We start from the raw sequence: 56,482 nt of genomic DNA on the forward strand, positions 1-56,482 counted from the left end.
GATTTTGGCTGATGCCGCCTGCTGGCGGGCTGGATTGCCCGCAGGGCAATCTCAGCCCGTCCGGCGTTTGAGGACCGGGTTCGGGCAGGGCCCGGGGAACGGTGGAAGGGCGGGTAGGGGACCGCTCCGCGCAGCGGTGCGAGGGGCGCGTCAGGAAGGCGTCAGAACAGGCGGAGCTTGTCGTCCTCGATGCCGCGAAGGGCGTCGTAGTCCAGCACCACGCAGTCCATACCCCGATCGGTCGCCAGGACACGCGCCTGCGGCTTGATCTCCTGCGCCGCAAACACACCCCGCACCGGCGCCAGATGCGGATCCCGGTTCAGCAGCTCCAGGTAGCGCGTGAGCTGCTCGACGCCGTCGATCTCCCCGCGCCGCTTGATCTCGATGGCGACCGTCGCGCCCGCCGCGTCCCGGCACAGGATGTCCACCGGCCCGATCGCCGTCATGTACTCGCGGCGGATCAGGGTGTAGCCCTCGCCCAGGGTGTCGATCCGGTCCGCGAGGAGCTCCTGGAGGTGGGCCTCCACGCCGTCCTTGATCAGGCCCGGGTCGATGCCCAGCTCGTGGGAGGAGTCGTGCAGGACTTCCTCCATGGTGATGATGAGCTTCTCGCCCGCCTTGTTGACGACCGTCCAGACGCCGGCCTCATCACCGCTCCCCTCCTTGAGGGTGCACGGCGGCGACATCCAGTTGAGCGGTTTGTACGCACGGTCGTCCGCGTGGATCGAGACACTGCCGTCGGCCTTCACGAGGATCAGACGGGGTGCCGAGGGCAGATGGGCGGTGAGCCGGCCCGCGTAGTCGACGGAGCAGCGGGCAATGACGAGACGCATGGTCGGCAACGCTACTCGAAGACGAGCCCTGCACGCGATTCGCCCCCGAAAGCCCCGTTCGCCGATGGCGCGTTGTATGCGCATTCTCCTGGTGCGGTACCCACCGGGCGCCTACCGTGGATAGCTGGAGGTTGCCGAGCGTGCACACTGCGTCGCGGCCTCCTTCCCTGCCCGTAAGACTCCGGCAACCCAATCTGCCGGAGTCGCGAGAGGAGAACCCATGTCGCTCGACGTCTCACCGGCCCTACTCGAACAGGCCGAGCGAGGCGAGGTCGACGAAGCCGCTTTCGTCGACTGCGTCCGGACCTCCCTGCCCTACGCATGGGAGATGATCAGCTCGCTGGTGGCACAGCTGAAGGTGGACGGCGGCCAGTTCGCCGACAACCAGACGCCGCCGCCCGACGAGCAGGCGCGCGGGCAGCTGCTGCGCGCTCTCGCGAGTGACGCGATACGAGGTGCGCTGCAGCGGCACTTCGGAGTGCGCCTGGCATTCCAGAACTGCCACCGTGTCGCAGTGTTCCCGCTGGATTCCTCGGTGGACGACCGGCTGGCCAAGTTCACTTCGATCCGCGGCCAGCTGCTCAACCAGTCGCCGGAACTGCGGGACTGCTAGAACCACCTGCACGACCGCACCACCGCACCGCACGACCGTACTTCGCTGCCGCTCCGTATCGCGGGAGGTGCCACAGATACCGGAGCGGCAGCCTTGGTCACACGCCCCGGCCCAGCCGGGGCAGGACCTCGGCGCCGAGGCGTCGTACGTTCTCCTCCGTCGCGGCGAGATCGCCGGAGCCCTCCGTCAGCAGGGCGAACCGCGTGATGCCCGTACGCTCCGACGTGGCCGCCAGCCGGTCCGCCGCCAGCTCCGGCGTGCCCACGGGGTGCAGATCGCACAGCAGCTCCGTGTAGGCGACCGGGTCGCGCATCGCGCGCTTGCGGGCGTCGACCGTCACATGTGCGTCGAGGCCCTGCTTGAGCCAGCCCGGCATCGACTTCAGCAGGGTCTCCCGGGCGTCCGCCGTACGGTCCGCCAGCTGGCACACCCCGGCCGACACATGGCCCGCCTCCCGTACGAACCGCCGCCCGTGGCCCGCCGCCAGCGCCGTGCGCCGCCACAGCGCGACCATCTCCGCCTTGTCCTCGTCCCCGCAGTGCATGCCCAGCAGCATCGGCAGCCCCCGCTCCGCGGCCAGCCGGACCGACGCCGGGGAGGTGCACGCGACGATCACTTCCGGCCCTGTTCCGTCCCCGTCCAGCGCCTCCGCCGGACGCGGTACGACGGCCACCTCGCGGAAGCCGTACCGCTCGCCGGCCGCCGCCACCCGCGGCTCGGTCAGCCAGCGCCGCAGCAGGTCGAGGTCCTCCGGAAAACCGGTCTCGTACGCGTTGAGCCCGCCTCCGAACACCTCCAGGTCCACCCAGGGCCCACCGCGGCCCACCCCCAGGGTGAACCGGCCGCCCGAGGTGACGTGCAGCAGCGCGGCCTGCTCCCCGAGGGCCACCGGATGCGTGCTCGGCAGCACGCTCACCGCCGTGCCCACCCGCAGCCGCCGGGTCCGCCCGAGCAGCAGGGCCGCCAGGGTCACCGCCGACGGGCAGACCCCGTACGGGACGAAGTGGTGCTCGGCGAGCCAGACCGAGTCGAGCCCGGCCTCCTCGGCCACCTCGGCGGTCCGCACCGCCCGGTGCAGCGGCTCTCCCTGCCCCTGACCCGGGAACTGGGCCGCCAGTACAAACGCTCCTACGCGCATCGCTTTGCCTCCTCGCAGCTGACGCGGCCTCCCCCAGGTGGACCGGTTTGATGACAACAACGTCTGATGGCAACAACGTCTGACACGTGCCAAAGGCACGGCCTGACAGGAAAGTTATTGGGATTGTCAGGCCAACCGTCCGGGACCGGCCACCCTCTACCGGCCACCCTGCGGGTACCCCGCCTCGCTGCGCGTAGTCTGGGAGAAAGTCACTGCCGTCCGCCCATCCGTGAGGTATACGTGTCACCGCGCCACAACCGCCCCAGGGGCGGCGGGAATCCAGCCGACCGTTCGGACCAGGGCTCGGGCGCCGGTTCGGGAGCGGGCCCGGGGGGCCTGGACCGGTTCGGGCTGGAGCGCACCGAGGAGTACCTCGGCGAGGAGTGGAAGGTCCGGCACGTGGCGGGCGCGAGCGCGGCGGGCAAGCGCTACCGCTGCCCGGGCTGCGACCAGGAGATCCTCTCCGGGACCCCGCACCTGGTGGCCTGGCCGGAGTACGGCGGCGTGGACGACCGGCGGCACTGGCACAAGGCCTGCTGGAACGCGAAGGACCGCCGCACCTCCAAGGTGCAGCGGTCCCGTAACGCCCCGAAGTACTGAGAGGGCCGGCCAGGGGGTGTCTGGCGGGCGTCGCGACGCCACGGACATCCGCCAGACACCCCCTAGACGTCCCGGCGCCCGGTCACGATGTACGAGCCGGTGACCGCGGCCCCCGTGGCCAGCAGGATCACCACCAGATGCGTCGCGTTGCCGGGCAGGCCGAACAGGGACGTCGGGCCGGTGTTCACGTCCGGCATGCCGAAGACCTGCATCAGGGCCACCGGCGCGTTGTACTCCAGCAGCAGGCGCCCGACCCCGGCGGAGGCCTCCCAGACGCCGAGTATCCCCCCGACCAGGGGCGGCAGCGTGACCAGGCCGAGCATGACGGCGATGGCCCCGGCGGAGTGGCGCACGAGCGCCCCGACGGCGACCGCGAGCACGCCGAGCAGGGTGACGTAGAAGCTGCCGACCAGCGCGTACAGCCAGGCGATGCCCGGGTGCGACCCGGCGGCGGCCCCGCCGTGCACGAGCATCGTGGTCAGTCCGACCAGATAGACGGACCCGGCGGTGGCGAGGAACGTGGTGATGCCGAAGACGAGGTACTTCGCGGTCAGCACCCGGTGCCGGTCGGGGGCCGCGGTGAAGGTCGTGCGGACCAGGCCGGTGCCGTACTCCGAGCTCATCATCAGAACGCCGAGGGCCATCACCGAGAGCTGCCCGACCAGCAGGCCGAAGAGGGCCGGCGCGGTGAACGGCATCTGCACGTAGTTGTCGGACCTCGTCTGGGTGACGAAGAGGATCCCGATGCCGACGATGATGACGACGAGCGAGGCGAGGGTCCCGACCGTGGAGCGCACCGACGTCAGCTTGGTCCACTCCGAGGCCATCGCGTGGCCCAGGTGCGGCCGCGTGGCCGGCACCGACGAGGTGTAGACGGCGGGGTCCGGCCGCTCCGCGGGCACGGCGGCCCGGCCGGTCGTGTTCGGGGCGGCGGTCATCGGGCGTCCTCGGGGTCGTTCTTGGCGGCTGCGGCGAGCCGGCTCGGGTCGCTGGGCATCAGGAACGGCGCTCCCCCCGACCCGGGCGGCGGCGGCGCGTAGAAGCCCGTCTGCGGGACCGCCGGGGCCGGGAGCTCGTCCTCCCACTCGGGGACGGTCAGCGGCTCCGGCTCCCACAGCTCGGCGCGCGGGTCCTCGCTGGAGGTGAACTCGACGGAGGACTGGGTCATCCGCATGTACGCCTCCTCCAGCGAGGCCCGGTGCGGTGACAGCTCCCACAGCCGTACGCCGGCCTCGTGCGCCAGGTCCGAGATGCGGGGCAGCTCCAGCCCGGTCACCCGCAGCGCGCCGTCGGGCTCCCTGAGCACGCGGCCGCCCGCCTTGGTGAGGACCGTGCCCAGCGTGTCCCAGCCGGCCGGGTCGGTGTCGGCCGCGCGGACCCGGGCGAATCCGGCCGAGTTGTGCGTGATGAAGTCCTGGGTGCCCATGTCGGCCAGCAGGCGGCCCCGGCCGATCACGATCAGGTGGTCGGCGGTCAGCGCCATCTCGCTCATCAGGTGCGAGGAGACGAAGACGGTGCGGCCCTCGGCGGCGAGCTGGCGCATGAGGTTGCGGACCCAGAGGATGCCCTCGGGGTCCAGGCCGTTGATCGGCTCGTCGAACAGCAGCACCTGCGGGTCGCCGAGCAGCGCGGCGGCGATGCCGAGCCGCTGGCCCATGCCGAGCGAGAAGCCCTTCGTGCGCTGGCGGGCCACGTCCTGGAGGCCGACGACGCCGAGGACCTCGTCCACCCGCTTCTCGGGGATCCCGGAGAGCTGGGCGACGGAGAGCAGGTGCGTCCGGGCCCGGCGGCCGCCGTGCATGGCCTTGGCGTCGAGCAGGGCGCCGACGTGCCGCTGGGCGTTCGGCAGGTCCCGGAACGGGGTGCCGTTGATCGTGACCTGGCCGGAAGTAGGCCTGTCGAGTCCGACGATCATGCGCATGGTGGTGGACTTACCGGAGCCGTTGGGCCCCAGGAATCCCGTGACGTGACCCGGCTTGACCTGGAAGGACAGCTGGTCGACGGCGGTCTTCGCGCCGAAGCGCTTGGTCAGGCCGACTGCCTCGATCATGATGCTGCCCCTCAGCAGGCTGGGACGGCTTTCGTCCTGTAAGGGTTTAGAGGATATCCAGTCGCATCTGGTTCCGTCCCGTCCCTTATCCCTGACCTACCCCTGAGGCCGACCCGGGGATGCCCCGTAGTACTTCAGGCGTCCCTCTTCCTGAGGACGACGTAGCCCCCGAGTACCGCGGCGGCCACCCACAGGACCATGATCCCGAGCCCGCCCCAGGGTCCGTAGGGCACCGGATCGCTTCCCATGGCCCCGGGGACGACCTGCATGATCTTGGATCCGGCCTGGTCGGGGAAGTACCGGGCGACCTTCTGGGTGGCGGAGACCACGCCGAGGATGTTCGAGATCAGGAAGAAGAACGGCATCAGGATGCCGAGCGCGAGCATCGAGCTGCGCAGCATGGTCGCCACGCCCATGGAGAAGAGGGCGATCAGCGCCATGTAGAGGCCGGCCCCGATCACCGCGCGCAGCACGTTCGGCTCGCCGATGCCGATGCTGCGGTCGCCCAGGATGGCCTGGCCGAGGAAGAAGGACAGGAAGCTGGTGATCAGACCCACGACCAGCGCGAGGCCGGTGGCGACGGAGAGCTTGCCGAAGAGGAAGCTGCCGCGGCGCGGCACGGCGGCCAGCGAGGTGCGGATCATGCCCGAGCTGTACTCGGTGCCGACGACCAGGACGCCGAAGACGATCATCGCGAGCTGACCGAGGGTCATGCCGGAGAAGCTGACCAGCGTCGGGTCGAAGGTGGCCTGCTCCTCGGGCTTCATGTCCTTGAAGCTGCTGTTGACGAACGCGGACAGGGCGGCGCCGATGCCGACCGTGACGACGAAGGCGGCGACCAGGGTCCAGCTGGTCGAGGCGACCGAGCGGATCTTGGTCCACTCGGACTTCAGGATGGCGGGGAGGGAGGAGGAGGCCACGGTCACTCGCCGCCCTTGCGCGTCGACTCGAAGCCGGCGCCCCACGCGGGTACGTCGGCCGGCCGGGCCGGATTGTCGGAAGCCGCCCCCGCGGGGCCGCCCGGGACCCCGGGGGCGTGGGCGTGGTACTCGATGGAGTCCGCCGTCATGCGCATGAACGCTTCCTCCAGGGAGGCCCGCTGCGGGCTGAGTTCGTGCAGCACGATCTGGTGCTGGGCGGCGAGCTCGCCGAGCCGCTCCGCGGTCACCCCGTCGATCTCCAGCGTGCCGGTGGCGGGGACGCTGATGGCGTCGATCCCGGCCTGGTGCAGGACGTCCTTGAGCCGCTCCTGCTGCGGGGAGCGCAGCCGGACGTAACTGCGCGAGTTCTGCTGGATGAAATCGGCCATTGACAGGTCCGCCAGCAGCCTTCCCTGCCCGATGACGACCAAATGGTCTGCGGTCAGCGCCATTTCACTCATCAAGTGGGAGGAAACGAAGATCGTCCTGCCCTCGGAGGCCAGCCCCTTCATAAGATTTCTGATCCACAGAATTCCCTCCGGGTCCAGACCATTGACGGGTTCGTCGAACATCAGGATTTCCGGATCGCCCAGTAGCGCGGAGGCGATTCCCAGCCGCTGGCCCATACCGAGCGAAAATCCTTTCGACTTCTTCCGCGCGACGGCCGTCAGACCGACCAGGTCCAGCACCTCGGAGACCCGGCGCTCCGGGATCCGGTTCGACTGGGCCAGGCAGAGAAGGTTGTTGTAGGCGCTGCGACCGCCGTTCATGGCCTTCGCGTCGAGCAGCGCACCGATGTACTTCAGCGGCTCGGGCAGGTCCCGGTAGTGCTTCCCGTCGATCCGGACCGTGCCGCTGGTCGGGTTGTCGAGGTCCAGCATCATGCGCATGGTCGTGGACTTCCCCGCCCCGTTGGGGCCGAGGAATCCGGTCACCACCCCCGGTCTGACCGTGAAGCTGAGGTCGTTCACGGCGGTCTTCGCGCCGAATCGCTTGGTGAGGCCCTCAAGCTCGATCATGCCGCTCACGCTAGAACGACCGAGGGCCCCTCGCCACCTCACGGAGGTGACGCGGGGCCCTCGGTCACATGTACGTACTGCGCGTGCGTACCGCGTGTACGTACGGCGCCTACGTAAGGCGCCTACGCACTAGCGGCTCTGCTGCGCCGGGACGCCGCGGGTGACCGGCTCGTCGTCCACGATCGGGTTGGCCGCCGCGACGGCCGCACCGGTGAGCGTCGCCAGCATCTCGCGGACGTTGGTCAGCTGCGCGTTGATCGAGTCGCGGCGGTTGGTGAGCGCCGCCAGCTCGCGCTCGGACTCGCTGCGGATCCGGTCGGCCTTGGCGTTGGCGTCGGCCACGATGTCCTCGGCCTGGCGCTGCGCGGTCTCCACGGTCTGGCGGGCGCGGCGCTCGGCGTCCGTACGGAGCTTCTCCGCCTCCAGGCGCAGCTGCTCAGCGCGGTGCTCGATCTCCGCGAGGCGCTTCTCGGCCTTGGCCTGACGCGAGGCCAGGTCCCGCTCGGACTGCTCGCGGCGCTTGGCCAGGTTGGTCTCGAAGTCCGCGGCGGCCTGGGCGGCCTTCGCACGGGTCTCCTCGAACAGCGCGTCGGCCTCCTCGCGCTTGGAGGCCGCGTCCTTCTGGGCCTCGGCGCGCAGGGCCGAGGCGTCGCCCTTGGCCTTCTCGACAATGCGGACGCCCTCGTCCTCGGCCGTCGACTTGCGGTCGGCGGCGAACGACTCGGCGTCGTTGCGAACCTGCTGGGCGGCCGACTCGGCGAGCTCGCGGTGCTGCTCGGCCGCGCGACGGGCCTCCTCGCGCAGGTCCTTCGCCTCCTCCTCGGCGAGCCGCAGGATCTTCTCGACCCGGGCGCCGAGGCCGGCGTACGACGGCTCGGCGTCGCTCACCTGGGCCTGGGCGTTCTGCGTCTCGAGGTGCAACTCCTCGATCCGCTTTTCCAGAGAGTTGATGCGTCCGAGGGCGCTGTCACGGTCGGAGACCAGCTTGGTAATGCGGTCGTCCACCTGACCGCGGTCGTAACCGCGCCGCACGAGCTCGAAGCCGAAGGGGGAGGAAGGGTCGCTCATGGGGTTCCTGTCGAATGAGACCGATGAGGTACTGCGTGAGGTGTTAAGGGGAATCCTAGGCGCCAGGGCGGCGTGTCATCGAGTCAATCCACGTTTGATCTGGACAATGACACCCCTTTTGAGTGGCAAGGCGTCAGAATGCTTGTCACTCGTTCGCCTGAACCTCCATCAGGAGCACACATCTGTGTGCGCCGACTACCCCTCTGACGTCTTGCCACCCGATCGAGTGGAACCCGCTGTCGCGCCGGCCTTCACGCCCCCCGCGCCCTGGCCGCCGACCGTGGGCTTCGCGCCACCCGAAGGCGCCTCGAATGATTCCAACGCCTCAAGAACGTCCTGGACACGGGAGATCTCCGCCTGAATGTCCTCGCGCCTGCGCACCAGGACCTCCAGCTCGCGGCGCCCCTCGTCGACGAGGCGCTCGGCCTCCGCCTTGGCCTGGCTGAGCGCGCTCTCGGCCTCCCTGACCAGCTCGGCCTTCTTCTGCTCGGCCTCCTTGAGCAGCGCCTCCGCCTTGCGCACCGCGGCGATCCGGACCTTGCTCGCCTCGCTGCTCGCGTCCGACACCAGCTCCTTGGCCTTCGCCTCGGCCTCGACGCTCTGCTCGGTCGCCGCCCGCACCAGCTTGTCCACGCGCTCGCCGGCCGACTTCATCTGCTCGGCAGACTCCCGGCGGGCCCGCTCGTGCAGCTCCTCGACCTCCGACTCGACCCGGCCGCGCAGTTCCTCCGCCCGCTCCCTTATGGCGGCGGCGTCCGTGCGCGCGCCGACGAGCAGCTCGTCCGCGTCCGTACGGGCCTTCTCCACCATGGAATTGCCCTCCACGGTCGCCTCCGAGGTGATCCGCGCGGCCTCCTTGCGCGCCGCGTCGACCATCGCGTCGGCCTGCTCCTCGGCCGCCGTGGTGGCGGCCAGGGCCTGCTTCTGCGCGTCGGACGTCAGCTTCTCGGCCTCCGAGGAAGCCTCCGTGATCAGCCGGTCCACCTGCTCCGCGGCCTCGCTGCGGCGCTTGTTGGCCTCCTCGCGGGCCTCGTCCAGCAGCCGCTCCGACTCCGTACGGGCCTCGGCGCGGGTGCGCTCGGCCTCGTTCGCCGCCTCCGCCTTGACCCGCTCGGCCTCGGACCGGGTACGGGTCGCGTGCTCCTGCGCCGAGGACAGCGCCTCCGCCGCCTCCTTGCGCAGCCGCTCGGCCTCCACCGAGGCCTCGCCGACCGTGCGCTCGTTGTCCTTGCGGGTCTGCTCGGTGAGCTTCGCCGCCTCGGACGAGGCCTCCGTGATGAGCCGGTCCGCCTGCTCGGCCGCCTCCGTACGCAGCCGGTTGCCCTCGGCACGCGCCTCGTCCAGGGTCTGCTCGGACTCCCGCTCGGCGCTCGCCAGGGTCTCGTTGGCCGCGGCCGTGACGCGCTCCGCCTCCGCGGTGGCCTCGCCGATGATCCGGCCGCCGTCCGCCCGGGCGTCCTCCAGGAGCCGCTCGGCCACGGCCCGCAGGGCCTCGGCCCGCTCGTTCGCCTCGCCGACCGTACGGTCGTTGGCCGCCCGGGTCTCGACCGTCATCCGCTCGGTCTCGGCGGTGGCCTCGCCGATCAGGCGGGCGCCCTCGGTGCGGGCGTCCTCCAGGGTCTCGGCCGCCTGCGCGATGAGCCGGTCCGCCTCGGCGGCGGCGTCGCCGACCGTCGCCGCGTTCGCCGCGCGCGTCTCCTCGGTGAGGCGCTCCGCCTCGGAGAGGGCCTCCGAGGTGAGCCGGTCGGCCTGCTCGGCCGCCTCGGTGCGCAGCCGGTTCGCGTCGGCGCGGGCCTCGTCCAGCGTGGCAGCGGCCTCGGCGCGCGTCGCGTCCGCGGCCGCCAGGGCCTCGGCCGTCAGCCGCTCCGCCTCCGCCGTCGCGTCGCCGACCGTGGCCGCGTTCGCCGCGCGGGTCTCCTCGGTGAGGCGCTCCGCCTCCGCCGTCGCCTCCGCGACGATCCGCCCGCCCTCGGCGCGGGAGGACTCCAGGGCCTCCGCCGCCTCGCCGCGGATGCGGTTCGCGTCGTCCCGGGCGTCCGCACGGGTCCGGGCCGCGTCCCGCTCGGACGCCGCCAGTGCGTCGGTGGCCTCGGTGCGCACCCGCTGCGCGTACTCCGCGGTGTCGGCGCGCAGCTGCTCGGCCTCGGCGATGGCCTCGCCGACCGTCCGCTCCGCGAGCGCCTTCGCCGCGTCCGTCTCGGCCCGCGCCTCGGTGCGGATCCGGTTGGCGTCCTCGGTGGCGCGCTCCCGCTCCGCGTGGGCGTCGGCGCGGACCCGCTCGGCCTCTTCGCCGGCCTCGGTCCGCGTACGCTCCGCCGCGTGCTCGGCGGCGCTGCGCAGCCCGGCGACCTCCTCCTCGGCCTGCTCGTGCAGACCCGCCACGGAGTCCCGTACCTGCTGGGCGGTGGCCTCGGCCGCCGTCACCAGCTCCGACGCGCGCCGCTCCGCCTCTTCGGTCAGGCGGGCCGCCTCGGCCTGCGCCTCCTCCGAGCGCTTGCGGGCCTGCGCCAGCAGTTCCTCGCTCTGCTCGCGGGCCTGGGCCCGCTCGCTCTCCGCGTCCGTGCGCGCCGAAGCCAGGGTCTCCTCGGACTCCCGACGGCGCCGGGCGGCCTCCTCCTGGGCGGCGGCCAGCGCCTCCGCGGCCTCCTCGGCGACCCGCTCCGCGGCGGCCTTCGCCTCCGCGCGCAGCCGGTCCGCGGTCTCCTTGGCCTCCGAGCGGACCCGCTCGGCCTCGGCCTCGGACTCCTCGCGCAGCCGCAGCGCGACCTGCTCGGCCTCCGCGCGCACCCGGCCGGCGTCGTCCGCCGCGTCCCCGCGCAGCTGGTCGGCCTCGGCCTCCGACTGTGTCTGGAGGGTGCGGATCCGTTCCGCCGACTCGGCACGCAGCCGGTCGTTCTCCTCGGTGGTCTCCTTGCGGATGTTCTCCGCCGCCGTACGGGCGTCGCGCAGCGTCTGCTCGGCCGTGGTCAGCCGCGCCTCCGCCTCCGTGTGCAGGCGTACGAGTTCCTCGTCGGCCTCCGTCCGCTTCGCGGCCAGCGCCTGCTCGGTCTCCTCGCGCCGCACCGCCGCGGCGGCGTCCGCCTCGGCCCGGACGGTCTGCGCCTGCTCCTCGGCCTCGGCGCGCAGCCGCTCCGCCTCGGCGCGGGTGCGCTCCAGGGTCTCCTCGGCCTGCTTGCGCAGGGTCGTGGCCCGCTCCACGGCCTCGGCGCGCACGCGCTCGCTCTCGGCGCTCGCCCCGCCGCGCAGCTCGTCCGCGTCCGCCTTGGCCTTGCCGAGCAGCTCCTCGGCGGTCCGGGCCGCCTCCTCGATCTGCTGGACCGCCTCGCGACGGGCCTCGCCGCGGATCCGCTCGCCCTCGGCGACGGCCTCCGCGCGCAGCTGTTCGGCCTCGCCGCGCAGCCGCCGGGCCTCCTCCTGGAGCTCGACGGTCCGGGCCCGGTACTCCTCGGTGTCGTCCTTCGCCGCGCCCTTGAGCTCGTCGGCCGTGGTCGCCGCCTGCAGGCGCAGCCGGTCGGCCTCGGCCTCCGCCTCGCGGCGGATCCGCTCGGCCTCCTCGGACGCGGCCCGGGTGGTGGCCCGGGCGTCCTCCGAGGCCTTGTTCAGTACGTCCTCGGCCGTGCGGGCAGCCTTCGCGAGCTGCGCCGCCATGTCCTCGGCGGCCGCCGTACGGGCCGCCTCGCCGGCTTCGGTGCGCAGCCGCTCCGCCTGGGCGCGGGCGTCGGCCAGCGCCTGCTCGGCCTCGGCCTTGAGGACCTCGGTCTCCTTGGTGGCCTCGCCGACCAGCCGGGCCACCTGCTCCTTGGCGGTGCGGGTGCGCTGCTCGTTGACGGACTCCGCCGAGGCCAGCTGCCGTGCGGCGCTCTCCTTGGCCTCCGCCAGCACCTTCTCGGCGGCCGCGCGTGCCTCGCGTAGCGCTGCCTCGGCCTCCTGGGCGCGCTGCTCGGCCACCCGGCCGAGGTCCATGGTCTGCTGCCGGGTCTGCTCGGCCTCGGCGCTGGTGGACGAGCGCAGCCGCTCCGCGTGCTCGGTGGCCTCCTGGGCCTGCGCGGAGGCGGCGGTCAGCAGCCGCTCGGCCTCCTTGCGGGCGCGCAGCAGGGTGGCCTCGGTCTCGGCCCGGGCGGCCTCCGTGTCGGCGGCCATCCGGCGCCGGGTCTCCTCGGCGACCCGCGCGGCCTCGGCGCGGGCGGCGTTCAGCGACTGCTCGGCCTCGGCGCGGGACTCCTCCATGAGCCGGCGGGCCTGGGACTCCGTACGGGCCCGCAGCTGCTCGGCCCAGGCCACGTTCTCGTTGACGTGCGCCTCGACGGTCTGGCGGCGCTCGCTCAGCTCCTGGTCCAGGCGCTGGCGGCGGTTGACGGCCTCGGCGTGCAGCTCGGCCTGCAGGCGCGCCTGGTGCTCGGCGTGCTCCTGGAGGATCCGCTGGGTCTGCGCCCGGACGTCGCGCAGCTCGCGCTCGGCGTCGGAGCGCATCTGGTCGGCCTGGATCTGGGCATTGCGAAGCAGCTGCTCCGCCTGATAGCCCATGTCCGCGCTGTCGTAGGCGGGCCGGGACGCCAGATTGCGGCGTACCTCGTGGAGCTTGGCGCGCAGCACCTCGACCTGGTATCCCAGGTCCTCGGCGTGCTGGACGGCCTTCCCGCGCTCCTTCTTCAGCCGCTCCATCTCGGCCTCGAAGCGCGAGAGATGGTCGGCCTCAGCCTGATGGCTCTCCTGGCTTTCGTAGCCCCGCACAGCGCGGTCCCATCCGTCCCCTGGTCGCAAGCTCACTCCCAATTGAGCATCGCTCGCCCGCTGAACGACGCCCCCGGGGAATGGTGTCAGATACCGGGTCAGGGATCACAGGCCCCGACCCCGTCTCCGCACCGATCCCCGGCCGAGCCATGGCCACTCTACCGGCCGGGGAATCGGGGCATCAGTGGTCAGGGTTGGAGGTGACGAGTTCGGTGAGGACTCCGCCGCAGTCCTTGGGGTGCAGGAAGGTGATCTGGGAGCCCATGGAGCCCGTGCGGGGCTGGTCGTAGAGCACGCGCACGCCCTTGCCGCGGATGGCCTCCGAGTCGCCGAGGACGTCCTCGGTGCCGAAGGCGATGTGGTGGACGCCCTCGCCGTTCTTGGCCAGCCACTTGGCCACCGTGGAGTCCTCGCGGGTGGGCTCCAGGAGCTGGAGGTAGGAGGCGCCGCCGTCGGAGGTCCCGTTGATCTTGAGCATGGCCTCGCGCACGCCCTGCTCCTCGTTGACCTCGGAGTGGAACACCTCGAAGCCGTACGTGGCACGGTAGAACTCGACGGTCTTGTCCAGGTCGAAGCAGGCGATCCCGATGTGGTCGATTCTTGTCAGCATGGGACCAGTGCACCGCCGAGAGGGGCGGTCACGCAACGTGCCAGCGATCACACCGACAGCCCGGTGACGCCGCGGGTACCGCTCAGTACATTCAGGTAAACCCTCGTTCACTCCTCATCCTCAAGGGGCTGTGCCTCATGTCCGGATCGAACAACACCACTTCAGTGATCGTCGCCGGGGCCCGCACGCCCATGGGACGACTGCTCGGCTCGCTGAAGTCCTTCTCGGGCGCCGACCTCGGCGGCTTCGCCATCAAGTCCGCACTGGACCGGGCCGGGATCTCCGGCGACCAGGTGCAGTACGTGATCATGGGCCAGGTGCTCCAGGCCGGCGCGGGCCAGATCCCCGCCCGCCAGGCCGCGGTCAAGGGCGGCATCCCGATGAACGTGCCCGCCCTCACCATCAACAAGGTGTGCCTCTCGGGCCTGGACGCCATCGCGCTGGCCGACCAGCTGATCCGCGCCGGTGAGTTCGACATCGTGGTCGCGGGCGGCCAGGAGTCGATGACCAACGCCCCGCACCTGCTGCCCAAGTCCCGTGAGGGCTACAAGTACGGCGCCATCGAGATGCTCGACGCGATGGCCTACGACGGCCTCACCGACGCCTTCGAGAACATCGCGATGGGCGAGTCCACCGAGAAGCACAACACCCGCCTGGGCATCGAGCGCGCCCCGCAGGACGAGTTCGCCGCCGTCTCGCACCAGCGGGCCGCGGCCGCGCAGAAGAACGGCGTCTTCGAGGCCGAGATCACCCCGGTCGAGATCCCGCAGCGCAAGGGCGAGCCTGTGGTCTTCTCGCAGGACGAGGGCATCCGCGCGGAGACCACCGCCGAGTCCCTCGGCAAGCTGCGCCCCGCCTTCGCCAAGGACGGCACCATCACCGCCGGCACCTCCTCCCAGATCAGCGACGGTGCGGCCGCCGTGGTCGTGATGAGCAAGGCCAAGGCCGAGGAGCTGGGCCTGGAGTGGCTCGCCGAGATCGGCGCCCACGGCAACGTGGCCGGCCCGGACAACTCGCTCCAGTCGCAGCCGTCGAACGCGATCCAGCACGCGCTCAAGAAGGAGGGCCTGGAGGTCGCCGACCTGGACCTCATCGAGATCAACGAGGCCTTCGCCGCCGTCGCGGTGCAGTCAATGAAGGACCTCGGCGTGACCCCGGAAAAGGTGAACGTCAACGGCGGCGCCATTGCCCTGGGGCACCCGATCGGCATGTCCGGCGCCCGCGTGGTGCTGCACCTGGCGCTGGAGCTCAAGCGCCGCGGCGGCGGGGTCGGCGCGGCCGCGCTGTGCGGCGGCGGCGGGCAGGGCGACGCCCTGATCGTCCGCGTGCCCAAGGCCTAGGAACCCGTCGAAGCAGCGGTACGAGAACCGAGGAGAGCAGCACGTATGACGGTGGTGGACGTCCCCCAGCTCGTGGCCCAGGCACGCGCAGGCAGGCCGAGGGCGGTGGCCCGGCTGATCTCGCTGGTCGAGGGGGCGTCCCCGCAGTTGCGCGAGGTGATGGCGGCGCTGGCCCCGCTCACGGGCAACGCGTACGTGGTGGGCCTGACGGGGTCGCCGGGCGTCGGCAAGTCGACCTCGACCTCCGCGCTCGTGACGGCGTACCGCAAGGCCGGCAAGCGGGTCGGCGTCCTCGCCGTCGACCCGTCCTCGCCGTTCTCCGGCGGTGCGCTGCTCGGCGACCGGGTGCGGATGTCGGACCACGCCTCCGACCCGGGGGTCTACATCCGCTCCATGGCCACCCGCGGCCACCTGGGCGGTCTCGCCTGGTCCGCGCCGCAGGCGATCCGGGTGCTGGACGCGGCGGGCTGCGACGTGATCCTGGTCGAGACGGTCGGGGTCGGGCAGTCCGAGGTGGAGATCGCGGCGCAGGCGGACACCTCGGTGGTGCTGCTGGCTCCCGGGATGGGCGACGGGATCCAGGCCGCGAAGGCGGGAATCCTGGAGATCGGCGACGTCTACGTCGTCAACAAGGCCGACCGGGACGGCGCGGACGCCACCGCGCGGGAGCTGAACCACATGCTGGGCCTGGGCGAGTCCCGGGGCCCGGGAGACTGGCGGCCGCCGATCATCAAGACCGTCGCCGCGAAGGCCCAGGGCATCGACGAGCTCGTCGAGGCGCTGGAGAAGCACCGGGCGTGGATGGACGAGCACGGGGTGCTGGCCGAGCGGCGTACGGCGCGCGCCGCGCGCGAGGTGGAGACCATCGCGGTGACGGCCCTGCGCGCCCGGATGGCCGATCTGCACGGGAACGCCCGGCTCGAAGCGCTGGCGGCCCGTGTCGCGGCGGGTGAGCTGGACCCGTACGCGGCCTCGGACGTGCTCCTGGCGACGCTGACGGAGGCCTGAGGCGCCTGTCGGCCCGTGGTGGCCGGATCGGGGCTGATGCGGGTGCGGCCGGTCGACCATAGACTGGCGAACGCCCGGAATGCCCCGATACCCGATAGAGGGAGTGGCGTCATGGCCAAGCGCGGCAACAAGAAGCGAGCACGCAAGAAGAAGAAGGCGAACCACGGCAAGCGTCCCAACGCCTGACCGACCGGAGCGCCGCAAAGCGTACGAGGAGCCGCACCCCTGCACGGGGGTGCGGCTCCTCGTTTGTCAGCGGCTGTCGCTGTTCTCGTAGTCGCTGTTCTCGTCGCTGTCGCCGCCGTTCTCGTCCTCGTCGGAGTCCGAGGGGGAGACGGTGGCCTTGCCCGACGTGGGATCGACGTGGACGTGCTGCGTGCGGCCGTCGCCGGACTTGATCTCCACGTCCCAGTAGCGCTTCTGGCCGTTGCCGTCGTTGTCGTCGTCGTCCCAGTTCACCGACCAGACCGCGCCGGGGTGGGCGGCCAGGGCCGCCGTGATCGCCTTCTGGGCGTCGACCTTCGCACCGACCAGCGCGGCCTTCTCGTTGCGGTCGTCGTCGTTGCGTTCGGTGTTCCGGGTGGTGGCCTTGCCGTCGGCGCCGACCTCCACCTCGGCGTACGCGCCGCCCTTGCCGATGATGTTCACGTGCCAGGTCGAGCCGTCCTTGTCGAGGGACTCGATGACGCCGGGGTAGTGCTTCAGAGCCGCCGCGGCGGCCCCCTGCGCGTCGACGGAGGCGCGGGCTGCCGTGGAGACGGCCGGGAGGGTTCTGCCCGCGTCGGCGGCCGCCGCTCCGGCGGCGGCCACCGGGCCGCCGACGAGCAGGACCGCGGCGGCCGCGGACGAGACGTACAGGGTGTGCTTCATGGCTGACCTCCTCAGGCCGGCCATGCGCTTACGGTTGCTCGGCGGGCGGCCGGCGAGCGAGCGTTACCGCCCATTCTCCCGGCTGCCGGCGAGGACCGCTCGGCCAGGGATCGTGCTCAGGCCTTGCCGCGATTGTCGCGCAGGTGGTCCGCGACCGGCGTCAGGGAGCCGCGCAGCGCCGCCAGCGCCTCCGGCGGCAGCAGGTCGATGAAGTGCCGGCGGACGGACGCCACGTGGTGCGGGGCGACCTTGCGCATGGTCTCCATGCCCTCTTCCGTGAGCACCGCGAACAGGCCGCGGCGGTCGGACTCGCAGTTCACCCGGCGGACCAGGCCGGCCGCCTCCATGCGCGTGATCTGGTGGGACAGCCGGCTCTTGGACTGCAGGGTCGCGGTCGCGAGATCGCTCATCCGCATCCGGTGGTCGTCCGACTCCGAGAGGTTCACGAGGATCTCGTAGTCGTTGTTGGTGAGTCCGAAGGGCTGGAGATCCTTTTCCAGCTGGTGCATCAGCAGTCTGCTGACGTCCAGATGGGTGCGCCACGCGCACTGCTCGGCGTCGGTCAGCCAGCGCGTGGCCGTCTCGGTCTCGATGGTCTCCATGAATGAACTCTACCTAAGAAGTTGAATTACGTACAAAAATGCGAGCGGGATTCGAGCGGGTCTAGAGGCCGAAACGCCGCTGGAGATCGCCCAGCTGCCCCGGCATCCGGGGCACGCCCAACTGTCCCAGCGGACCCTGGCCCGCGCCCGGAACGCCCTGCGCGTTGCCCGCGGCCGCACCGGCGCCGACCGCTCCGACGGCCTGCTCCGCCATCAGCATCTCCGACGACTGGAGCAGTACCGTCCCCGCCCCGACGAACTCGAACTGGTGTTCCTCGCCCGAGGAGCCGCCGATGCCCGTCAGCGAGCGCAGTCCTCCGATCACGCCCGACATGTAGCCGTGGTCGTAGTGGTGGCAGGGGGAGGGGCAGTCGGCCCAACCCACCAGTGCCTGCGGGTCCACGCGCAGTGGCGGTTCCATGAACACCACTGGACCGTTGGACGCCGCCACGAACTTGCCGGTTCCGATCAGCGTGAGGAAACCCGGGACGATCGACTGCTTGAGCGCCAGCGAGGGCTGGTACGCCAGCAGGTTGCCTGACCGGATGGTCAGATTCCCGTTGTCCAGGTCGTACGAGTTCACGTCGAAGGCCCGGTCGGCGAGCAGCATCTTGCCCTGCCCCTCGGCCACCACCCAGTCGCTCGCGTGCAGCGGCGAGTGGAAGCTGGTGCGCAGCAGCCGGTCGAAGCGGCCGTGGCCGATGCCGTTGAACTCGATGCTCCCGTAGTACGAGATCATCTTGCCCTTCTGCAGGAACCACTGGCTCCCCTTGAGCTCCACGCAGAAGGTGTACGCGTTCACGTTGTCGTCGGAGGGCAGGGTGTACGGGTCGAAGACCGTCGGGCCGCCGGGCCCGCCCATCACGGGACCAAAGTTCACAGCTTCTCCTCCGAGGCCTGTACGTACACCGCGCCCTGGCCGGACAGCTCCAGCTGGAACGCCTCGCCCGAGCCGCGCCCGACCATGTCGCGCCAGCCCAGCGCCGTGGACAGCTTGTTGCGGACGTCCCCGTGGTGGGCCACGTACGCCTGCGGGTCCACGTGGACCGGGCGGTTCGGGGTGATGGGGAGCTCGATGACCCCGCCGTGGGCCATCACGGCGACCGCGCCGTGGCCCTTGAGGGTGGTGGTGAACAGGCCCTGGCCGGTCACCTGGCCGCGCACCATGCCCATGACCCCGCCCTGCGAGCCCATGAACATCGTGCCCTGCTGGAGGGAGCCGTCGAAGGCGAGGAGCCGGTCGGCCTCCACGTACAGCGTCTCGCCCGTGAGGCTGATGACTTGGATGTGGTGGCCGCCGTGGCCGAACAGCACGGTGCCGCTGCCCTCGACCGTCATCAGCGGGGTCTGCTCGTTCGCCACGCGGCGCCCGATCATGCCCATGACCCCGCCCTGGCCGCCGGTCAGGCTCGGGGTGAAGGACACCTCGCCGCGGTACGCGAGCATCGCGCCGCGCTGGCTGTACATCTTCTGCCCCGGGACGACCTGGGCCTCGACCATCTTCGAGTTGATCTCGCGGAACGGCATCAGACGTCGCCCCCGATGGTGTTGCGCTCGCTGGGCTGCACGTACACCAGGCCCTCGCCCTCGAAGCGGATCTGGAACGCCTCGCCCGAGCCCTCGCCGATCAGCGTGCGGAAGTTCACGCCGGACTGGAAGGACTGCTGGAGGTTGCCGGTGTGCGCGATGTACGCGCCCGGGTCGACGGAGAGCGGGTACTGGGCGCTGACGCGCAGCACCACCGCCGGGCCGTCGGACATGATCGCCGCCTGGCCCGAGCCCTCGACGGTCGTCGTGAACAGCCCGTTGCCGGTCGTCGCGCCGCGCAGGCCCGTGAAGGTGGTGCCGGTGCGCAGGCCGGCGTCGGTGCACAGCAGGTTGCTGGACTCGACGTAGAGCTTCTCGCCGCGCAGATCGACCAGATTGATCTCACTCGCCCGGTCGGCGAAGAAGCAGGTGCCGTGCCCTTGGACCTCCATCACGGTCATCTGCTCGCCGGTCAGGCGCCGGGTCACCATGCCGCGGAGGCCTTCGCCGCCGCCTGTCATCTTCTTGAAGGCCATCTGACCGTCGTACGCGACCATGGAGCCGTTCTTCGCTTTGACGGCATCCCCGGTCAGGTCGACGGCGAGCACCTTGCTGCCTTGGAGTCGGAACTGAGCCACGGGATGACGTTATCGGCAGTGGGCGAGCCCGAACAGGGCCTGTTGGCCGATATCCGCCACACTCGGGCACTTTCGTGCACCTTCGGGGGTGTGCGAACTGCCCCCGGCGGGACCCGCGTCAAGATCCCCCGCACCGGCTGAGACACTGGAACGGACCCCCGGCACCCACCCGAAGGTTCCACGTGGACATCAAGACCGCTTCCGCCCTGCACCGGCTGCGCCTCATCTCCGTACCGGAGGCGCTGTCGTTCCCGGCCCTGCTGATCTTCGGGTCGCTGCTGAGCCGGATCTCGGACATCGACTACCTGATGATGCCGCTCGGCGCCCTGCACGGGATCCTGTTCCTCATCTACACGGTCTTCCTGCTGGATGTCTGGAACAAGGCCAAGTGGCCGCTCAAGAAGGTCGCCCTGTTCTTCCTGCTGGCGATGCTGCCCTTCGGCGGCCTGTACGGCGACCGGCTGCTCAAGCGCGACGAGGCGGACAGCGTCCTGGCCGCGCGGGCGCGCGAGGCGGCCCGCGCATGATCGTCGCGTTCTCCGTGACCCCGCTCGGGGTCGGTGAGGAGGTCGGCGCCTACGTCGCCGACGCCGTGCGCGTCGTACGGGAGTCGGGGCTGCCCAACCGGACCGACGCCATGTTCACCACCGTCGAGGGCGAGTGGGGCGAGGTGATGGACGTGGTGAAGCGCGCCGTGGAGGCCGTGGAAGCGCGCTCGCCGCGGGTCTCCTTCATCCTCAAGGCCGACATCCGCCCCGGCGTCACCGACGGCATCACCTCGAAGGTCGAAACGGTAGAACGCCACCTCGCCGAGGGCTGACGCGCTCACACGACCTGGACGTGCACATCGGGCGGATTGAGCACCGACAGATACGCGGCCATGTCCTCCGGGTCGCTGGTGAAGATCACTGCGCTGCCGTGCTTCGCGGCGGCCAGGGCCACGCTGGCGTCCACTGCGTCCGGCCGCTTCTTCGGGGGGAGTTCGGCCTCCCCGAGGGCGGTACCGATACGGCGCCAGTCCGTCAGGTCAAAACCCGTCGCGCAGGCGATGCACTCCGGACGGCCCGCCTTGGTCTCGCGCATCGGCGGGACCGAAGCCCGTGCCCGTGGCACGGAACAGTCCCTGAGTGTCGTGGCCAGCGCATGGACCAGCGCCGGGTTGGGGCGCCACACCTGAGCCAGCACCGGCCCGAGGACAAGGGCCCGGTGCGGGGTCTCCTTCAGGGCTTCGTGCAGGTGGACCGCCTTGGCCTTGCGGTCGGCAAGGGCGATGAGCATCCCGGTGTCGTAGACGGGGACCCTCCCCACGCTCACGCGGCTCTTCCGGAACGCGCACCGGATCGATCTGCCCCGTAGACGAGATCAAGGGCCGCTTCGACCTCCCGCCGCTCCTGCTCCGTCAGTGCCCCGACGGCCGTGTCCTCCTGCGGCGCACCCGCGCCCGCGGCCTCGGCTTCAGCCGCCGCGATCAAGGCGTCCACGTCCGCGAACTGCGCCTCTATGGTCTCGGTCTCCGCCATCTGTCGCGTCGCGGCGTGCACGAGGTACGCCGAGACGTCCAGGCCGGCTCGCTCGGCATGCCGCCTGATGCGTTCGGCCTGCTCCTGCTCAAGGCTGATGCTGATCCTGGTCTTGGCCACAAGCGCAGTGTATGACGCGTATTACGCCCCGCCAAGCCGGACTCACCCCGTCGCGTCAGACCGGCCGCCATGGGCCCCGGCCGTGTACTCGGGGGTGAGTGCCTTCCAGCGAGTGGGGCGAGGTGATGGACGTGGTGAAGCGCGCTCGCCGCGGGTCTCCTTCATCCTCAAGGCCGACATCCGCCCCGGCGTCACCGACGGCATCACCTCGAAGGTCGAAACGGTAGAACGCCACCTCGCCGAGGGCTGAGCCCCGGCCCGGCTCCTCCGCTTCGGCAACGCCCCCGGCCCGGTCAGCCGCCCAGCAGGGCGAGGAAGCGGCGTACCGCCTCGACCACCGGGACCCCGACCTCGCCGACCACGGCGGCGACCCCGGCGATGGAGCCGAGCGCACGGCGCACGGCTCCCGGGGGAGCGGCGTCGCCCTCCTGGACGGTCTCCAGGGATTCGTCGATGACCGCCCGGTCCGCTGCGGAGACCTGGCCCCGGAGCGTCTGGATCAGGCCGATCATCTCGCGGAAGACGGCCTGCGGGTCCTGGGGTGCGTTGTAGTTGTAGGGGTTCATGTTCTGGCCGGTGTTCCCGGTGCCGCCGTAGACGTTGACGTTGTCCCGACGTGCCCGATGTAGTTGTTGATCTTGAGGTCGAAGTCGGCGTGCGGGGGCTGCCCGCCGTCTCGATGACCAGTGCGTAGAACGTCCTGCGCAGCAGTGCCACGACCAGCCGGCCGATCGCGACGAGCGCCAGGGCCAGCAGGACGAGCGCCGTGATCTGGACGGAGACCTGCTCGTAGTCGCCCGTCAGGCCCTCCCGGATCGCCCACTGGGTGATGACCGCCACGACCGCCAGCGCGACGACCGTCGAGGCGAAGCGCCCGACGGCCGCCTTGCGGTCGGCGCCGATCCACAGGACGCGCCGACTCACTCGGACATCGATGACCTCGTGTCTGGCCATTGCGGATCCCCCTCCACGCACTGCCCGTGGCGCACGGGATCCTCGCCAACCCCCCTTCCGGCAAGGCGTTCTGCCCAGGTGGATACGGCGTTTCAGCCCTTCGAGCGACGGGCCAGCCCGAGTGCGTAGTCGGGCCACCAGCGGCCCGCGGCCGGACCGCCGCGGCAGGGGCCGTCGGACTCGCCCGGGCGCTTGATCCACAGGTACGCGTCCACGAGCGGGTCGCCCGTCCGGTCGGTCGGCGGGGCGCCCAGGGACCTGCCCGGCGGGTTGCACCAGGCCTGTCCGCGGTCGCCGCCCAGCGGGCCGTCGCCGTTGCGGCTGGTGTCGATGACGAAGTGCTTGCCCTTGGCGGCCTTGGAGATCTTGGCGCCGTAGGCGCGCCCGGCTTCGACGGGCTGGAAGTTGGAGACGTTGAGGGAGAAGCCGTCGGCGCGCTCCAGGCCGGCCCGCAGGAGCGGGCCGACCAGTTTCTTCGGGTCCGGGATCCAGGCCGGGTTGCCCGCGTCCAGGTAGACCTTGGTGTTCTTGTTCCGCTTGAGCCGGTCGACGGCCTCGGACAGCAGCCGCAGGCGCTCGTCGTGGCGGTCGGCCCGGGTGCAGCCGTCGACGACGTGCGCGATGGCGTCCGGCTCCAGGATGACGATGGCCTTGTGGTCCGCGATGTTGTCGGCGAAGGCGCCGATCCAGGTGCGGTAGGCGGCGGCGTCCCGGGCGCCGCCGGCCGGGTGCCGGCCGCAGTCGCGGTACGGGATGTTGTACGCGGTCAGCACCATGGTCCGGCCGGCCGCCCGGGCGCCGGCCCGCGCCCGGCGGATCTCCGGGCCGGGGTCGCCGGCCGGACCCCACAGCGCCATCGGCCGGTCCGAGATCCGCCGCAGCACCTGGGCGTCGCTGTTGCGGCCCTGCGCCTCCCAGGCGTCGACCTGCCGGGCGGCGTCGCTCTGCGGGTCCACCCAGAACGGGGACTCGTCGACCGGTCCGGCCGCCGCCGCGGGCCGGTCGGGCGGCGCGGACCCGGGCCCCGCCTGCGGGGCCGGGCTGCACGCGGGGGCGGCGGCCAGCAGCAGCGCGAGGCCGAGGGCGGCGGGGACGGCGCTGGGGAAGGCGGTGCGCAGGGGGCTGCCGGTGCGGGGAGCGGTGGGACGGGGGCGGGCGCGGGGGCGGGGGCTGCGGGCGACGGTGCGGCGACGGCCTGGCATCCGGCTTCCTCCGGGCGAAGGGTCGGGCAGCGGACCGGGATATCGTGACATAAGCGACATTAAGGGCGGTGGTGCGACACCGGCCGCGGGCCCCGAGGCCCACGGGGCTCACCGTCCGAACGCGTTCGCGGACCGGCCGCCCCGCCAGCCCGCCCGCAGGTCCGCGGCGGCCGAGGAGTGAGACGGGGCCCGCCGTCAAATGACCGACCGGTAGGGTCTGTGGCGTGCCGAAGCCGCTCAGCCTCCCCTTCGACCCCATCGCTCGCGCCCATGAACTCTGGCAGCAGCGCTGGGGCCCGGTGCCCTCGATGGCCGCCATCACCTCGATCATGCGGGCGCAGCAGATCCTGCTCGGCGAGGTCGACGCCGTGGTCAAGCCGTACGGGCTGACCTTCGCGCGGTACGAGGCGCTGGTGCTGCTCACCTTCTCCAAGGCCGGGGAACTGCCGATGTCGAAGATCGGCGAGCGGCTGATGGTCCACCCGACGTCGGTGACGAACACGGTGGACCGGCTGGTCAGGTCGGGGCTCGTCGCCAAGCGCCCGAACCCCAACGACGGCCGCGGCACCCTCGCCTCCATCACGGACAAGGGCCGCGAGGTCGTCGAGGCGGCGACGCGGGACCTGATGGCGATCGACTTCGGCCTGGGCGCGTACGACGCCGAGGAGTGCGCGGAGATCTTCGCGCTGCTGCGCCCGCTGCGGGTCGCCGCCGAGGACTTCGAAGAGGCGTAGCGGGGATCACTCGGCCCCCGTCGAGATCGCGCAATTCGGACGGCTAGGCTCGACGGCATGAAAAAGAGCGTGCTGACCCGCTACCGGGTGATGGCCTTTGCCACCGCCGTCATGCTGCTGGTGCTCTGCACCTGCATGATCTTCAAGTACGGCTTCGACAAGGGTGCGGATCTGACCTTCGTCGTGTCACAGGCCCACGGCGTGCTCTTCATGATCTACGTGGTCTTCGCCTTCGACCTGAGCTCCAAGGCGAAGTGGCCGTTCGGCAAGATGCTGTGGGTCATGCTCTCCGGCACGATCCCGCTCGCCGCCTTCTTCGTGGAGCGCAAGGTCCGCGCCGAGGTGGAGCCCCTCGTGACCGGCGGGCTCGCCACCGCGAAGGCCTGAGGACTCGCGTCCCGCTCGATTCCGCCGCCCCCGGGGTGACTCTCCGGGGGTTGCCCATCGACATTTACTAGGACGTCCTAGTAAATTCATCGGTATGGACGCTGACGCCATCGAGGAGGGCCGCCGCCGCTGGCAGGCCCGTTATGACAAGGCCCGCAAGCGCGAGGCCGATTTCACCACGCTCTCCGGCGATGCCGTCGACCCCGTCTACGGGCCCCGGCCCGGCGACTCGTACGAGGGATTCGAGCGCATCGGCTGGCCGGGGGAGTACCCCTACACCCGCGGCCTGCACCCCACCGGGTACCGCGGGCGGACCTGGACCATCCGGCAGTTCGCCGGGTTCGGGAACGCCGAGCAGACCAACGAGCGCTACAAGATGATCCTGGCCGCCGGCGGCGGCGGGCTCTCCGTCGCCTTCGACATGCCCACCCTCATGGGCCGGGACTCCGACGACCCCCGCGCCCTCGGCGAGGTCGGGCACTGCGGGGTCGCCATAGACTCCGCGGCCGACATGGAGGTGCTGTTCAAGGACATCCCGCTCGGGGACGTCACCACCTCCATGACCATCTCCGGGCCCGCCGTGCCCGCCTTCTGCATGTACCTCGTCGCCGCCGAGCGCCAGGGAGTCGATCCCTCCGTCCTCAACGGGACGCTCCAGACGGACATCTTCAAGGAGTACATCGCCCAGAAGGAGTGGCTCTTCGAACCCGAGCCGCACCTGCGCCTCATCGGCGACCTCATGGAGTACTGCGCCGCCGGCATCCCGGCGTACAAGCCGCTCTCCGTCTCCGGCTACCACATCCGCGAGGCCGGGGCCACGGCCGCGCAGGAGCTCGCGTACACGCTCGCCGACGGCTTCGGCTACGTGGAACTCGGCCTCTCCCGCGGCCTGGACGTGGACCACTTCGCCTCCGGACTGTCCTTCTTCTTCGACGCGCACCTCGACTTCTTCGAGGAGATCGCCAAGTTCCGCGCCGCCCGCCGGATCTGGGCCCGCTGGATGAAGGAGGTGTACGGCGCCAAGACGGACAAGGCCATGTGGCTGCGCTTCCACACCCAGACCGCCGGGGTCTCGCTGACCGCGCAGCAGCCGTACAACAACGTCGTGCGCACCGCGGTGGAAGCCCTCGCAGCCGTGCTCGGCGGCACGAACTCGCTGCACACCAACGCCCTCGACGAGACCCTCGCCCTGCCCAGCGAGCAGGCCGCCGAGATCGCCCTGCGCACGCAGCAGGTGCTGATGGAGGAGACCGGCGTGGCCAATGTGGCCGACCCGCTGGGCGGTTCCTGGTACGTCGAGCAGCTCACCGACCGCATCGAGGCCGACGCGGAGAAGATCTTCGAGCAGATCAAGGAGCGCGGACTGCGCGCCCACCCGAACGGGCAGCACCCGATCGGGCCGATCACCTCGGGCATCCTGCGCGGCATCGAGGACGGCTGGTTCACCGGGGAGATCGCCGAGTCGGCCTTCCAGTACCAGCGCTCCCTGGAGAAGGGCGACAAGCGGGTCGTCGGCGTCAACGTCCACCACGGATCGGTCACCGGGGACCTGGAGATCCTCCGGGTCAGCCACGAGGTGGAGCGGGTCCAGGTCCGCGAACTGGCCGAGCGCAAGGGCCGGCGCGACGAGGCCAAGGTCAAGGCGGGGCTGACGGCGATGCTGGATGCCGCGCGCGACGGCTCGAACATGATCCCGGCCATGCTCGACGCGGTGCGCGCCGAGGCCACGATGGGCGAGATCTGCAACGTCCTGCGCGAGGAGTGGGGCGTCTACACCGAGCCGCCGGGCTTCTAGTCCGCCGACGCCGCGCGATACGGCCGGTCGTGCCCCCTCCTCCGTACGGTGGCGGGCGCGGCCGGCCTTCGCGCAACCAGCCGGAGCGGCCCAGGCGTCAGCCTCAGGCCTCAGGCCTCAGGCCTGGTCGGGGCCGCGCAGGCCGTGCATCAGGAGGGCCGTGAAGGTGGCGACCCAGAGCTCGTCGACCGGCTCCGAGCTCACCAGGGCGCGGTGGACCACCGTCCCGGCGATCACGTCGAAGATCAGGTCCGTGGTGCGGTCCGCGAGGGACTCGTCCTCCTCGTACGGGAGTTCGCCGCGCGCCTGCGCCCGCTCGCGGCCCAGTACGACGAGACGTTTCTGCCGGTCCACGATCGCCGACCGGATCCGGTCGCGCAGTGCCTCGTCCCGGGTGGACTCGGCGACCACCGCCATCAGGGCCGTACGGGCCTCCGGGCGCCGCAGCAGCTCCGCGAAGCGCAGGACCACGTACTCGATGTCGGCTTCGAGGGAGCCCCGGTCGGGCAGTTCGAGGGCGTCGAAGAGCTCCGCCACCGCGTCCACGACCAGCTCGTTCTTGCCCGCCCAGCGCCGGTAGAGGGTGGTCTTCGCGACGCCGGCGCGCGCCGAGACGTCGCCCATCGTCAGCTTCGACCAGCCCAGCTCCACCAGCGCGTCCCGCGTCGCGGCGAGGATCGCGGCATCCGCGGCCGCGCTGCGCGGGCGGCCGGTGCGGCCGCCTGGCGGGGTGTGGGTGGCTGAGCTGGGGTTGCGCATGGCCGAGACCATACCCGCCAGTAGTGGAACCGCCGGGACCCTCGAAGGTGTGGTTCAGATCACGGGGCGCGGGGAGGCTCGGGGAGTTACGCTACGACTCGTAGCGTAAGAGCGACAACCACGCGAAGCTACCGGCGCCAGGTGGGGACCCGGCGTCAAAGACACAAGAGGGACCGGCCCGATTCGGCCGATCTTTTTCGTCGGCGCGCGCACTCGGGGGAGGATGTACGCATGCAGCCCAGAAACATGTCCATGAGCGGCGTCGTAGACCTTGCCGCGGTGAAGGCGGCCGGCGAGGCCAAGGCGAAGGCCGAGCAGGCGCGCGCGGATGCGGCCCGGCAGGCCGCACAGGGCGGCGCCCCCGCTTCCGCCGGCGCGCTTCCGCCGTCCGCGCTCGTCATCGACGTAGACGAGGCCGGTTTTGAACGCGATGTGCTCCAGCTCTCCGCTGAGGTGCCGGTCGTCCTCGACTTCTGGGCCGAGTGGTGCGAGCCCTGCAAGCAGCTCAGCCCGCTGCTGGAACGTCTGACCGTCGAGGCGAACGGCCGCCTCGTCCTGGCCAAGGTCGATGTCGACGCCAACCAGATGCTGATGCAGCAGTTCGGCATCCAGGGCATCCCGGCCGTCTTCGCCGTGGTCGCGGGCCAGGTCCTGCCCCTGTTCCAGGGCGTGGCCCCCGAGCAGGAGATCCGCGCGACGCTGGCCCAGCTGGTCCAGGTCGCGGAGGAGCGCTTCGGGATCATCGGCATCGAGGTCGACCCGAACGCCGAGGCGCCGGCCGCCCCGGCGGCCGCGGCCGAGGCCCCGGCGGGCCCGTACGACGCGCTGCTGGAGGCGGCCGTCGTCGCGCTGGACGCCGGTGACCTGGGCGGTGCGGTGCAGGCGTACAAGAACGTACTCGCGGACGACCCGGCCAACACCGAGGCCAAGATGGGCCTGGCCCAGGCCGAACTCCTCGTCCGCGTACGGGACATGAACCCGCAGACGGTGCGCGCCGAGGCGGCCGCGAACCCGCGCGACCCGGCGGCGCAGATCGCGGCGGCGGACCTGGACCTGGTCGGCGGCCACGTCGAGGACGCCTTCGGGCGCCTGGTGGACACCGTACGGGTGACGTTCGGTGAGGACCGCGACGCCGTGCGGGTGCGGCTCCTGGAGCTGTTCGAGGTCATCGGTGCGGACGACCCCCGGGTGTCGGCGGCGCGTACGGCGCTGGCGCGGGTGCTGTTCTGAGGACCCTTCCGCAGGCGCCCCTGGAGGCGTCGCCGAAGGCCGGTGGACCACCGGCGATTTGTTGACACAGAGCTAAACAGCGGCCGCACTTTGCCAAAACTTGGTAATTGCGGCCGCTGTTACTCGCAGTAAATAGAACCCCGTGAACTGTCCGGTGTGTTCACTCTTCCGCCGATCTGTCGTGGCCCTTGGTGACACCGTGTGTTGCTGCCCGATACCGGTGCGCCGTACGTAGGTTATCTGGCCGTTACCCGCCAGTAACGACCCCCCTTGTGCCCCGGCCGGGAATGGACCACGATCGGCGACGCTCGGTCCTTCCCGCAGAGCCGCTCACCCGGAGCCGCGGTGGAGGGTCCCCACCGAGCCGGCCGATGGCAGTGGCACCGGCCGTGGGACAGGGGGGTCTCCGCCGCACGGTGGGGCCTGTCCTCCAGGTTGCGCGAACGCGTGGCCAAGTGGTTGTCGCTCGGGGGTGATCGCCGGTGTACCGAACGCGGCCAGGCCGCGGCTCGGCCGCTTGCGCTCCTTCCCGAGGACGTAGCACTTCTCCCATCCCAGGACGGGCACGGCCCGGACCGGAGATGTACGTCCGAGAAGGAGGAACGAAATGAGTTCTCAGGTTCGTGGCGGGACCAGATGGAAGCGCTTCGCGCTCGTCATGGTGCCGAGCATCGCGGCCACGGCCGCGGTCGGTGTGGGTCTGGCGCAGGGTGCCCTCGCGGCGTCCTTCAGCGTCTCCGGCCAGGACTTCAAGGTCAGCGCCGAGAAGCTCGACGGTGACAACCTGATCCAGTACGGCAGCATCACCAAGGGCAAGGACCTCAAGGGCCCCGGTGACGTGTACCACCCGGTCACCATCTCCGGGTTCAGCCACGCCGAGATCACCAACATGTGCCAGTCGCTGGTGACGCCGACTCCGATCGGCAACATCACGCTCCAGCTGCGTACCGGCCACAAGGGCTCTCCGGCGATCGCGGACAACATCTACCTGGATGTTGCCGAGCTCGACGCCGACGCCGAGTTCACCGACCTCGACATCGGTGTTGCCGTGGGCGAGCTCGGCAAGGACGGCACCACCAAGCCGCAGGCCGGCACGGTGAGCAACAATGCGATGTTCTCGCAGCGCGCCAAGAAGGCGATCCTCACCAACGTCAAGCAGAAGGCGTGGGCGACGACGGCGGGCACCTTCAAGCTGCCCAACCTCAAGCTCCGTCTGCTGAGCGGCGACCAGCCGTGCTACCAGGACGTCAAGGACTGACGCAGTCCCGGTGCTTGACCGGACGGGCGGCCGGCGACGGCAGCCGTCACCGCCGCCCGCCCGTCCGGGCTCCACAGAGTTCTCCGTACCACCGTTTCCAGGGAGCTGTTGTCCATGAACCCCCAGGCCCCGGTCTACGTGCGCGCCGAAGATGACGCCTTTCTCACCGTGGTGTACTACTACGTCCACGCCTGGAGCGGTCGCCGTCCCTTCTGGGCCGGGCTGTTCACGCTCCTCGGTGGCCTCCCGATCATGTACTTCCCGTACGCGGACCTCCGGTTGGGCAACGTCACCTTCGCCATGGCCACGACGGCGGGCTCCGGCTCGCTGATCATCGGCGTCCTGCTGGTAACGCTGGGCCTGGTCCTGTGGTTCCAGCGCGGCGCGAGGGTCTTTGCCGGCGTCGCCGCGATCCTGCTGGCGCTGGTGTCCCTGCCGATGTCCAACCTCGGCGGCTTCTTCATGGGCTTCAGCCTGGCCATGGTCGGCGGTGCCCTCGCCCTCGCGTGGGTCCCCGGCAAGCCGGCGGACGAGGCCGCGCAGGCGGGCGGGCCGGACAAGGCCGAGGCGATGGCCGGCTCCCAGGGCATTCCGGGCCCCCGTGAGACGGAAACGGCATACGCGAGCGAGACGACTGCCCACGCCGATGGCGGGAGGAACAGTGCGGGGTGACGAGACGCAGCGGGGTGAGGCCCCAGGCGCAGAGTCCCGTGAGAGAAAGGGCCCGCGACACGCGGCGCCCAGGAAGTCGTTGCTGACCAAGATCCAGATACCCGTCGGCAAGACGATGGCGCTGGCGGCCATGCCGACGGCGGTCTTCGTGGGGATGGGCATGGCGCCGAAGCTCGCCATGGCCGACGACAAGGAGATCCCCTTCGCACCCGGGCCGTGCGTGACGCGGTCCGACGAGCCCGCGGAGTCGGAGTCTGCGAAGCCGTCGCCCTCGAAGTCCCCTTCGAAGACGCCGTCGCCGAGTTCGTCGCCCACCGCGACCCCGTCGCCGGGCGTGACCCCGTCGGCGTCGACGCAGGCGGAGAAGCCCGCGGAGAAGCAGCCGGAGCAGCCGGCGCAGCAGCCGGCCGCGAACCAGGCGGCTCCGGTCGCCCCGGTCGCCCCATCGGCGTCCAAGAGCGTGAACCCGCTGGACCCGCTGGGTGTCGGCGACAAGATCAAGGGCTTCTTCGACGAGCTCGGTAAGCCCCTCGCGGGCACGAAGCCGGCGGACGCCCCGGCGACCGCGCCCCAGCCTGCCGCCACGCCCACCCCGGACCCCTCGGCGGACGCGATCCGCGAGGCGGCCCGTAAGGCGGGCGTCGAGGTCTCGGAGCTGTCCGAGGAGGTCAAGGGCACCGTCACGACCCCCAAGGACGAGACGGGCAAGACCGCCGATGACAAGGCGGACGAGAAGGCGGACGAGAAGGCCGACGACGAGGACACCGAGCCCTCGCCCGGGGCCTCGAAGGGTGCGGACGGGAAGGAACCCTTCCCCTGCCCGACCTACGACGCCAAGGCGCTGGCCGACGCCGAGATGGAGCAGGGAATCCCGCTCCTGCCGGACGAGCCCTGGTACCTCGACAGCTCGCTGCTGACCCTCTACGGCCTGGACTACGCGGGCATCGTCGAGGTGAAGACTGCGGGCGGCAAGACCAAGAAGGTCCTGAAGTTCACGGCGGACTCGCTCGACATCAAGGACCTGTACCAGACGGTCGGCAAGGAGGGGAAGGTCGCCCACCTGAAGTCCCGTCCGGGCTCCACGTCCAAGATCCGCGGCGGCACGGTGACGATGTACACCGAGAGCCTCAAGGGCAACCTCTTCGGTCTGATCCCGATCGAGTTCACCCCGAACAGCCCGCCGCCGCTGAACGTACCCTTTGCGTTCTTCACGAACGTCAAGGTCGTACAGGCCGGCCAGTTCGGAGGCACCCTCACCGTTCCGGGCCTCAAGAACTACATCGGTCCGCCGGAGGGGTAGCAGCCCACGCGCGTTCTCCTCGGCCCGTCCCCCTGCCCGGGGGACGGGCCGTCGGCATTGTGATGTACAGCCAACTTATAAGTTCTTCACAGGGGTTGAAGTCTGGACTAGCGTGATCACGCCGCAGTCATGGACGCGGCGCGCGGCTGTCCACGGGGGGAAGGTCGAGTACTTCGGCGTGCCCTTGGCACGCCTGCGCTCGAAACTCCTTAAGGACCAGCTCTTTCATGCTGCAAACAATGAACCGCTCGGTGCGCCGGGTGGTGATCGGCGCGGTCGGCCTGGTGCTGGCCGCCGTCGCGGCGGGGGTGTCCGGAGCCGCGCCGCCGCTGTGGAGCGACCGCACCGAGAACACGGCGGCCACGGCGCCCCTGACGACGTTTCCCCTCTTCGCGCGCAACGCGAGCACCGGCAAGCTCCGGGCGTACGAGGCGAACGGCACGGGCGGCCTGAAGGCCGGCTACGAGTTGGGCGGCGGCTTCGGCGACGCGTCCGCACTCCTCCAGGCCAACGTCTCGGAGGGCGGCAGGGGCAACGACCTCTACCACCGGATGAGCAACAACCTCTACTACACCGCCGAGCACGGCAACGACACCAAGCTCATCGGCGGCGGCTGGGACATGTACAACCTGCTCCTCTCCGTCGGCAACATGGGCGGTACGGCGGCCCCGGACATCGTGGGGCGGGACGCCGCCGGAGCCCTGTGGCTGTACACGGGCAACGCCGACGGCACCTTGGCGGCCCGCATCAGGATCGGCTCGGGCGGCTGGAACTCGATGACCGCGCTCGCCGGCCGCGGCGACTACACCGGTGACGGCAAGGCCGACCTGCTCGCCCGTCACAGCGACGGCAACCTCTACCTCTACCCCGGTACCGGCAACGCCGTCGCCGACGGTGCGCTGGGCACCCGTATCGCCCTGGGAACCGGCTGGGGCGCGTACAAGGCACTCGTGTCCGCCGGAGACACCGACGGCGACGGCAAGACCGACCTCATCGCCAGCGAGCCCTCGGGCGCGCTGTGGCTGTTCAAGGGCACGGGCAAAGCAGCCGCCCCCTTCGCCCCGCGGGTGCAGATCGGCACCTCCGGCTGGGCCGCCTTCGACGTCCTCTTCTGAACAGAACGGCTGATACCGGAATGCGCAAGAACGCACCGCCGTCCAGACGCCGTCGTACCGGCGCCTGGACGCGATTCCTCGTCACCACCGCCGTGGCCACGGCCGCGGCCGTCACCTTCACCAGCAGCGGCATCCAGCCGCCCGCCGACCCCCTGAGCACCGCACGCCCCGCCGCGGCCTCCGAGCTCGACCTCGACGCCGCCAAGAAGGTCCGCGACGCGCAGTGCCTGCTCGGCAACGTCCTGCGAAAGGGCGGCGCGGAAATGAAGGCCGTGGCCCGGGCCGGGCTGAACGGCACGGAGGCCGAGCTGCTCGCCGCCGCCGCGCCGAACTACTGGGACCAGACCCCGCTGGCGACCGCGTACGACAAGGACCACAAGGCCGCCGACGACAAGTTGGCCGAGATGCAGGAGCGCGACAAGGCCTGGCAAGCCTCGCTCTACATGCACGACATCCCGCCCGGCTACACCTACACCGGCTTCCAGTGGCCGCCGAACAACCCGAACATCTTCACCCAGACGGGCTTCGGCGGTTGGATCGCCGACCGCTTCTGGACCGGTGAGAGCGACCACTACGTGGATCCGCACCCGGTCGCCAGCAAGGAGTCCGCCGACGCCGTCACGGCCATCGCCAACGCCCGCTACTACCCCGACGGGTCCTATGAGGACCGCAGCGCGTGGGAATGGGACATGCAGCACATGCATCCCATGTACGCGGACGACGCGCGCATGTTCCTGGAGAACGGCGGCTTCCCGACCTCGGCCCCCGCACCGGACACCATGGAGTTCCGGGTCGACGTCGAGAACCTGAAGGCCCGCTTCGCCTCCTGCGCCACCACCAACCCGGTCGACCCGCACCACGTGCTGACCGCCGAGGTCGCCGTGGCCTCGCAGGAGTGGCAGAACGAGATCGCCGGCCAGCGCATCCAGCGCGACACCATCCTCGGTGCCGAGCAGGCCGCGTCGAAGGACCTCCAGATCGCCGCGCAGGCGATGACCGAGTCCCTGGGCCAGTCGATGATCGCCAGCCGGCTCGCGGACTGGGAAGCGCACTTCCTGAAGGTCCCGGTCGGCAGCGGGCGCCCGCCCGCGTCCGAGTTCACCAAGGCCCGGACCTGGATCGAGCAGGCCAAGGCCCGCGCCACCGGGCGGCTGTACGTCGCCTCGCGCGCGGCCCAGGACGCGCAGGCCCAGGCCGCCACCGTCGCCGCCGCGCAGACGGCCGCGTACCAGATCGCCGACCAGGCGGGTCTGCCCCGCGGCCGCGGACTGCTCTACGGGCAGCAGGCGGCGCAGATCACTAAGGCGTCCGCCGCGGCCGCACAGGCCGCCGCCAAGGCGACCGAGACCGCGCTGAACGCCACCCGCGCCTCGGCCGCCGACAGCAAGACGCTGAACTCGCTGGCGATGACCCAGGCGCACGCCTCGAAGGCGGAGTTCCGCCGCAAGGCCGCCCAGGAGGCCGAGGCCCAGGCCAAGGCTGCCGCCGAAGGAGCGGCCGCCCAGGCGGTGAAGGCGGCCGAGAACGCGGCGAAGGCCAAGGCCGCCCAGACGAAGGCCGCCGAGGCCGAGACCGCCGCGAAGAACGCGGCGGCCGACGCCAAGGCCAAGCGACAGCAGGCCGAGGCCGAGCGCGACTACGCCAAGTCCCAGAAGGACCTGGCGGAGTCCGAGCGGAACAAGGCGGCCGCCGCCGAGTCCACCGCGCAGAACCAGCGCGCGATAGCGGCAGAGAAGCTCACGGGCGCCCAGGCCGCGGGCCGCACGGCCGGCGAGCAGAAGGACGCCGCGCTCAAGGCCGAGCAGGACGCGGTCGCCGCCCGCGACGACGCCGTCGAGGCCGAGACCCGGCGCGACGCGCTCAACGCACAGGCGGCCGCCCTGGAGTCCCAGGCAGCCGCGGACGAGGGCAGCTCCGCGGCCGGGGCCTCGCGCGCCGCCGCGACCAGGGCCCGGTCCGAGGCCAACGACGCCACGAGCGCGGCCACCGCCGCCCGCGCGGCGGCGAACACGGCCACCACGGCCGCGTCCAACGCGCGCGCCGCGGCCACCCGGGCCGAAGGCGCGGCGAAGCGGGCCCAGTCGGCCGCGGACCAGGCGAAGGCCGACGTGGCCATCACCGGAGCCGCGGTCACCAAGGCGCACGCGGCCGCCGCCGAGGCGATCGACGCCTCGTGGCAGGCGAGCTGGAACGCGGTCACCGCCAAGGCGCTGGCCGACACGGCCAAGGCCAACGCGCTCAAGGCGAAGGCCGACGCGACCGTGGCACGCGCCGAGGCCAACGCCGCGGGCGCCGAGTCGATCCGTACGGCCGGGTTCGCCTACTCCACCGCGCAGGCGGCAGCCGCCGCCCGCGACTCTGCGGCGCAGGTGATCAAGCCGGCGAACGACGCCATCGAGATGGGCTCCCCGTACAAGGAGACCGACGCCTCGGCGGGTCTGGCCGTACTCACCGGCCAGGCGGCCAAGACCGCCGCCGAGCGCCAGGCGGCCGTGGCCCAGGCCAAGTCCGACCAGGCCGCCAAGGCCGCGGCCGAGGCCAAGGCCCTGGCGGCGCAGGCCGACGCGGACGCGAAGATCGCGGCGGAAGCGGCGGCCTCGGCGGCGGACTGGGCGGCGAAGGCGGCCAAGTCGGCCGCGGCGGCCCAGGCGTCGGCGAACCAGGCCGCGGCCTCGGCGAAGGCCGCGCAGGCCTCCGAGGCCAAGACGGTCGCCTACCACGAGCAGGCGACCGCGGACGCGGCGGCCGCCCAGGCGGCGGCCACCACGGCCGACGGGTACGCCAACGCGGCGGACTCGGCCGCCACCGACGCGGAGCGGGACGCGGCTTCGGCCCGTACCGCGGCGGCGGGTGCCGAGGCCGACGCGGGTACCGCCCGCGGGATCGCCACCCAGGCGGAGAAGGACGCGACGACGGCAGAGGCGGCCGCGTCCCGCGCCCAGGAGGCCGCCGACCAGGCCCAGGTGATCGCCAAGGAGTCCGAGAGCTGGAAGGCCGAGGAGAAGACGGCGAAGGCCGCGGCGGTCTCGGACCAGGGGCAGGGCGTCACGGGCGAGGGGATCGTCTGGGTCTCCAGCATCAGGGATGCTCCGGAGCCGGTCAGCGACTGCGTCGGTACCGGTGGCTGCGACATCACCTTCCGCCACCACATCACCGGCACGGTGGTCTACCTGCTGCTGATGTGCGACGTGCCGGGCACGGCGCTCGGTGACTGCATCGGCAACATCTCCTCGGAGTACCTCACGCAGGTGCCGATCGACGTCACGAAGGACAAGGTCGAGCACATCGCGGGCCGGGACCTGGCCGAGGCGGCCGTCAAGGGGATCGTCATGGCGATGATCTCCGACATCAAGGGCTGCATCTGGGACCTCCAGGCGTCGAGCTGCGCCTGGCTCGCCGCGGAGTTCGTGATCCCGGGGATCCTCGGTCTGCTCGCCAAGGCCGTCACGGGGATGCGGGCCGCGATCAGGGCCGGGGCCTCCCTGGCCGTGTGGGAGGCGGAGATGGCGTCGCTGGGTGCCTCCGCCGCCGCCATCCGCAACATGACCGGCGGACTGAAGGTGTCCGAACTCGTTGCCGCGGAGTTCAAGAAGATCTTGGACATCGCCAAGGCGAAGGGGCTGAGCAACGCCGGACTCGGCGCGAAGCTCTGGGAGAACACCACGGGCAGGGGACCGGTCAACGCCGAGGGTGCCTACGAGATGATGAACCTCAAGCACCTCGCCGAGGTCAAGAAGGGGTTCACCAAGGGCGAGGTCCAGGGCGTGCGCGACGCGTACGCCGAGGTCTACCGGCTCCGTCCTTACCACCCGGTCGCCACGCCCAAGGGCAACAAGAGCGCCGGCCCCCGGGCGGACCTGATGGACTGGCTGCTCCAGCATTGGGACGAGGTGCCATGAGAACCCGCTTCTACGCCGGCCGGCACGAACCGCTGACGGTCCACTTCGAGATCATCGGCGGTGAGCACGTCATCGACCCGGGCGACTGGATCGACGTCGAGTTCGCCGAGTCCGAGACGCCGAGCTCGGTCCTCCCCGTGGAAGGCGCCCTGGTCCTGACCCAGGAGGGCGACGGCTCCATGAGGGTGTGGGACTCCTCCGGCCGGGAGATCGACCCCGGCGGCGAGTGACCGCATGAGAAAACGCCGAGGGCGGGGGCCCCCCCCCTGCCCCTGTTTTCTCCCCCTCCCCTCTTCCGCCGGGCTCTGTCCCCACCCCGATCGCGATCGGGGTGCCGCCCTCGGCCTCTGTGCGGCGGAGTCGGTCAGCCGCCCAGGTGGTGGACGCGGACCATGTTGGTCGTGCCCGGGACGCCGGGGGGCGAGCCGGCCGTGATGATCATGGTGTCGCCCTGGTTGTAGCGCTTGAGCTTGAGCAGCTCGGCGTCCACGAGGTCGACCATCGCGTCGGTGTTGTCCACGTGCGGGACGACGTAGGACTCGACGCCCCAGCTCAGGGTGAGCTGGTTGCGGGTGCCGGTGTCGGTGGTGAAGGCCAGGATCGGCTGGGACGCGCGGTAGCGCGACAGCCGGCGGGCGGTGTCACCGGACTGGGTGAAGGCGACGAGCGACTTCGCGTCGAGGAAGTCGGCGATCTCGCAGGCCGCGCGGGCGACGGAGCCGCCCTGGGTACGGGGCTTCTTGCCCGGGACCAGCGGCTGGAGGCCCTTGGCGAGGAGCTCCTCCTCGGCCGCCGAGACGATCTTCGACATCGTCTTGACGGTCTCGATCGGGTAGGCGCCCACCGAGGACTCGGCCGACAGCATGACGGCGTCCGCGCCGTCGAGGATGGCGTTGGCGACGTCGGACGCCTCCGCGCGGGTCGGGCGGGAGTTGGTGATCATCGACTCCATCATCTGGGTCGCGACGATCACCGGCTTGGCGTTGCGGCGGCACATCTCGATGAGCCGCTTCTGGACCATCGGGACCTTTTCGAGCGGGTACTCGACGGCCAGGTCGCCGCGGGCCACCATGACCGCGTCGAAGGCGTCGACGACGGCCTCCATGTTGGCGACGGCCTGCGGCTTCTCGACCTTGGCGATGACGGGGACCCGGCGGCCCTCCTCGTCCATGACCTTGTGGACGTCGTTGACGTCGTTGGCGTCGCGCACGAAGGACAGGGCGACCATGTCGCAGCCCATCCGCAGGGCGAAGCGGAGGTCGTCGACGTCCTTCTCCGACAGGGCGGGGACGTTGACGGCGGCACCCGGCAGGTTGATGCCCTTGTGGTCCGAGATGACACCGCCCTCGATGACGATGGTCTTGACCCGGGGGCCCTCGACCGAGGTCACCTGGAGCTCGACGTTGCCGTCGTTGATCAGGATCTGGTCGCCCTTGGCGACGTCACCCGGCAGACCCTTGTAGGTGGTGCCGCAGATGGACTTGTCACCCGGGACGTCCTCGGTGGTGATGGTGAACTCGTCACCGCGCACCAGCTCGACGGGACCCTCGGCGAAGGTCTCCAGACGGATCTTCGGGCCCTGGAGGTCGGCGAGGACGCCGACGGCGCGCCCGGTATCCGCGGAGACCTGCCGGACGCGGTCGTACCGCTCCTGGTGTTCTGCCTGGGATCCGTGGCTGAAGTTGAATCGGGCCACGTTCATACCTGCCTCGATGAGTGCTTTCAGCTGCTCATACGAGTCGACGGCGGGGCCCAGCGTGCAGACGATTTTGGAACGGCGCATGGAGCGATCCTATCGGTTTGTTTCGTAGCGGAATATTCCGTCTGGTGGAAAGTCCAAAGTGACTAGCCGGTAACCAATTCGTACGCCTGCGCGGCGATCTCCAGTTCCTCATCGGTCGGGACCACGGCCACGGCCACCCGGGCGTATTCCGCCGAGACCAGCCGCGGCTCGGGGGAGCGCACGGCGTTGGCCTCCAGGTCCAGGGCGAGCCCCAGCTCGGCCAGGCCGTCCAGCGCGGCCTCGCGGACCTGGTGGGCGTTCTCGCCGACCCCGGCCGTGAACACCACCGCGTCCACCCGGCCCAGGACCGCCGAGTAGGCCCCGATGTACTTCTTCAGACGGTGGACGTACGCGGCGAAGGCGAGGCTCGCCGCCTCGTCGCCCTCGCCCGCCCGCCGCAGCACCTCGCGCATGTCGTTGTCGCCGCACATGCCCAGCAGACCGCTCTTCTTGTTCAGGAGCGAATCGATCTCATCCACCGAGAGGCCGCCCACCCGGGCCAGGTGGAAGATGACCGCCGGATCGAGATCGCCCGAACGGGTACCCATGACCAGACCCTCCAGCGGGGTCAGGCCCATCGACGTCTCCACGCACACCCCGCCCCGGACCGCCGAGGCGGAGGCCCCGTTGCCCAGGTGCAGCACGATCACGTTGACCTCCTCGGGGCTCTTGCCGAGCAGCCCGGCGGCCGTCCGCGAGACGTACGCGTGGGAGGTGCCGTGGAAGCCGTACCGCCGGATGGAGTACTTGTCGGCGGTCGCGGCGTCGATCGCGTACCGGGCCGCGTACTCCGGCATCGTCGAGTGGAACGCCGTGTCGAAGACGGCGACCTGCGGGATGTCCGGGCGCAGCGAGCGCGCCACCTCGATGCCCGTCACGTTCGCCGGGTTGTGCAGCGGAGCCAGCGGGATCAGGCCCCGGATCTCCGCCAGCACCTCGTCGTCGATGACGGTCGGCTCGGTGAACCGGGTCCCGCCGTGCACCACCCGGTGGCCCACGGCGGCCAGTTCGGGCGAGTCCAGGCCCATGCCGTCCGCGGCGAGCTCGGCCGCCACCGCCTTCAGTGCGGCCTCGTGGTCCGCGATCGGGCCGAGCCGCTCCCGCTTGCCGCCGGCCGCGCCGGCCCCGATCAGCGGCTCGTGCACGAGCCGGGACGTCTCCTCGCCGATCCGCTCCACCAGGCCGACGGCGAGGCGGGACCGGTCCGCCATGTCGAGGAGCTGGTACTTCACCGACGAGGAGCCGGAGTTGAGGACGAGTACGCGAGATGCGGTCACGATGGGGTCTTTCCTGTTCGCAGTCGGTCGGGGTGGGGAGTTCAGGCGGTGGGCGCCGGTGCGCCCTGCGCCTGGATCGCGGTGATCGCCACGGTGGTGACGATGTCCTGCACCAGCGCACCGCGCGAGAGGTCGTTGACCGGCTTGCGCAGACCCTGGAGCACCGGGCCGACCGCGACGGCGCCCGCCGAGCGCTGCACGGCCTTGTACGTGTTGTTGCCGGTGTTGAGGTCGGGGAAGATCAGCACCGTGGCGCGGCCGGCCACGTCGGACCCGGGCAGCTTGGTCGCGGCGACCGAGGGCTCCACGGCGGCGTCGTACTGGATCGGGCCCTCGACGGCCAGGTCGGGACGCTGCTCGCGGACGATCTCGGTCGCCTTGCGGACCTTGTCCACGTCCGCGCCGGTGCCGGAGGTGCCGGTCGAGTACGAGAGCATCGCGATCCGCGGCTCGACGCCGAAGGCGGCCGCGGTGGCCGCCGACTGGATGGCGATGTCGGCGAGCTGCTCGGCGTCGGGGTCCGGGTTGACCGCGCAGTCCCCGTAGACGAGGACCTGGTCGGCCAGGCACATGAAGAAGACCGAGGAGACGATCGAGGCCTCGGGCTTGGTCTTGATGATCTCGAAGGCCGGGCGGATGGTGGCGGCGGTGGAGTGCACCGAGCCGGAGACCATGCCGTCGGCGAGGCCCTCCTGGACCATCAGCGTGCCGAAGTAGTTGACGTCGGTGACCACGTCGTTGGCCAGCTCGACGGTCATGCCCTTGTGGGCGCGGGCCTTGGCGTAGTACTCGGCGAATCGTTCCCGCAGAGGGGAGGTCGCCGGGTCGATGAGCTGGGCGCCCGAGATGTCGATGCCGAGGTCGGCGGCCTTCTTCAAGATCGCCTGCTCCTCGCCGAGCAGCGTCAGGTCGCAGACCCGGCGGCGCAGCACCACGTCCGCCGCGCGCAGCACGCGCTCCTCGGCGCCCTCGGGCAGGACCACCCGGCGGCGCTCGGAGCGGGCCCGCTCCAGCAGCTCGTGCTCGAACATCATCGGGGTCACGCGCTCGGAGCGGGCCACCGACAGCAGGTCGCGCAGCTCGGCGGTGTCCACGTGCCGCTCGAACAGGCCGAGCGCGGTCTCCAGCTTGCGCGGGGTGGCCGAGTTCAACCGGCTCTGCAGCGAGAAGAGTTCCGCGGCGGTCGGGAAGCTGTTGCCGGCCACCGAGACGACCGGCGTGCCGGGCGCCAGCTTCGAGGCCAGCGTCAGGATGTCCTTGCTCGGGCGCTCGTTGAGGGTCAGCAGCACACCGGCGATCGGCGGGGTGCCGGAGGTGTGCGCGGCGAGCGCGCCGACGACCAGGTCGGATCGGTCCCCGGGGGTGACGACCAGGCAGCCGGGGGTCAGGGCATTGAGGAAGTTCGGCAGCATGGCGCCGCCGAAGACGAAGTCCAGCGCGTCGCGGGCCAGCCCGGCCTCGTCGCCGAGGAGCACCTCGCCGCCGAGCGCCCGGGTGATCTGGGCGACGGTCGGGGCGGACAGCGACTTGTCGTCCGGCAGTACGTAGCAGGGCACCGGCAGTCGGGCGGCCAGGCGCTCGGCTATCAGGTCGCGGTCCTCGGCCGCCACCCGGTTGACGACCATCGCGACGACGTGGCAGCCCAGGCTCTCGTACGCCCGGTAGGCGTTGCGGGCCTCGGCGCGCACGGCCTCGGCCAGGTGCTTGGTGCCGCCGACCACGGGCACGACGACGGCCCCCAGTTCGTTGGCCAGGCGGGCGTTCAGCGCGAGCTCGTCGGGCAGGTTGGTGTCGGCGTAGTCGGTGCCGAGGACCAGCATGACCTCGTAGTCGCGGGCCACCCGGTGGTAGCGGTCGACGAGTCGGGAGACCAGCTCGTCGGTGCCCTTCTCGGCCAGGACGGCCGACGCCTCCTGGTACTCCATGCCGTACGCCGTGGCGGCGTCCTGGTCGATGCGGTAGCGGGCCTTCAGGAGGTCGAAGAGCCGGTCGGGACCGTCGTGCAGCAGAGGCCGGTACACACCGACCCGGCCTGTCTGCCGGGTCAGGAGCTCCATGATCCCCAGCTCGACGACCTGTCGGCCGTCCCCCCGCTCGATGCCGGTCACGTACACGCTGCGCGTCACGCGTGCTCTCCGTCCATGGTTTGTACTGTTTGGTATGGGCTTGACCCCTTGACAATACCTCTGCGGGTCGATAGGGCGCCCGCCAGGAAAAGGGCCCGTCCGGGCAGGTCGAAAGGCCTGGTGGGGGTCGTGGCGGCCGACGACCACAGAGCGCGCGGTACCCCCGGCCCGTGGAACAATCGGACACGCTTCACTAATACGCCCTTCATATGTACGGCTGTCCGCCCGCACGCGTACGGCCAGGTACGACCAGGAGCAGGAGACACAGCACGATGCGTATCGGAGTTCTCACCGCAGGCGGCGACTGCCCGGGCCTCAACGCTGTCATCCGGTCGGTCGTACACCGGGCCCTGGTCGGGCACGGGGACGAGGTCATCGGTTTCGAGGACGGCTTCAAGGGCCTCCTGGACGGCCATTACCGCCCCCTCGACATCAATGCCGTCAGTGGCATTCTCGCCCGCGGCGGCACGATTCTGGGTTCAGCCCGCATGGAGCGCGCCCGCCTGCACGAAGCGGCCGAGAACGCGGCCGAATTGGCGAGGCGCTACGAGATCGACGCACTGATCCCGATCGGCGGCGAGGGCACGCTGACCGCCGCCCGGATGCTGTCGGACGCCGGGATGCCCGTGGTCGGCGTACCGAAGACGATCGACAACGACATCTCCTCCACCGACCGCACCTTCGGCTTCGACACCGCCGTCATGGTCGCCACCGAGGCCATCGACCGCCTGAAGACCACCGCCGAATCGCACCAGCGCGTGATGGTCGTCGAGGTCATGGGCCGTCACGCGGGCTGGATCGCACTGGAGTCGGGCATGGCCGGCGGCGCCCACGGGATCTGCCTGCCGGAGCGCCCCTTCGAGGTGGACGACCTGGTCAAGATGGTGGAGGAACGGTTCGCCCGCGGCAAGAAGTTCGCCGTCATCTGCGTCGCCGAGGGCGCGCACCCGGCCGAGGGCTCGATGCCGTACGAGAAGGGCGCCATCGACCAGTACGGCCACGAGCGCTTCGCCGGCATCGGCAACCGGCTCGCGGTCGAGCTGGAGCGGCGCCTGGGCAAGGAGGCCCGCCCGGTCATCCTCGGCCACGTCCAGCGCGGCGGCACCCCCACCGCGTACGACCGCGTGCTCGCGACCCGCTTCGGCTGGCACGCCGTCGAGGCCGTGCACCGCGGCGACTTCGGCAACATGACCGCCCTGCGCGGCACCGACATCGTGATGGCCCCGCTGGCGGAGGCCGTCACCGAGCTCAAGACGGTCACCGAGGCCCGTATGTACGAGGCCGAGTCCGTCTTCTGAGGCTCTGGCGCGGCGGGTCCTAGGTCCGCCCGGCCGGGACCTCCGTCCTGACTTCCGCCGCCGAACGGCCCCGGCCGCGTCCTCCTGTGGACGCGCCGGGGCCGTTTCCCGTACGGCCGCCGTGCGGCTGCAGTGCCGGAGATGTGTCCTAGGACGCACCGCCGGCGAGGTACCAGAAGTGGTCCACGATGCCGGCGAGGAACTCCCGCCCCGCATCCCCCGTCCCCGCCTCGCCCGAGGCGCTGCCCCAGCTCAGGGTCGCCACCATCCTCGACTGGTAGTCGTCGTGGAGCTGCTCCAGTACGTGTTCCAGGTTCTGCCGGGGTATCGGCAGCAGCTTGCTCAGCGGCTTCACGTACGCCTGCCAGCGCGTGGTGACCGCACTGCGCAGCACCTCGGCCAGCTCCTCCTGCTTGCCCGTGGCCGTCACGAACTGGGCCAGGGTCAGCCCCAGCGCCGAGGCGAGGGCGACGGACTGCCGCTCGTTGCCCTTCCAGCGCCCGGTGTCCTCCATCTTCTGGTACGAGTTGGCCTCCAGGCCGACCCGCCGGGCCAGCTCCTCCGCGGCCAGCCCCCTCGCGATGCGGTGCTCCCGCAGGGTGACCGGCTCGGCGAGCAGTTCGCCGGGCGAGCACCACAGCACGCCGGCGAGCGCGGTGAGCTCGGTCGACGTGGGGGAGACCTCGCCCCGCTCCCAGGCCATCACCGTCTCGGGGGCGACCATCAGTCCGTACTGGGCGCGCAGGCCATAGGCGACATGTCCGGGAGCCATGCCCAGGGCCGCGCGCAGACGACGCGCGGCGGGGGCATTGAAAGGTGGGCTGGAGTGCACACGGCACACCGTAGGAGTGGCCGAGGCGTGGCGACTACAGACCAATCAAACAAGCCCATAACTCGTAGGAACCTCCTACGGAGTTAAGGGCTTTGGTCCGTTTTCCCTGAGACTGTCCGGTAATCGGTTCCCGCGGAAGATCCAATGTCAGCGTACGGTTCCGGCCATCCGCCGCGATACCCCCGTGCGCGATCCCCGCACGATCCCTTCACGCACCCCCCTGAACCGGCCGCGAGGCCGACACGTGATCCACTACGGGGCCCTCGCGGACGGGGGTGGCGAGGGCCCCTCCGGTGTCAGGGCCTGAGCCAGACCGTGGCCAGGGGTGGGAGTGTCATGCGGAGGCTTGCCGGGCGGCCCTGTGCGGGTACCGGCTCCGGGCGCAGCGGGCGGGCGTGGTGCACGCCGCTTCCGCCGTACGCCTCGTGGTCGGTGTTGAGCACCTCCCGCCACTGCGCCACCTCCTCCGGCACCCCGATCCGGTACCCGTGCCGGACCACCGGCGAGAAGTTCGAGACCGCCAGCAGCTGCGAGCCGTCCTGCGCGTACCGCAGGAACGCGAGGACGTTGTCCTCCGCCGCGTCCGCCTCCACCCACGCGAAGCCCTCCGGGACGCTGTCCCGCTCCCACAGTGCGGGCGCCGCCGTGTACGTGCGGTTCAGGTCGCGCACCAGCGTGCGCACCCCCCGGTGGTCGCCGGCCGCCGCGTACGAGGAGTCCAGCAGCCACCAGTCGGGCCCGTACGTCTCGGACCACTCCGACCCCTGCGCGAACTCCTGCCCCATGAACAGCAGTTGCTTGCCCGGATGGGCCCACATGAACCCCAGGTAGGCGCGGTGCGCGGCCCGCTGCTGCCACCAGTCCCCGGGCATCTTCGAGACCAGCGAACCCTTGCCGTGCACCACCTCGTCGTGCGAGATCGGCAGGACGTAGTTCTCGCTGAACGCGTAGACCATCCCGAAGGTCATGTCGTGGTGGTGGTACTTGCGGTGCACCGACTCCTTCGACGCGTACCGCAGGGTGTCGTGCATCCACCCCATGTTCCACTTCAGGCCGAAGCCGAGCCCGCCGCCGTCCGTCGGCCGGGTCACGCCGTCCCACGCGGTGGACTCCTCGGCGATCGTCACCACGCCCGGGCAGCGCCGGTAGACCGTCGCGTTCATCTCCTGGAGCAGCGCCACCGCGTCCAGGTTCTCCCGCCCGCCGTGCTCGTTCGGCGTCCACTGCCCCTCGCCGCGCGAGTAGTCGAGGTAGAGCATCGAGGCCACCGCGTCCACGCGCAGCCCGTCGATGTGGAATTCCTGGCACCAGTACACCGCGTTGGCGACGAGGAAGTTGCGGACCTCCTTGCGGCCGTAGTCGAACTCCAGCGTCCCCCAGTCCGGGTGCGCCGCCCGCTGCGGGTCCTGGTGCTCGTACAGCGGCCGCCCGTCGAACTCGGCCAGCGCCCAGTCGTCGCGCGGGAAGTGCGCGGGCACCCAGTCGACGATCACCCCGATCCCGGCCCGGTGCAGCGCGTCGACCAGGAAGCGGAAGTCGTCCGGGCCGCCCATCCGCGAGGTGGGCGCGTAGAAGCCGGTGACCTGGTAGCCCCAGGAGCCGCCGAAGGGGTGCTCCGCGACCGGCATCAGCTCCACGTGCGTGAAGCCGAGTTCCTGCACGTACGCGGGCAGCTGCTCGGCCAGCTGCCGGTACGTGAGCCCGGGCCGCCAGGAGGCCAGGTGCAGCTCGTACACCGAGAACGGCGCCTGGTGGGCCGGCCGGGTGCCCCGGGTCGCCATCCACTGCGCGTCCTGCCACACGTAGTGCGAGGCGACCACCACGGAGGCGTTGGCCGGCGGGACCTCCGCGCGGCGGGCCATCGGGTCGGCGCGCAGGGTGTGCGAGCCGTCCGGGCGCGTGATGTCGTACTTGTACAGGGCGCCCTCGCCGACCCCGGGCAGGAACAGCTCCCACACCCCGGTGGAGCCGAGCGAGCGCATCGGATAGGCGACGGAGTCCCAGTACGAGAAGTCCCCGGTGACCCGGACCCCCTGGGCGTTGGGCGCCCACACCGTGAACCGGGTGCCCGCCACGCCCTGGTGCTCCATCGGCTCGGCGCCCAGCGCCGTCCACAGCTCCTCGTGCCGCCCCTCGCCGATCAGGTGCAGGTCCAGCTCGCCCAGCGCGGGCAGGAAGCGGTAGGGGTCGTGCACCTCGATCTCGTCGCTGTCGTACGCCACCAGCAGCCGGTAGTCCGGCACGCCGGTCAGTGGCAGCAGCCCGGAGAACAGCCCGTCACCGTCGTCGAAGAGCTCGGCCCGCAGCCCCTTGGCGACGATGGTGACCGCCTTGGCGTACGGACGCAGCACGCGGAAGGACACCCCGCCCCGCTGGGTACGGGCACCCAGCACCGCATGGGGGTCGTGGTGGCGGCCCTCCAGCAGCCGGGCCCGCTCCTCCCCGCCGAGCGCGGGCGCGGGCCGGACCCCGTGCGGAGGGGCCGTACGGCGGGCCCGCGGGGTGCGCGGCTTTCTGGCGGAGGTCTCGGCCTGGGCGCCGGCGCTGGCGGCGGCTTCCTCGCGGACGGGCGGTGACGGCTGTCGTGCGGCGCTCACGCGAGCGGCCTCCTCGGGGGCTTCTGATGGGGGTGCGGGGAGATGGAACCGGGGGCCGGCGGGGTCGGCGGCACCCGGTGGGCGGGGCGCTGGGGCTCCGACAGCCGCCGGATCGCGGCCATCGGGACGTGCAGCCAGTCGGGGCGGTGCCGGGACTCGTAGCGGGCCTCGTACACCGCCTTGTCGGTCTCGTACGCGCGCAGCAGTACGGGGTCCTCGCGCGGGTCGCGCCCGGTGGTGCGGGCGTAGCCCTCGCAGAACGCGGCCCGGCAGGCATCCGCCCAAGCGGGGGCGAAGGGGCGGTGCGAGCGGGCGGCGTAGTCGAAGGAGCGCAGTATCCCGGCGATGTCGCGCACGGCCGGTTCGGGGCGGCGCCGGTCGGCCAGCGGCCGGGCCGGTTCGCCCTCGAAGTCGATCAGCGCCCAACTCCCGTCGGCGGTGCGCAGGGTCTGGCCCAGGTGCAGGTCGCCGTGGATCCGCTGGGCGGGGACCCCGGCCCCGCGGGAGGCGGCCAGCGCGTCGAAGGCCCCGCGCAGTCCCGCCTCGTAGGGGCGCAGGGCCGGCACCTCGCGGGCGGTGGCGGCGAGGCGCGCGGTCATCCCGGCGGCGAGCCGGGCGGTCTGCTCGGGACCGAGCGCCAGGGTGGGCAGGGCGGCGGCGAGCGCGCTGTGCACCTCCGCGGTGGCGCGGCCGAGCGCGTGGGCCTCGGCGGTGAAGTCGGCCCCGGCGCCGAGCCGGCGCAGCGCGAGCTGCCAGCCGTCGTCGGAGCCGCGCAGGTAGGGCTGGAGCACGCCCAGGGTCAACGGTTCTCCACCTGCCGGCCGGGCCTCGTACCAGGCGACCGGAGCGGGCACCCGGGTGCAGCCGGCGGCGGCGAGGGCCCGGGGCAGCTCCAGGTCCGGGTTGACCCCGGGGCCGACCCGGCGGAACACCTTCAGGATGTACGAATCCCCGTAGATCAGCGAGGAGTTGGTCTGTTCCCCGGACAGCGGCCGGGGGGCCAGGCCGGCCGGGACGGGCGCCGCCGGGTCCCGGTCGAAGCGCAGCGGGCCGAGGGCGCCGGGGGAGCGCAGCCGCTCCAGCAGCAGGGCCGCGAGCCGCGGGTCGCCCATCCCCTCGTACACGGCCTTGCCGGCGTACGGGCCGTCCTCGGCGTGGCCGATCAGCGCGGGGGCGAGCGCCGGCGGCAGGGACGCGCGGACGCCCAGGAGCAGTTGGTAGCAGTCCCCGTCCACGTCGAGGAGGAGGTGCAGCAGGCCGGGATCGGACCCCGGCGGCAGCAGCTCGGCCGCCGAGACGGCCCGGATGCCCGTGATGGTGCGGCCCTTGCCCGCGAACCAGCGCTGCGCGGGCAGCCAGGCCCGCAGCATGGGTTCGAGCGGGCCGATCCCGGTGCCCCGGTCGGCCGTCAGCCGGCTCCGGGAGGATGCAGCCTCCGACATGGCGTCGCGTCCTTTCCCCGGGCCGTCACAGAATGCGCAGAGTGTCCCGGATGTGCGGCAGTTGCTTCTCCGGTATGTGCGAGTGTCGGGTCAGGATGATCCGTACAGGGGCGGGCGGTTGACCCATTCGAGCTGCCCGCCCCGTAGCGGGTCCGCTATTCGGTGCGCAGCCGGAACCAGAGGAAGCCGTGGCCCGCCAGGGTCAGCAGGTACGGCCACTCGCCGATCGGCGGGAAGCGCACGTCGCCGGTGAGCTCCACCGGGACCCGCCCGTTGAACGACCGCAGATCGAGCTCGGTGGGCTGCGCGAAGCGCGAGAAGTTGTGCACGCACAGCACCAGGTCGTCCCCGTACTCGCGGAGGAACGCGAGCACCGCCGGGTTCGACGACGGCAGTTCGGTGTACGAGCCGAGTCCGAAGGCGGGGTTCGCCTTGCGGACCTCGATCAGCCGGCGGGTCCAGTGCAGCAGCGACGAGGGCGAGGCCATCGCGGCCTCGACGTTGGTGACCTGGTACCCGTGGACCGGGTCCATGATGACCGGCAGGTTCAGCCTGCCCGGATCGCAGGAGGAGAAACCGGCGTTGCGGTCCGGCGTCCACTGCATCGGGGTGCGCACCCCGTCGCGGTCACCGAGCCAGATGTTGTCGCCCATGCCGATCTCGTCGCCGTAGTAGAGCACCGGAGAACCGGGCAGCGACAGCAGCAGTGCGGTGAACAGCTCCATCTGGTTGCGGTCGTTGTCGAGCAGCGGGGCGAGGCGGCGCCGGATGCCGATGTTGGCCCGCATCCGCGGGTCCTTGGCGTACTCGGCGTACATGTAGTCGCGCTCTTCGTCGGTGACCATTTCGAGGGTGAGCTCGTCGTGGTTGCGCAGGAAGATCCCCCACTGGCAGCGGTCCGGGATCGCCGGGGTCTTGGCCAGGATTTCGGAGACGGGGTAGCGGGACTCTCTTCGGACGGCCATGAAGATGCGCGGCATGACGGGGAAGTGGAACGCCATGTGGCATTCGTCCCCGCCCTTCGCGAAGTCCCCGAAGTAGTCGACGACGTCCTCGGGCCACTGGTTCGCCTCGGCCAGCAGGACGGTGTCCGGGTAGTGCGCGTCGATCTCGGCACGGACCCGCTTGAGCAGGTTGTGGGTGCGGGGCAGGTTCTCGCAGTTGGTGCCCTCCTCGGCGTACAGGTAGGGCACGGCGTCGAGGCGGAAGCCGTCGATGCCGAGGTCGAGCCAGAACCGCAGGGCCGAGACGATCTCCTCCACCACGGCCGGGTTCTCGTAGTTGAGGTCCGGCTGGTGGGAGAAGAAGCGGTGCCAGTAGTACTGCTTGCGGACCGGGTCGTAGGTCCAGTTCGAGGTCTCGGTGTCGACGAAGATGATGCGGGCGTCCTGGTACTGCTTGTCGTTGTCGGCCCACATGTAGTAGTCGCCGTAGGGCCCGTCGGGGTCCTTGCGCGACTGCTGGAACCACTCGTGCTGGTCGCTCGTGTGGTTCATGACGAAGTCGATGATCACCCGCATGCCGCGCTGGTGCGCGGAGTCCACGAACTCCACGAAGTCGGCGAGGTCGCCGAACTCGGGCAGCACGGAGGTGTAGTCGGAGACGTCGTAGCCGCCGTCGCGCAGCGGCGAGGCGAAGAACGGGGGCAGCCAGAGGCAGTCGACTCCGAGCCACTGGAGGTAGTCGAGCTTGGCGGTGAGCCCCTTGAGGTCACCCACTCCGTCGCCGTTGCTGTCGTGGAAGGAGCGGACGAGGACCTCGTAGAAGACGGCCCGCTTGAACCAGTCGGGATCGCGGTCCTTGGCGGGGGTGTCCTCGAAGGTGTCGTGGACGGGATCGTTGATCATCATGTGGTGGGTGACCCTCCGGTGGGCGGGGACGGTCGCAGAGCGGCCAGCACGTGCGCGGGCGTTCGGCCCGGCTCTAGGCGCACGTAGTTCGCCCTGCCCCAGTGATAGGTCTCGCCGGTGAGCTCGTCGCGCACCGCGAGGGACCCGTGCCAGTCGAGGCCGAGTACCGGCATGTCCAACGAGACCGTCGCCTCCTGGGTGTGGTGCGGATCGAGGTTGACGACCACCAGTACGGAATTGGCTCCGGCGTGCTTCGAATAGGCGATCACCTGTTCGTTGTCGGTCGGGTGGAAATGGATGTCGCGGAGCTGCTGGAGCGCGGGGTTGCGGCGGCGCAGCCGGTTCAGGGAGGTGATCAGCGGGGCGATGGTGCTGCCGTCGCGGTCCGCGGCGGCCCAGTCGCGTGGCCGGAACTCGTACTTCTCGGAGTCCAGGTACTCCTCGCTGCCCTCCTTGACCGGGGTGTTCTCGCAGAGCTCGTACCCCGCGTAGACGCCCCAGGTCGGGGAGAGGGTGGCGGCGAGCACCGCGCGCACCTCGAAGGCGGGGCGGCCGCCCTCCTGAAGGTATGCGTGCAGGATGTCGGGGGTGTTGACGAAGAAATTCGGCCGCATGACGGAGGCCGACCGGGTGGAGGAGAGCTCGGTCAGGTACTCGGTGAGCTCGGCCTTGGTGTTGCGCCAGGTGAAGTACGTGTACGACTGCTGGAAGCCGACGGAGGCGAGCGCGCGCATCATGGCGGGGCGGGTGAAGGCCTCGGCGAGGAAGATCACGTCCGGGTCGGACTTGTTGATGTCCGCGATCACCTTCTGCCAGAAGACGACAGGCTTGGTGTGCGGATTGTCCACCCGGAAGATCCGGACGCCGTGGTCCATCCAGTGGCGCAGGACCCGGACGGTCTCCTCGACGATGCCGGCCATGTCGGTGTCGAAGTGGATCGGGAAGATGTCCTGGTACTTCTTCGGCGGGTTCTCGGCGTACGCGATCGTCCCGTCGGCGCGGTGGCGGAACCACTCCGGGTGCTTTTCCACCCAGGGGTGGTCCGGGGAGCACTGCAGCGCGAAGTCCAGGGCCACCTCGATCCGCAGCTCGCGGGCCTTGGCGACGAAGGCGTCGAAGTCCTCGATCGTGCCGAGGTCGGGGTGGACGGCGTCGTGCCCGCCCTCGGTGGAGCCGATGGCCCAGGGCACGCCCGGATCCCAACTGCCCGCGGAGAGGGTGTTGTTCGGGCCCTTGCGGTACGTACTGCCGATCGGGTGGATCGGCGGCAGGTACACCACGTCGAAGCCCATGGCGGCGACCGCCGGCAGCCGCTCGGCGGCGGTACGGAAGGTCCCGCTGACCGGCGGCGCCCCGGGCTCCAGGACGGCGCCCTCCGAGCGGGGGAACATCTCGTACCAGGAGCCGAAGAGGGCCCGCTTGCGCTCGACCAGCAGCGGCAGCGGCTTCGACGCCGTGACCAGCTCGCGGTACGGGCGCCTCGCGAGCACCGCGTCCACCCGGGGGTCGAGGGCGGCCGCGTACCGCACGGCCGTGGCGCGGTCCTCGTCGCGCATGGCGTCGGCGGCGGCCAGGACGTGCTCGCGGCCGTCGCGCTTGGGAACCTTGGCGGCCGCCCGTTCGTAGAGCTCGGCACCCTCCAGCAGGGTCAGCCCGGCGTCGATCCCGGCGGGGATCTTGATCGCCGCATGGGCCCGCCAGGTGGCCACCGGGTCACTCCACGCCTCGACGGTGTACGTCCACCTCCCCTCGGCCTCGGCCGACACCCGGGCCCCCCACCGGTCGGTGCCGGGGGCCAGCTCGCTCAGCGGCACGGGGGGCCGCAGCCGCCCGCTCGGATCTCGGAGTACGACGTGGGCGGCGACGGCGTCGTGCCCCTCGCGGAACACGGTGGCCGAGATCTCGAAGACCTCGTCCACGACCGCCTTGGCGGGTCTCACGCCGCAGTCGACGGCGGGGCGGACGTCCAGCACGGGAATGCGACCGATCATGATGGGATCACCTGGGGGCAGTTCGCAGGGCTCGGTGACTGTCCGGCCGGAGTACCGGCCGGTCGTGCACGCTCTGTTCGCTCTGTTTCTAGCCGCTCAGTGGACGGCTGGGCTGCGGGCATGGCCGCTCCTGTCCGCGTTCACTCGGGTGGCGGGAGAGGTCGGGGGAGGGTGTGCCGTGCGCGTACCCGGGAGCCCTGCCCACTCTCGCCCGGCCCAATCCGGGTCCTTGGTTAACTACTCGTACGTAGTGGCCGGGGCATGGCCAAGGCCCCGCTCGACATCCATCGAGGCTCCGTCAAGTCGGAGACGACTACCCGATGTACATCGAGCCACCGGGCGCCACACCCGCCTCGCCGGCCCCATCCCGCAGGCCCGTTTCCCCAGCTTCCCGGACGGGTGACAATGGCCCATGCGCACGACGGCATGGCACGAATACATCACCAACGGGGACCCCCTCGCCGGATACTTCGAGGGCGGACCGCCGCCGCTGGCCGGGGTACGGGTGCGGTCCGTGCACCCAGACGCCTGGGGCCAGGCCGTGGTACTGCGGATCGACCTGCCGCGCGAGCGCGAGCGGGAGCGGGGCACCGTGCAGTGCCACCTGAAGTTCCTCGCCGTCGAAGACTTCCGGCTGGACCGGTGGGAGCCCCCGGTGGCGGCCGACGTCACCCTGACCCCGACCACGGAGCAGCGGCTCGCGGTCACCGTGCGCGGGGCGCGGATCGCGCTCGACTTCGGCGCGCACCGGCACCTCCAGGTTACCCATGTGAGCACCTACCGGGGAGACGAGGCCGGGCCGCGGGAGTTCGCCGGGCCCGTGGACCGCATGGTGTACCCCGTACTGCCGCCGACCACGGCGAGGACCTTCTATGAACACCCCTGACCGGGCCGCCATCCCCGACTGGGCCGCCGGCGAGCTGCTGTACGTCCACCTCGACGAGCGCGGCCCGTCCGTCACCCTCGGCTTCGAGTGGGCCAAGCCCGCCGGATACCACCACCTGAGGTTCCTCGTCTTCGACGGAGTGACGCAGGTGCGCGCCACCGGCCTCGGCAGCCCGGTCCCGCACGAGGTGACCGCCGTACCCGGGGCGGACGGGCGCCTCGACGTCCGCGTCGCCGGACCCGCGCAGACCCTCACCTTCCGCGCGGCGTCGCTGCGCACCCCCGACCCCTCGGTCCTGAACCACGTACGCCGGCTGCGCGCGCCCGACCCCGCCGTGCGGACCGCGGCCGCGCGGGCGGCGACCGCCGTGGCCTGGGCCCCGGAGGAGGAGCGCCACCTGGCCGCGGCCCTGGTCGAGACCGCCCGCGCGGAGGCCGACCGGCAGGCCCTGACGGCGCAGCTCGACGCGCTGCCCGTCTTCGAAGAGGCCCTGGACGACCGGGTCCTGGACCGGCTCTGCGCCCTGCGCTCCGATTCCCCGGCCCTGCGCGGCCTGCTCGCACGGGCGGCCCGGCTGGTGATCGCCGAGCCCGTGGAGCCGGCCGGCGCGGCGACCCTGGCCGTGGTGCGCTGCCTGCGCGGGGTCGCGCACCCGGGCCTGGCCTTCCGTACCCCGGGCGGGGAGCCCGTCGTACTGGAGCGCATCGAGTTCTACCGCCGGGCCGTGGACCGGCTGGATCCCGGGTGCAGCGCCCGCGTGTTGCTGTCGGGTCCCGGGGCCCGGTCGCTGTGCGAATGGGACCGGCTCGACGCGGACCGCCCCGTACGGGCCCTCGTACGGGCCCTGCGCGGCCCCGCCCCCCGGGCGCGGGAGCGGGCCGCCGACGAGGCCTCGGACTGGCCGGACTCCTGGCCGCCGGACGAGGGGCGCGTCCTGTGCGCGGCCCTGGCCCGCGCCGCCGCCCGGGAGGCGGACCCGACCGCGCTGGAGGCCGAGCTGAACGCGCTGCTGCGGCTCGGCCGCTTCCTGGACGGGCCCGCACTGGCGGTCCTGCGCACGATCCCCGCCGGGTCCCTGCCGGAGCCCCTGCGCCCGTACCTGGCGGACCTGTTGGCCGGCCCGTCCCGGTGACCGGCCCGGGCACACCGCAACGGAGCCCCGCTCAAGGCGCCATGGCCGACCGGGAGCCGTCTCGCTAGCCTTCCGGGGGTGATAGGCGGGTGCACAGCGTGGTGCGGCCGCTCCGACCCGTAATCCCCTGCGAAGGTGGAACACGTGAAGGCTATCCGTCGATTCACCGTGCGCCCCGTTCTCCCCGATACCCTCCTGCCGCTCGCCGACCTCGCGCGCAATCTGCGCTGGTCGTGGCATGCGGAGACCCGCGAACTCTTCCAATCCGTCGATCCCGAGGGCTGGCAGGCCGCCGGCGGCGATCCCGTCCGGCTGCTCGGCGCCGTCTCCGCAGCCCGGCTGGGGGAGCTGGCCGGGGACCGCCGGTTCCTGCGGCGGCTCGCCGTCGTCGCCGCCGACCTCGATGACTACGTCCACGGCGGGAGGTGGTACCAGAGCCATGAGGCCGGCCCCGAGCTGCCCGCCGGGATCGCCTATTTCTCCCCCGAGTTCGGGATCACCGCCGCCCTGCCCCAGTACTCCGGCGGGCTCGGGATCCTCGCCGGTGACCATCTCAAGGCCGCCAGCGACCTCGGGGTACCCCTCATCGGCGTCGGACTGCTCTACCGGCACGGGTACTTCCGCCAGTCCCTCTCCCGCGACGGCTGGCAGCAGGAGCACTACCCGGTACTGGACCCCAACGAACTGCCCGTCTCCCTCGTGCGCGAGGACGACGGGGCCCCCGCCCGGGTCTCCCTCACCCTCCCCGGCGGACGCGCCCTGCACGCCCACGTCTGGCAGGCCCGCGTCGGCCGCGTGCCGCTGCTGCTCCTGGACTCGGACGTCGAGGACAACGACGCCGTCGCCCGGGAGGTGACCGACCGGCTCTACGGCGGCGGCAGCGACCACCGGCTGCTCCAGGAGATGCTGCTCGGCATCGGCGGCGTCAGGGCCGTGCGGACCTACTGCCGGATCACCGGGCACCCCGGTCCCGAGGTGTTCCACACCAACGAGGGACACGCCGGGTTCCTGGGACTGGAGCGCATAAGGGAACTGGAGGGGCAGCAGGGCCTCGGCTTCGACGCCGCCGTCGAAGCCGTCCGCGCGGGAACCGTGTTCACCACGCACACGCCCGTGCCCGCGGGGATCGACCGCTTCGACCGCGCCCTGGTCGCCCGGCACTTCGGGGACGGCGGCGAGCTGCCCGGAGTACCGGTCGAGCGGATCCTGGAGCTCGGCGCGGAGACGTACCCCGGCGGCGACCCCGGGGTGTTCAACATGGCGGTCATGGGGCTGCGCCTGGCCCAGCGTGCCAACGGCGTGTCCACCCTGCACGGCGCCGTCAGCCGGGAGATGTTCGCCGGGCTGTGGCCGGGGTTCGACCCGGCCGACGTGCCCATCACCTCGGTCACCAACGGGGTGCACGCGCCGACCTGGGTGGCCCCCGAGGTCGTCCGCCTCGGGGTCCGCCAGATCGGGGCAGGGCGGACCGAGGACGCGCTGTCCGTCGGCGGCTCGCAGCGCTGGGACGCTGTCGCCGACATCCCCGACCAGGACGTGTGGGACCTGCGCAGGGTGCTCAGGGAGCAGCTCGTCCAGGAGGTACGGGACCGGGTGCGCGCCTCGTGGCGCCAGCGCGGCGCCGCCGAGGCCGAACTGGGCTGGGTGGACTCCGTGCTCGACCCGGACGTGCTGACCATCGGGTTCGCCCGGCGCGTGCCCTCGTACAAGCGGCTCACGCTGATGCTCCGCGATCCGGAGCGGCTGCGCAGGCTGCTGCTGGACCCGGACCGGCCGGTGCAGATCGTCGTCGCGGGCAAGGCGCACCCGGCCGACGACGGCGGCAAGCGGCTCGTGCAGGAGCTGGTGCGCTTCTCGGACGACCCGCGCGTACGGCACCGGATCGTGTTCCTGCCCGACTACGGCATGGCCATGGCGCAGAAGCTCTATCCGGGCTGCGACGTCTGGCTGAACAACCCGCTGCGGCCGCTGGAGGCCTGCGGGACCAGCGGGATGAAGGCGGCGCTGAACGGCTGCCTCAACCTGTCCGTGCTGGACGGCTGGTGGGACGAGTGGTTCGAGCCGGACTTCGGCTGGGCCATCCCGACCGCCGACGGCCTGGGCACGGACGAGGAGCGGCGGGACGACCTGGAGGCAGGCGCCCTCTACGACCTGATCGAGGGCCGGGTAGCACCGCGCTTCTACGACCGGGCCGACCGCAGCGGGCTTCCCGTGCGGTGGATCGAGATGGTCCGGCGCACCCTCGTCTCACTGGGGCCGAAGGTGCTGGCGGGACGGATGGTGCGGGAGTACGTGGAACGCCTCTACGCCCCGGCCGCGCTCGCCCACCGCGCCCTCGACTCCGGAGCGGCGCGGGACCTCGCCTGGTGGAAGGGCCGTGTCCGGGCCGCCTGGCCGCAGCTGCGGGTCGAGCACGTGGAGGCGCTGGCCGCGGCTCCCGTGAACGGCACCGCCGAACTCGGAGCCACGCTCACGCTGCGCGTGCAGGTCTTCCTCGACGCGCTCGCGCCCGAGGACGTGGAGGTGCAGGCCGTCGCCGGGCGGGTCGACGCCCAGGACGTCATCCGGGACGCGCGGACCTTCCCGCTCAAGCCGTCCGGCGGGCCGGACCTGGAGGGGCGCTGGGTGTACGAGGGCCCGCTCGCCCTCGACCGCACGGGGCCGTTCGGGTACACCGTACGGATCCTCCCGTCGCATCCGCTGCTGGCGACCCCGGCCGAACTGGGCCTGGTCGCGGGCCCGGTGGACGCCGAGGC

The 56,482-nt window shown here is 71.4% G+C and carries 48 protein-coding genes and 1 pseudogene (1 of these 49 running past the window's edge); 22 read left to right on the plus strand and 27 right to left on the minus strand.

Annotated features, from left to right (window positions below; genetic code table 11):
• Positions 1–161: 161 nt before the first annotated feature.
• Positions 162–833, minus strand: a complete 672-nt coding sequence (nucS, locus tag ACZ7GJ_RS04970) for an endonuclease NucS (protein WP_470749463.1) — start codon at positions 831–833, stop codon at positions 162–164.
• Between the two features lie 220 nt (positions 834–1,053).
• Between nucS and ACZ7GJ_RS04975 the strand changes: the two genes are divergently transcribed.
• Positions 1,054–1,446, plus strand: coding sequence for an SCO5389 family protein (locus ACZ7GJ_RS04975; RefSeq protein ID WP_069921977.1), 393 nt, complete (start codon positions 1,054–1,056; stop codon positions 1,444–1,446).
• Between the two features lie 97 nt (positions 1,447–1,543).
• On the opposite strand, the gene ACZ7GJ_RS04980 is transcribed toward ACZ7GJ_RS04975, so the two are convergent.
• Positions 1,544–2,584: an LLM class flavin-dependent oxidoreductase gene (locus ACZ7GJ_RS04980; protein WP_470749465.1), complete on the minus strand. Its 1,041-nt coding sequence runs from the start codon at positions 2,582–2,584 to the stop codon at positions 1,544–1,546.
• A gap of 240 nt (positions 2,585–2,824) precedes the next feature.
• Between ACZ7GJ_RS04980 and ACZ7GJ_RS04985 the strand changes: the two genes are divergently transcribed.
• The gene (locus tag ACZ7GJ_RS04985) at positions 2,825–3,184 is read left to right on the plus strand and encodes an ATP/GTP-binding protein (RefSeq protein ID WP_470749467.1); all 360 of its coding nucleotides are present in this window, start codon (positions 2,825–2,827) and stop codon (positions 3,182–3,184) included.
• Positions 3,185–3,246: 62 nt separating this feature from the next.
• Here ACZ7GJ_RS04985 and ACZ7GJ_RS04990 read toward each other — a convergent pair whose 3' ends face one another.
• From ACZ7GJ_RS04990 to mce, 7 genes are all read right to left on the minus strand, one after another.
• Positions 3,247–4,122, minus strand: a complete 876-nt coding sequence (locus ACZ7GJ_RS04990; protein ID WP_470749469.1) for an ABC transporter permease — start codon at positions 4,120–4,122, stop codon at positions 3,247–3,249.
• A complete protein-coding gene (locus ACZ7GJ_RS04995; protein ID WP_470749471.1) occupies positions 4,119–5,234 on the minus strand; it encodes an ABC transporter ATP-binding protein in 1,116 nt (371 codons plus the stop codon). The genes ACZ7GJ_RS04990 and ACZ7GJ_RS04995 overlap by 4 nt, the downstream gene beginning before the upstream one ends.
• 134 nt (positions 5,235–5,368) lie before the next feature.
• On the minus strand, positions 5,369–6,154 hold the full coding sequence (locus tag ACZ7GJ_RS05000) for an ABC transporter permease (protein ID WP_470749657.1): 786 nt from the start codon (positions 6,152–6,154) through the stop codon (positions 5,369–5,371).
• Between the two features lie 2 nt (positions 6,155–6,156).
• The gene (locus ACZ7GJ_RS05005; RefSeq protein WP_470749473.1) at positions 6,157–7,173 is read right to left on the minus strand and encodes an ABC transporter ATP-binding protein; all 1,017 of its coding nucleotides are present in this window, start codon (positions 7,171–7,173) and stop codon (positions 6,157–6,159) included.
• 129 nt (positions 7,174–7,302) lie between these two features.
• Positions 7,303–8,241 carry a coiled-coil domain-containing protein gene (locus ACZ7GJ_RS05010; protein WP_365922358.1) on the minus strand — a complete coding sequence of 313 codons (939 nt, stop codon included), beginning with the start codon at positions 8,239–8,241 and terminating at the stop codon, positions 7,303–7,305.
• Positions 8,242–8,436: 195 nt separating this feature from the next.
• Entirely contained in the window at positions 8,437–12,972 is a 4,536-nt protein-coding gene (gene scy, locus ACZ7GJ_RS05015) for a polarized growth protein Scy (protein ID WP_470749475.1), read from the minus strand.
• Positions 12,973–13,153: 181 nt separating this feature from the next.
• Positions 13,154–13,582, minus strand: coding sequence for a methylmalonyl-CoA epimerase (mce, locus tag ACZ7GJ_RS05020; protein ID WP_470749477.1), 429 nt, complete (start codon positions 13,580–13,582; stop codon positions 13,154–13,156).
• A gap of 137 nt (positions 13,583–13,719) precedes the next feature.
• On the opposite strand from mce, the gene ACZ7GJ_RS05025 reads away from it, so the two are divergent.
• From ACZ7GJ_RS05025 to ACZ7GJ_RS05035, 3 genes are all read left to right on the plus strand, one after another.
• Entirely contained in the window at positions 13,720–14,922 is a 1,203-nt protein-coding gene (locus ACZ7GJ_RS05025) for an acetyl-CoA C-acetyltransferase (RefSeq protein ID WP_470749479.1), read from the plus strand.
• Positions 14,923–14,967: 45 nt separating this feature from the next.
• On the plus strand, positions 14,968–15,930 hold the full coding sequence (gene meaB, locus ACZ7GJ_RS05030) for a methylmalonyl Co-A mutase-associated GTPase MeaB (RefSeq protein WP_470749482.1): 963 nt from the start codon (positions 14,968–14,970) through the stop codon (positions 15,928–15,930).
• Between the two features lie 111 nt (positions 15,931–16,041).
• On the plus strand, positions 16,042–16,116 hold the full coding sequence (locus ACZ7GJ_RS05035; protein WP_099895366.1) for a 50S ribosomal protein bL37: 75 nt from the start codon (positions 16,042–16,044) through the stop codon (positions 16,114–16,116).
• Positions 16,117–16,182: 66 nt separating this feature from the next.
• On the opposite strand, the gene ACZ7GJ_RS05040 is transcribed toward ACZ7GJ_RS05035, so the two are convergent.
• The 5 genes from ACZ7GJ_RS05040 to ACZ7GJ_RS05060 all read right to left on the minus strand — a co-directional run bounded on the left by ACZ7GJ_RS05040 (position 16,183) and on the right by ACZ7GJ_RS05060 (position 19,567).
• The gene (locus ACZ7GJ_RS05040; RefSeq protein WP_470749484.1) at positions 16,183–16,800 is read right to left on the minus strand and encodes a PepSY domain-containing protein; all 618 of its coding nucleotides are present in this window, start codon (positions 16,798–16,800) and stop codon (positions 16,183–16,185) included.
• A gap of 116 nt (positions 16,801–16,916) precedes the next feature.
• Positions 16,917–17,393 (minus strand): MarR family winged helix-turn-helix transcriptional regulator, encoded by a 477-nt coding sequence (locus tag ACZ7GJ_RS05045; RefSeq protein ID WP_470749659.1) that lies wholly within the window; start codon positions 17,391–17,393, stop codon positions 16,917–16,919.
• Between the two features lie 70 nt (positions 17,394–17,463).
• Positions 17,464–18,264 carry an AIM24 family protein gene (locus ACZ7GJ_RS05050; protein WP_470749661.1) on the minus strand — a complete coding sequence of 267 codons (801 nt, stop codon included), beginning with the start codon at positions 18,262–18,264 and terminating at the stop codon, positions 17,464–17,466.
• Between the two features lie 14 nt (positions 18,265–18,278).
• Complete coding sequence (locus ACZ7GJ_RS05055) at positions 18,279–18,929, minus strand: AIM24 family protein (RefSeq protein ID WP_470749486.1); 651 nt, start codon at positions 18,927–18,929, stop codon at positions 18,279–18,281.
• Positions 18,929–19,567, minus strand: coding sequence for an AIM24 family protein (locus ACZ7GJ_RS05060; RefSeq protein ID WP_470749487.1), 639 nt, complete (start codon positions 19,565–19,567; stop codon positions 18,929–18,931). The genes ACZ7GJ_RS05055 and ACZ7GJ_RS05060 overlap by 1 nt, the downstream gene beginning before the upstream one ends.
• Before the next feature lie 182 nt (positions 19,568–19,749).
• On the opposite strand from ACZ7GJ_RS05060, the gene ACZ7GJ_RS05065 reads away from it, so the two are divergent.
• Both ACZ7GJ_RS05065 and ACZ7GJ_RS05070 read left to right on the plus strand, forming a co-directional pair.
• Positions 19,750–20,094: a DUF3817 domain-containing protein gene (locus tag ACZ7GJ_RS05065; protein ID WP_470749489.1), complete on the plus strand. Its 345-nt coding sequence runs from the start codon at positions 19,750–19,752 to the stop codon at positions 20,092–20,094.
• Positions 20,091–20,387: an MTH1187 family thiamine-binding protein gene (locus ACZ7GJ_RS05070; protein WP_470749491.1), complete on the plus strand. Its 297-nt coding sequence runs from the start codon at positions 20,091–20,093 to the stop codon at positions 20,385–20,387. Before ACZ7GJ_RS05065 ends, ACZ7GJ_RS05070 begins: the two co-directional genes overlap by 4 nt.
• A gap of 5 nt (positions 20,388–20,392) precedes the next feature.
• On the opposite strand, the gene ACZ7GJ_RS05075 is transcribed toward ACZ7GJ_RS05070, so the two are convergent.
• On the minus strand, positions 20,393–20,881 hold the full coding sequence (locus ACZ7GJ_RS05075; RefSeq protein ID WP_470749493.1) for a hypothetical protein: 489 nt from the start codon (positions 20,879–20,881) through the stop codon (positions 20,393–20,395).
• Positions 20,878–21,207, minus strand: a complete 330-nt coding sequence (locus tag ACZ7GJ_RS05080; protein ID WP_470749495.1) for a plasmid mobilization protein — start codon at positions 21,205–21,207, stop codon at positions 20,878–20,880. Before ACZ7GJ_RS05080 ends, ACZ7GJ_RS05075 begins: the two co-directional genes overlap by 4 nt.
• A 110-nt stretch (positions 21,208–21,317) precedes the next feature.
• On the opposite strand from ACZ7GJ_RS05080, the pseudogene ACZ7GJ_RS05085 reads away from it, so the two are divergent.
• Positions 21,318–21,457, plus strand: a pseudogene (locus ACZ7GJ_RS05085) (thiamine-binding protein); the annotation flags it as partial.
• Positions 21,458–21,500: 43 nt separating this feature from the next.
• On the opposite strand, the gene ACZ7GJ_RS05090 reads toward ACZ7GJ_RS05085, so the two are convergent.
• Positions 21,501–21,773, minus strand: a complete 273-nt coding sequence (locus ACZ7GJ_RS05090) for a hypothetical protein (protein ID WP_470749497.1) — start codon at positions 21,771–21,773, stop codon at positions 21,501–21,503.
• A gap of 480 nt (positions 21,774–22,253) precedes the next feature.
• Positions 22,254–23,363 (minus strand): glycoside hydrolase family 6 protein, encoded by a 1,110-nt coding sequence (locus tag ACZ7GJ_RS05095; protein WP_470749499.1) that lies wholly within the window; start codon positions 23,361–23,363, stop codon positions 22,254–22,256.
• 224 nt (positions 23,364–23,587) lie between these two features.
• On the opposite strand from ACZ7GJ_RS05095, the gene ACZ7GJ_RS05100 reads away from it, so the two are divergent.
• From ACZ7GJ_RS05100 to ACZ7GJ_RS05110, 3 genes are all read left to right on the plus strand, one after another.
• Positions 23,588–24,097, plus strand: a complete 510-nt coding sequence (locus tag ACZ7GJ_RS05100) for a MarR family winged helix-turn-helix transcriptional regulator (RefSeq protein ID WP_365922385.1) — start codon at positions 23,588–23,590, stop codon at positions 24,095–24,097.
• Between the two features lie 57 nt (positions 24,098–24,154).
• Positions 24,155–24,484 carry a DUF3817 domain-containing protein gene (locus ACZ7GJ_RS05105; RefSeq protein ID WP_470749502.1) on the plus strand — a complete coding sequence of 110 codons (330 nt, stop codon included), beginning with the start codon at positions 24,155–24,157 and terminating at the stop codon, positions 24,482–24,484.
• Between the two features lie 94 nt (positions 24,485–24,578).
• Positions 24,579–26,279: an acyl-CoA mutase large subunit family protein gene (locus tag ACZ7GJ_RS05110; protein ID WP_470749504.1), complete on the plus strand. Its 1,701-nt coding sequence runs from the start codon at positions 24,579–24,581 to the stop codon at positions 26,277–26,279.
• Positions 26,280–26,396: 117 nt separating this feature from the next.
• Here ACZ7GJ_RS05110 and ACZ7GJ_RS05115 read toward each other — a convergent pair whose 3' ends face one another.
• Positions 26,397–27,038: a TetR/AcrR family transcriptional regulator gene (locus tag ACZ7GJ_RS05115; protein ID WP_470749506.1), complete on the minus strand. Its 642-nt coding sequence runs from the start codon at positions 27,036–27,038 to the stop codon at positions 26,397–26,399.
• Positions 27,039–27,269: 231 nt separating this feature from the next.
• Here ACZ7GJ_RS05115 and ACZ7GJ_RS05120 point away from each other — a divergent pair, with 231 nt between their 5' ends.
• The 7 genes from ACZ7GJ_RS05120 to ACZ7GJ_RS05150 all read left to right on the plus strand — a co-directional run bounded on the left by ACZ7GJ_RS05120 (position 27,270) and on the right by ACZ7GJ_RS05150 (position 36,742).
• Positions 27,270–28,268 (plus strand): tetratricopeptide repeat protein, encoded by a 999-nt coding sequence (locus tag ACZ7GJ_RS05120; RefSeq protein ID WP_470749508.1) that lies wholly within the window; start codon positions 27,270–27,272, stop codon positions 28,266–28,268.
• A 607-nt stretch (positions 28,269–28,875) separates the two neighbouring features.
• A complete protein-coding gene (locus tag ACZ7GJ_RS05125) occupies positions 28,876–29,526 on the plus strand; it encodes a DUF6230 family protein (protein ID WP_470749510.1) in 651 nt (216 codons plus the stop codon).
• Between the two features lie 114 nt (positions 29,527–29,640).
• The gene (locus ACZ7GJ_RS05130) at positions 29,641–30,198 is read left to right on the plus strand and encodes a DUF6114 domain-containing protein (RefSeq protein WP_470749512.1); all 558 of its coding nucleotides are present in this window, start codon (positions 29,641–29,643) and stop codon (positions 30,196–30,198) included.
• Positions 30,188–31,498, plus strand: coding sequence for a hypothetical protein (locus ACZ7GJ_RS05135; RefSeq protein WP_470749514.1), 1,311 nt, complete (start codon positions 30,188–30,190; stop codon positions 31,496–31,498). Before ACZ7GJ_RS05130 ends, ACZ7GJ_RS05135 begins: the two co-directional genes overlap by 11 nt.
• 227 nt (positions 31,499–31,725) lie before the next feature.
• Complete coding sequence (locus tag ACZ7GJ_RS05140; RefSeq protein ID WP_470749516.1) at positions 31,726–32,613, plus strand: FG-GAP repeat domain-containing protein; 888 nt, start codon at positions 31,726–31,728, stop codon at positions 32,611–32,613.
• 20 nt (positions 32,614–32,633) lie between these two features.
• On the plus strand, positions 32,634–36,512 hold the full coding sequence (locus ACZ7GJ_RS05145) for a hypothetical protein (RefSeq protein WP_470749518.1): 3,879 nt from the start codon (positions 32,634–32,636) through the stop codon (positions 36,510–36,512).
• The gene (locus ACZ7GJ_RS05150) at positions 36,509–36,742 is read left to right on the plus strand and encodes a hypothetical protein (RefSeq protein WP_470749521.1); all 234 of its coding nucleotides are present in this window, start codon (positions 36,509–36,511) and stop codon (positions 36,740–36,742) included. The genes ACZ7GJ_RS05145 and ACZ7GJ_RS05150 overlap by 4 nt, the downstream gene beginning before the upstream one ends.
• Positions 36,743–36,876: 134 nt before the next feature.
• Here the strand turns inward: ACZ7GJ_RS05150 and pyk are convergent, their stop codons facing one another.
• The 3 genes from pyk to pta form a co-directional block, all read right to left on the minus strand.
• On the minus strand, positions 36,877–38,295 hold the full coding sequence (gene pyk, locus ACZ7GJ_RS05155; RefSeq protein ID WP_470749523.1) for a pyruvate kinase: 1,419 nt from the start codon (positions 38,293–38,295) through the stop codon (positions 36,877–36,879).
• A 62-nt stretch (positions 38,296–38,357) separates the two neighbouring features.
• A complete protein-coding gene (locus tag ACZ7GJ_RS05160; RefSeq protein WP_470749525.1) occupies positions 38,358–39,572 on the minus strand; it encodes an acetate kinase in 1,215 nt (404 codons plus the stop codon).
• A gap of 41 nt (positions 39,573–39,613) precedes the next feature.
• Positions 39,614–41,698 carry a phosphate acetyltransferase gene (gene pta, locus ACZ7GJ_RS05165; protein WP_470749527.1) on the minus strand — a complete coding sequence of 695 codons (2,085 nt, stop codon included), beginning with the start codon at positions 41,696–41,698 and terminating at the stop codon, positions 39,614–39,616.
• Positions 41,699–41,970: 272 nt separating this feature from the next.
• Between pta and ACZ7GJ_RS05170 the strand changes: the two genes are divergently transcribed.
• Complete coding sequence (locus tag ACZ7GJ_RS05170) at positions 41,971–42,996, plus strand: ATP-dependent 6-phosphofructokinase (RefSeq protein WP_470749529.1); 1,026 nt, start codon at positions 41,971–41,973, stop codon at positions 42,994–42,996.
• A 148-nt stretch (positions 42,997–43,144) separates the two neighbouring features.
• On the opposite strand, the gene ACZ7GJ_RS05175 is transcribed toward ACZ7GJ_RS05170, so the two are convergent.
• The 5 genes from ACZ7GJ_RS05175 to ACZ7GJ_RS05195 all read right to left on the minus strand — a co-directional run bounded on the left by ACZ7GJ_RS05175 (position 43,145) and on the right by ACZ7GJ_RS05195 (position 51,708).
• Positions 43,145–43,768, minus strand: a complete 624-nt coding sequence (locus tag ACZ7GJ_RS05175; RefSeq protein WP_470749663.1) for a helix-turn-helix domain-containing protein — start codon at positions 43,766–43,768, stop codon at positions 43,145–43,147.
• A gap of 356 nt (positions 43,769–44,124) precedes the next feature.
• Complete coding sequence (glgB, locus tag ACZ7GJ_RS05180) at positions 44,125–46,425, minus strand: 1,4-alpha-glucan branching enzyme (protein WP_470749531.1); 2,301 nt, start codon at positions 46,423–46,425, stop codon at positions 44,125–44,127.
• Positions 46,422–47,867 carry a maltokinase N-terminal cap-like domain-containing protein gene (locus ACZ7GJ_RS05185; RefSeq protein ID WP_470749533.1) on the minus strand — a complete coding sequence of 482 codons (1,446 nt, stop codon included), beginning with the start codon at positions 47,865–47,867 and terminating at the stop codon, positions 46,422–46,424. The genes glgB and ACZ7GJ_RS05185 overlap by 4 nt, the downstream gene beginning before the upstream one ends.
• A gap of 155 nt (positions 47,868–48,022) precedes the next feature.
• Positions 48,023–49,717: a maltose alpha-D-glucosyltransferase gene (gene treS / locus ACZ7GJ_RS05190; RefSeq protein WP_470749535.1), complete on the minus strand. Its 1,695-nt coding sequence runs from the start codon at positions 49,715–49,717 to the stop codon at positions 48,023–48,025.
• Positions 49,714–51,708 (minus strand): alpha-1,4-glucan--maltose-1-phosphate maltosyltransferase, encoded by a 1,995-nt coding sequence (locus ACZ7GJ_RS05195; RefSeq protein WP_470749537.1) that lies wholly within the window; start codon positions 51,706–51,708, stop codon positions 49,714–49,716. Before ACZ7GJ_RS05195 ends, treS begins: the two co-directional genes overlap by 4 nt.
• A gap of 412 nt (positions 51,709–52,120) precedes the next feature.
• On the opposite strand from ACZ7GJ_RS05195, the gene ACZ7GJ_RS05200 reads away from it, so the two are divergent.
• From ACZ7GJ_RS05200 to glgP, 3 genes are all read left to right on the plus strand, one after another.
• Positions 52,121–52,594 (plus strand): hypothetical protein, encoded by a 474-nt coding sequence (locus ACZ7GJ_RS05200; protein ID WP_470749539.1) that lies wholly within the window; start codon positions 52,121–52,123, stop codon positions 52,592–52,594.
• Positions 52,581–53,726: a hypothetical protein gene (locus tag ACZ7GJ_RS05205; RefSeq protein WP_470749541.1), complete on the plus strand. Its 1,146-nt coding sequence runs from the start codon at positions 52,581–52,583 to the stop codon at positions 53,724–53,726. The genes ACZ7GJ_RS05200 and ACZ7GJ_RS05205 overlap by 14 nt, the downstream gene beginning before the upstream one ends.
• 144 nt (positions 53,727–53,870) lie before the next feature.
• Positions 53,871–56,482, plus strand: partial view of an alpha-glucan family phosphorylase gene (glgP, locus tag ACZ7GJ_RS05210; protein WP_470749543.1) — the 5' portion only. It continues 40 nt past the right edge of the window; 2,612 of the gene's 2,652 nt are visible here — the first part of the coding sequence; its start codon is at positions 53,871–53,873; the stop codon falls past the right edge of the window.

This window comes from Streptomyces sp. NPDC037242 (assembly GCF_055604165.1).

Bases quoted from the DNA above. Each gene is read 5' to 3' on its own strand.
- ACZ7GJ_RS05195 (WP_470749537.1), bottom strand. From the start codon at position 51,708: ATGATCGGTCGCATTCCCGTGCTGGACGTCCGCCCCGCCGTCGACTGC.
- treS (WP_470749535.1), bottom strand. From the start codon at position 49,717: ATGATGATCAACGATCCCGTCCACGACACCTTCGAGGACACCCCCGCC.
- ACZ7GJ_RS04995 (WP_470749471.1), bottom strand. From the start codon at position 5,234: ATGATCGAGGCAGTCGGCCTGACCAAGCGCTTCGGCGCGAAGACCGCC.
- ACZ7GJ_RS05010 (WP_365922358.1), bottom strand. From the start codon at position 8,241: ATGAGCGACCCTTCCTCCCCCTTCGGCTTCGAGCTCGTGCGGCGCGGT.
- ACZ7GJ_RS04990 (WP_470749469.1), bottom strand. From the start codon at position 4,122: ATGACCGCCGCCCCGAACACGACCGGCCGGGCCGCCGTGCCCGCGGAG.
- nucS (WP_470749463.1), bottom strand. From the start codon at position 833: ATGCGTCTCGTCATTGCCCGCTGCTCCGTCGACTACGCGGGCCGGCTC.
- ACZ7GJ_RS05040 (WP_470749484.1), bottom strand. From the start codon at position 16,800: ATGAAGCACACCCTGTACGTCTCGTCCGCGGCCGCCGCGGTCCTGCTC.
- ACZ7GJ_RS04980 (WP_470749465.1), bottom strand. From the start codon at position 2,584: ATGCGCGTAGGAGCGTTTGTACTGGCGGCCCAGTTCCCGGGTCAGGGG.
- ACZ7GJ_RS05185 (WP_470749533.1), bottom strand. From the start codon at position 47,867: ATGTCGGAGGCTGCATCCTCCCGGAGCCGGCTGACGGCCGACCGGGGC.
- pyk (WP_470749523.1), bottom strand. From the start codon at position 38,295: ATGCGCCGTTCCAAAATCGTCTGCACGCTGGGCCCCGCCGTCGACTCG.
- ACZ7GJ_RS05070 (WP_470749491.1), top strand. From the start codon at position 20,091: ATGATCGTCGCGTTCTCCGTGACCCCGCTCGGGGTCGGTGAGGAGGTC.
- ACZ7GJ_RS05105 (WP_470749502.1), top strand. From the start codon at position 24,155: ATGAAAAAGAGCGTGCTGACCCGCTACCGGGTGATGGCCTTTGCCACC.
- ACZ7GJ_RS05145 (WP_470749518.1), top strand. From the start codon at position 32,634: ATGCGCAAGAACGCACCGCCGTCCAGACGCCGTCGTACCGGCGCCTGG.
- ACZ7GJ_RS05130 (WP_470749512.1), top strand. From the start codon at position 29,641: ATGAACCCCCAGGCCCCGGTCTACGTGCGCGCCGAAGATGACGCCTTT.
- ACZ7GJ_RS05125 (WP_470749510.1), top strand. From the start codon at position 28,876: ATGAGTTCTCAGGTTCGTGGCGGGACCAGATGGAAGCGCTTCGCGCTC.
- ACZ7GJ_RS04975 (WP_069921977.1), top strand. From the start codon at position 1,054: ATGTCGCTCGACGTCTCACCGGCCCTACTCGAACAGGCCGAGCGAGGC.
- ACZ7GJ_RS05090 (WP_470749497.1), bottom strand. From the start codon at position 21,773: ATGAACCCCTACAACTACAACGCACCCCAGGACCCGCAGGCCGTCTTC.
- ACZ7GJ_RS05005 (WP_470749473.1), bottom strand. From the start codon at position 7,173: ATGATCGAGCTTGAGGGCCTCACCAAGCGATTCGGCGCGAAGACCGCC.
- ACZ7GJ_RS05175 (WP_470749663.1), bottom strand. From the start codon at position 43,768: ATGGCTCCCGGACATGTCGCCTATGGCCTGCGCGCCCAGTACGGACTG.
- ACZ7GJ_RS05120 (WP_470749508.1), top strand. From the start codon at position 27,270: ATGCAGCCCAGAAACATGTCCATGAGCGGCGTCGTAGACCTTGCCGCG.
- ACZ7GJ_RS05025 (WP_470749479.1), top strand. From the start codon at position 13,720: ATGTCCGGATCGAACAACACCACTTCAGTGATCGTCGCCGGGGCCCGC.
- ACZ7GJ_RS05110 (WP_470749504.1), top strand. From the start codon at position 24,579: ATGGACGCTGACGCCATCGAGGAGGGCCGCCGCCGCTGGCAGGCCCGT.
- ACZ7GJ_RS05140 (WP_470749516.1), top strand. From the start codon at position 31,726: ATGCTGCAAACAATGAACCGCTCGGTGCGCCGGGTGGTGATCGGCGCG.
- ACZ7GJ_RS05150 (WP_470749521.1), top strand. From the start codon at position 36,509: ATGAGAACCCGCTTCTACGCCGGCCGGCACGAACCGCTGACGGTCCAC.
- ACZ7GJ_RS05095 (WP_470749499.1), bottom strand. From the start codon at position 23,363: ATGCCAGGCCGTCGCCGCACCGTCGCCCGCAGCCCCCGCCCCCGCGCC.
- ACZ7GJ_RS05115 (WP_470749506.1), bottom strand. From the start codon at position 27,038: ATGCGCAACCCCAGCTCAGCCACCCACACCCCGCCAGGCGGCCGCACC.
- mce (WP_470749477.1), bottom strand. From the start codon at position 13,582: ATGCTGACAAGAATCGACCACATCGGGATCGCCTGCTTCGACCTGGAC.
- ACZ7GJ_RS05170 (WP_470749529.1), top strand. From the start codon at position 41,971: ATGCGTATCGGAGTTCTCACCGCAGGCGGCGACTGCCCGGGCCTCAAC.
- ACZ7GJ_RS05055 (WP_470749486.1), bottom strand. From the start codon at position 18,929: ATGCCGTTCCGCGAGATCAACTCGAAGATGGTCGAGGCCCAGGTCGTC.
- ACZ7GJ_RS05200 (WP_470749539.1), top strand. From the start codon at position 52,121: ATGCGCACGACGGCATGGCACGAATACATCACCAACGGGGACCCCCTC.
- ACZ7GJ_RS05050 (WP_470749661.1), bottom strand. From the start codon at position 18,264: ATGGGCGGGCCCGGCGGCCCGACGGTCTTCGACCCGTACACCCTGCCC.
- ACZ7GJ_RS05205 (WP_470749541.1), top strand. From the start codon at position 52,581: ATGAACACCCCTGACCGGGCCGCCATCCCCGACTGGGCCGCCGGCGAG.
- meaB (WP_470749482.1), top strand. From the start codon at position 14,968: ATGACGGTGGTGGACGTCCCCCAGCTCGTGGCCCAGGCACGCGCAGGC.